Genomic DNA, 55,006 nt, shown 5'->3' on the forward strand with positions numbered 1-55,006 from the left:
CCAATCTTGTAGGTCAGGCGTTCGATGGGCAAGGTGCCGGTGGCAATGGTCAGGCCATTGCTCTGGCTGAGGCTGACGGGCACCACCACATCGGTGCTGACCCCCTTGACGGTGAGCTTACCGCTGGCCTGGTACTTGCCTGCCTCAAGCTGTTCGATGCGGCTCGACTGGAAGGTGGCCTGCGGAAACTGCGCCACATTGAACCAGACAGGCTGGGGCAGATTGGCATCGGCTTCGGCATTGTTCATGGTGGCACTGCCGGTATCGACGGTGATCTTGACGCTGCTGCCCGCCAGGTTCTGCGGATCAAGCTGCACGTCGCCAGCGAACTTCTTGAATTGGCCATTGACACTCACGCCCAGTTGCTTGGCCGTGAAACGGATTTCGCTCTGGTCGGCCACCAGGGCCTGTTGCGCCCAGGCGGTGGAAGACAGGCCCAGCACGGAAGCGGCCACCAGGGCAGCCCATACCGGGGTGGATGCAGGGCGGAAGGAAACGGCTTTCATCGAATGACTCCTTGAAGCAGGGGAAGGAAAAAGAAAACGGCGGGCATCACCCCGATCACCACGGGCGCATTCTGCCCAGCAGGCCATCGCGGTCGATGAGCTGGTGCTTGACCACGGCCGCGACGTGCAGCACGACCAGTCCGATCAGCGCGAACGAACTCAGCTTGTGCCAGGGCTTGATGGCCGCCGCCAGTTCCGGGCTGGCGGGCACGAAATCCGGCAATGGAATCTGCCCGAACAGCACAATCGGAAAACCTGCGGCCGAGCTGTAGGCCCAGCCCAACAGCGGCACAGCGAAGAACAGCAGGTAAAACGCATGGTGAACGCCGTGGTGCGCCCACTGCTGCCAGCGCGGCATGGTCTGGAGCATGGAGGCCGGCAGGGGCGGCGGACGGTGGGTGATGCGCCAGAGCAGGCGCAGCAGCGACAGACTCAGTATGAGGATACCCGCCCATTTGTGCCAGTTCATATAACGCAGCTTGGTGGGCGAGAACGGCAGGCTGACCATGTACAGGCCAAAGGCAAAGATGCCAAGAATGGCGGCGGCCAGCAGCCAGTGCAGCCAGACGGCAGGCAATGTGTAGCGTCCGGCCCGGCGCGCAGAGGCCGCAGCGGCTGGATGTTCGACGTGGGTGGTATTCATGGGGCAGTTTCTGATTGGAATGGAACGATCCGGACACAGCAAATCCAGGGACTGCACGGCAAGCCTGTGACGGAACACTGGCATTCTGAAAAGTTCCAGATTTCTGAACGGCTTCCAGCCCCATCGGGTGCGGTGGGCAGACGCACCAGACTATACCGGCGGTGGTTTCGCGCATCAATGCGCCTGCCTGCGACACACTGTCGCACAGGAGAGGCGAATCATGGCGCGGTGGCCGATTCACCCTCCAGACCTTCCCTGGCGCAAGCCCCGCACCTGGATGCGGATGCGGTCGAGCACCTGCTGATCGCTGGCATCCCGCAACTCGATCTGGAACGGACCGGGCTGGAGCGGCCAGAACCACTGGGCATCCTCGCGGGCATGGTGGACTTTCTCGCCATTGATGCGCCAGACCACACCGGGCTGGCTGCTGGCAAAGCGCAGCAACTGGTTGGCTGGAGGAATATCGGGGTCGATGGCCAGAATCGTGCCATCCTGGGGCTGGAGAATGCGCACAGCGGCGGGCGCATCCACCGGCGCAGTGGGCAGACGCAGGCTGAAATGGCTTTGCTCCGTGCCAGGCAGGAACCACTCCATGCGCCCGGCCTCCAGCCGCTGGCCGTCGGGGGCCACATACTCGATACGTTGATGCACCAGCCCTGCCGGTGGCCGGGGAGCCACACCGGGGCGCAGCGCGTGCAGATAACCCGCCACCGCCGCCCACACCGGCGCGGCCCCGGAAATGCCGCTGACATCCTGCATCGGCGAGCCATCGGCATTGCCCACCCACACGCCGATGGTGAAGTGCCCGGTATAGCCAATCGCCCAGTTGTCGCGCATGTCCTTGCTGGTGCCGGTCTTGACGGCACTCCAGAAACGCGTGGCCAACTGGCTGTCCGTGCCGAAGGTGGTGGCACGGGCATGGCGGTCGGCCAGAATATCGCCAATGATGAAACTCGTGCCCTCGTCCAGCACGCGCACCGACTCCGACACAGCCGATGGCGCATCCTGCGGCTGCACCTGCCAGCGCACCGCGCCATGCAGTCCGCCATTGGCCAGCGTGCGGTAGGCATTCGTCAAATGCAGCAGGCTGACATCAACGCCACCCAGTGCCAGGCTGTAACCGTAGTAGCCTGCCGGTTCCGGCAAAGGCAGTCCCCATTGCCGCAACTGCTGGGCGAAATCATCGGGCGACACCATCACCAATGCCCGCACCGCCGGAATATTCAGCGAACTGGCCAGGGCCAGCCGCACCGACACCCAGCCCTTGAAACCCAGATCGTAGTTCTGCGGCACATACAGGCCATGCGCGGTGGGAATGCGCGCAGGCGAATCGTCCAGCAGGGAAGCTGCCGTCAGGCGACCCTGGGCAATGGCCTGCGCATACAGAAACGGCTTGAGCGTGGAGCCGGGCTGGCGCAGGGCCAGCACCGCATCGACTTCGGACGCACGACTGAGCCGCTGCCCCGAAGACCCCACCCAGGCCAGCACCTCGCCCGTGGCGTTGTCCAGCACCAGCACCGCACCATCCTGCACATTCTGCGCGGCAATCTCCTGCAAGTGACGGCGCAGCGTCTCGCTGGCAAAGCGTTGCAGCCCAGCGTGCAGGCTGCTGGGCAGATTCTGCGGCAGACCTTCCCTGGCCCGTTCATGCCGATACTGCGCCAGCGCGTAGCGAGCGAAATGCGGAGCCACTCCATCCAGCGCGGCGAAATGGCGACGGCGCAAGGCAGCCGTAGTGTAGAAATGCAGGGCATGGCAATCCTGTCCCCAGGGCGATTCGGCCAGCTTCAGGGCCGCGCAGGCACGCTCGGCCACCTTGGCCACGCTGGCATTGGGCGCGCGCAGCAGGGCCACAGCAATCGCCGATTCGCGCATGTCCAGCGCGTGGGCCTTCTTGGCAAACAGGCTCTGCGCCAGTGCGTCCAACCCCACCAGTTCGCCCCGAAAGGGCGCAAGGTTCAGGTAGGCCTCCAGAATCTGCGCCTTGCTCCAGCCTCGCTCCAGCGCGTAAGCCATGCGCACCTGCCCGATCTTCTGCCCCCAGGTGCGCCGCCCGGCCCCCGGCTGCAACGGCGCATGCAGCAAACCCGCCAACTGCATGGTGATGGTGGATGCGCCCCGCGTGCGCTCATTCCACAGATTCGCCCAGGCTGCCGCCGACACCGCCGACCAGTCCACCCCGCTGTGCGCATAGAAGTTGCGATCTTCCCCCAGCACCACCGCATGCAGCAATGCAGGCGAGACCTCCTCCAGTGCCAGCCACTGTCCACGCCGCACCTGAAAATCCGTGCGAATGCGCTGCAACGGCGCACCACGCCGGTCCAGCAGCCAGGTTTCCGACGAGCGATAAGCCGCCCGCACCGCCTCGAAGCGGGGTGTGCCACTGCCCTGCCCGTTCTGCACGTCTTGCGCCTCTTGCATTTCTTGCGCTCGCACCGGAACCAAAGCCAGCAGCACAACCCCCAGCAGCACCCCGGCCACCCGCCTCCCGCCACGCTCCCGTGAGCAGGATGGACTTTTCACAAGATGCGACAAAAGAGGAAATGGCATGGCAAGACAGTCCGGCAAGAGAAAGTTTTGCGATTATTAACGGGATACAGGCAATCCACAGCAGTTTCAACAACGACCATGAGTAGAGCATGTCCGTCGGATTCGGCGAAAGCCAACATGGCGATATGCCCAATGGCGAGATACAGGCCGCACGACAGGTTTGCAGACACTCCTTCATGCCGCGCTGGAGTGCAGCAATAGTCTCCAGCCTTCAGGCGGCCAGAAAGGGAATGTCAAACACAATCAGCCTACACGCTGCACGTAACTGCGCGGGTAATGCCCGCTTTCCTGCAACAGCGGGATGACGGTATCGACGAAAACCTCCAGATCGTCTGGCAGGTAGCGCGGGATGATGGTGAAGCCATCGACCGCTTCGGCTCGGAACCATTGCACGATGTGGTGGGCAATCTGCTCGGGTGTGCCGATCAGGCCCGGCAAGGCTTCGTGCTGTACCAGATCGCGCAGCGAGAGCTGCTCATCCAGCGCACGCTGGCACCTCGCTTGCAGCGATCCAATCGGAATAATGCTGCCCGTGGGGTCGCCAAAATCCTCTGCCTGCAAGGGCCGGTCGAAATCGCGGTGGCGCACGCCCAGTTGCTCGGCCGCCAACTCGGCCTGCTGCTGCAAGGCTTGCGGGTCGTCTGCCAGGGCTTGCAGCCACTCTTTCTTCAACACATCGGCCTTGGCTTCGCTATCGGTCAGGATAGGGATGAGCACCGGCACCAGTTGGGGCAGGTGGTTTTCGGCACGCCCGATTGCCCGCGCCGCACCACGCAGTCGCTGGCGAAGTGCCTGCGTAGCTTGCAGCGAACTGGAGGGTGCATACACCGCATCCGCATGGCGGGCGGCCAGCGCGATGCCCGCATCGGAGCCGCCAGCCTGCACCAGTCGCGGACGTCCCCAGGGGGTAGCAGGCACGTTCAGTGGCCCCGCGACATGGAAATGCGCGCCACGGTGGTTGATGGGCTGGGGCTGTCCGTGGCCCGCGCTGCCGTCCCACTCGAATCGCCAACTCTCCCACAGCCTGAGCACGACTTCGACAAACTCCTCAGCCCGCGCATAGCGGCTTTCTCGATCAGGCAGTGGCTGATTCGAGTAGTTCGCAGCAATCGCGGGGTTCCAGCTCGTCACGATATTCCAGGCAATGCGCCCGCCACTGAGCAGGTGCAGGCTCTGGATCTGCCGCGCCAATGTGTATGGCTCGTTATAGGTGGTCGAGGCGGTGATGATGCCGCCAATGTCCGGCACCTGCGCCAGCACCGAGGCAAACAGCACGAAGGGATCGAGCGTATGTTCAGGCCGCTGGTTTTCACCGATGACCAGTTGTGGCCGGTCGGACGTGAACACATTGCCGAACACCCCACGATGCGCTACGCGAGCCGCGTGCACATAGTGCTCCAGCGTGAAAATTCGCGCCGGATCGCGCCCGGGCCGCAGCCAGGAATCCGGCGCGTCGCCTGAACTGTTGAGCCAGGCATTGAGTTCGATCCATCTTTGAGTCATGGGACTTGCCAATCTGAAGTTGCGCTGCCTGGATGCTTTCAGCCCGACTCAACGCCCAGGCTGGGAGAGATAGGTATCGGCAAAACTCCAGACCACGGCATGCGCACCCAGCAGTTCGCCCTGCACGGTCTTCTTCTTGACAACGAACGCTGGTGGATAGGCGATGTCGATGCTGGGCAACTCTTCATGGACGATGCGCTGGAAATCACGGTAGAGCTGCTGACGCTTGGCCAGATCGGTTTCCGTGCCAGCAGCGGTCAGGATACGATCCACCTCCGGGTTGCTGTAGCGCGCCGGGTTGGAAAACGGCAAGCCTACCTTGAAGGCACTGGTGAGAAAGCCACGGTGTACGCCGACTGCCGGATCAAACATGTTCGACAGTGCCTCCACCGCCAGATCAAAGGCCCGGTCGGTGTAAACCTGGCGCACATAGGTTGCCTGATCCGTCAGGCTGACATCGACCTCGATGCCAATGGGCTTGAGTGACTGGCGGATAAATGCGGCGTGACGCGGATCGGCTGCGGGGTTGTTCAAGAGCCGCAGCCGAAAACGCTCACCGTTCGAACCACGTGCGAAACCCGCCTCATCGAGCAGGCGGTTGGCTTCCTTCAAGTCATGCGCATAAGGCCGGATGCTGGCATCATGGAACTGTGCCAGTGCCGGTGAGATCGGGGAAAACGCATATTGCCCATAACCCAGGTAGATCAGCTTGTGCAGTGCCTTGAGGTCGATCGCATGGGCAATGGCGCGGCGCACGCGCACGTCCTGCAACTGTGGGGTCTCGAAGTTGAAGAAGATTTCACGGTGCGAGGCCAGATAGGCGGGCGGCACATCCTCCAGTGCCAGGTGCGGCACTTGCTTGAGCCGCTCGACTTCGGTCAATGGCACGGCACCATCAAAGCCCAGGTCAAACTTGCCGGCCTCAAAGCCTGCGGTGCGTGCGGTCGCATCCGGCACAATGTGCACGATGATCTGATCCAGATACGGTTTTCCCTGCTGCCAGTATTCGTCATTGCGACCAAGGATGATGTGGCCACCGCGTACCCATTCCCTGAAGCGGAACGGGCCGCTGCCGATCAAGGCCTCGTGCGGAGGGTTCTCATTGCCGGCGATGGACTCGAACACATGGCGCGGAATGATGGGTGACTCGGATGCGGCCAGCGCGGTCAGCAGATAGGGTGCGGGCCTGGAGAGGCGCAGCACGACGGTCTGCGCGTCAGGCGTCTCGATGCTGGTCACATTGCCAAAGGTACTGCGCCCGCGCGGGTGGAACTCCTTGAGGCGTTGCAGACTGAAGGCCACGTCATCGGCGGTCAGCGGCTTGCCGTCATGCCAGCGCACACCCTCGCGGATGGTGAAGCGGTATTGCAGGAAATCGGGTGCAACCTCCCACGCCGTGGCCAGTTGCGGGATGGGGGTGAAGTCCTTCTCGTAGGCCAGCAGGCCATCGAATATCTTGGGGCCGACCACCATCGCCGCATACTGCGTGGTGTTGATCGGCAGGATGGTGGCACTTTCGCGATCCAGCACATAGTTGAGCGTGCCGCCACGCACCGGTTCGGCCCGCGCAGCCTGCGTGGCCAGCAATGCCGATGTTCCAAGCAAGACAGTCAGTGCGAACAGGCGAAAGCCCTTGAGAAATGCGGCGCGGTGGGAACGACCGGAATTCAATGATGCAGTCATGATGGGCCTTGTCTCCGACGAGTACGTGATTGCTGAAAAGGCTCAGGCATGCGCAAAGCGCGCCAGCGGATCGGACAATACCTGCGGCAACAAACCTCGTTCCCAATCGAGATAAGCCCGAAAGGCGGCAAAGCGTTCGGCTTCGGTAGGCCAGGCATAGGAATCACGCGGCACGTCGTCAGTGCTGTGCAGCAGTTGGGTTTCGCCATGCTCCAATGGCAGCCCCACAGCCTGCCACGCAGTTGTGCCGCCACGCAGTGCCCGCACTTCACGCTTGCCCGCAGCAGCCAGTTCCTGCGCAGCCCATGCTGCCAGACGGCCATCCTGCGAGGTCAGTACCAGCGGGCGTTGATCGAGTGCATGGATGCCCTGCCCTTCATCGCCCAAAAGCAGGCGTTCACGCACCGCAAAACGCGCGCCAGGGATATGGGCTGAGGCGTAAACGGTGCTGGGAGCAAGATCGAGCAACTGCACTTCGTCGCGTGCCAGGCGACCTTGTAGCTCCGCAACATCCAACCACTTCCCGGCAGGCAGATCCGGCACGGCCGTTGCAGTGCCGGATACGCTGGTTTCCTTCAAGGCCTCGGGCGCGGCCGCGTAGGCCAGCACCTTGCCCCAGCGCAACTGCTGCAACCATGAAGCCGTAATGGCTGCACGCGTGCCATCGGCATCGTCAATCAGCACGATGGTGGCGTTGCGCACACCGATGTGACGGTCAATGCCCTGCACCAGTTGGCCACCTTCGGCCCATTGCGATCCAGGCAAATGGCCTTGTTCATATTCCGCTCGGGTGCGCACATCAATCCAGTAGACAGTGCGGTCAGCCTGCTGGCTGGACGCTTCGGCCCGCAGACTCGCCAACGCATCAGCATCCAGCCATTCAATGCCATATTCTGCCGTCAGGTGGCGTTTGGCCTCACGGGCTTTCTCGCGCGTGGCTTCGCCCGGTACTGGCAATGGCCGCGCCTTGCCCTGCTCCAGTGGCAGACGCTGGAACAGCCAGTCCATCGTGCCGTCTTCCAGTGCAGCAACGGGATTGGAGAGACCTGCATTGATCAATCCCTGCGCACCGATGATGGAGCGAGTGCGGCCCGCGCAGTTGATAACGACCAACGTCTGCTCAGATGGCAACAGCTCATGGATGCGGTATGGCAACTCCGCATTGGGCAGCGGCGCAGCACCTGGAATGCTGAAGCGGTTGAACTCCTCCACTGTGCGGCCATCGAGGACGATGACATCCTCCTTGCGTTGCAGCTTGTCCCACAGTTCAGTGGCAGAGATGTGCGGCGTCTGCTTCTGGTGTTCGACATACTCGCCAAAGGCCTTGCTATAGACACCGGTGCCGGTATAGACCGGCAGGCCCTCCGCACGCCAAGCCGCAATGCCACCTTGCAGCAATGCGACGTTGGTATAACCCAGCACCGCCAGCCTGGCAGCAGCGCGCCGTGCGCGTTCGCCACCATCGTCATCGACCACGACGATGCGCACATCGCGGCGTGGCAGCAGTTCCACAGCACGCAACTCAATCTGACCCAGCGGCAGCGGCACGGAAACGAGGATGTGCCCATCATGCGCCTGCACATAAGGCTCGCGCACATCGATCACGGCATGCTCGGCATCGCCTTGTGCCAGTTGCAACAGTTCGGTTGCCGTCACCGTCTCAGCGGTGACTGATGAAATGGATGTCATGGTTTTCGGTTTCGGTGAACTTCAGATGGACGCAAGACCCAGGTGTTGGTGCAGCGTACGCCCCTCATAGGCACTGCGGAACAGACCGCGCTGGCGCAACAGCGGCACAACCTGCTCGCCAAAGGTAACGAGGTGGTCCGGATAAAGGTCGAAGTTGAGGTTGAAGCCATCGGCCGCACCCTCACGGAACCACTGTTCGATGTCATCGGCAATCTGCTCGGGTGCACCAATGACAACACGGTGCCCGCCCGGATTGCGCGCAATGGCCTGGCGTACCGTCCAGCCGTTGGCCTGAGCCTCATGCAGCAATCCGGCTGCAAAGCCTTTGGTCTGCGGCGACTTCCAATCTTCCAGCAGGTTCAGCTTGCTGGGAAAAGGTTCATCCAGTGGCAACTGCCCCGGCTCCACGCCGAACAGGCGTGCGAGCTTCTGGTGTTCGCTCACAATATCAAGCTGTGCATCCAGTGCCTCCTTGTTGTGATGCGCAGCCTGCTCCGTATCGCCCAGCACGACAAGCAAGCCCGGCAGCACCAATAGATCGGATGGATCGCGGCCAAAGCGTCTCGCTCGCTCGTTCACATCGCGCCGGAAGTCCAGTCCATCGGCCAGCGTGCGCTGCACTGTGAACAGCGCATCGGCATGGCGCGCCCCCAGATCACGGCTGGCGGAGGAATCCCCTGCCTGGAACAGCATCGGTCGCCCACCCGGCGCGGGCGGCACGGGAAATCGCCCTTCATGCGCAAAAAATTCTCCCTGATGGCTCACAGGATGAACCTTCGCCAGATCGAGGTACTTTTCAGAGGCCACATCCGCGCTGATGGCACCGCTCTCCCAACTGGCCCACAACTGCTTGACCAGCGCAACGAATTCCTCGGCCCTGGCATAGCGTGTGGCATGTTCAGGCAATTCCGAAAGACCGTAATTGCCGGCCACGCCCGCATGGTGGGTCGTGACGATGTTCCATGCCGCACGTCCGCCGCTGGCATGGGCAAGCGACGCAAAGCGGCGTGCCAGACTGTAGGGCTGCTCGAAAGTGGTCGATGCAGTGGCGACGAGGCCGATGTGCGTCGTCTCACGCGCCAGCGCAGTCTGAAGGATGACCGGATCCAGTGCCGTCCAGGGTCGCTCGGATGCGTTCGGTGCCAATCCTGGCTGATCCGAAAAGAAGATGGCATCGAACGTAGCGGCCTCGGCCGCCCGCGCGATGGCGATGAAATGGTCAATGTCGCTGGGCCACACCGGTGGTGTGTGCTGCCGCCAGCCAGTCGAATGGCGGCCGGTAGCGAAAACATTGGCGTTGAGGTGCAGTTGCCGCGGGGGAATGGCTGGCATGGAATATCCTTGTTCCTGCTTGCTCAGGCAGCCACGACAGCAGCAGCCTTTGACGGTCCAGACGCTTCAGATGCAGATGCTGCCTGCCCATCACCCACCGGGGCCGTGCCAATCCCAACCTTCGCCGGTGGCGGTGTGCCATTGACATGCCAGTTTCCCACCTGCCTGTCGTGGTAAACGCGCGGGTTGTGCGAAGACAGCGTGCGCGCATTGCGCCAGTGCCGATCCAGCCCGTAGCCGCGCTTGGCTGCCGATGCGCCCAGTGCATCGAAAAGGCGGGTCGTGGCTTCCAGTGCCAGGTCGGTAACGACGGTCACGGTCTGGCTGACTTCGATGTCGGACAGGGCGTAGGCCTCGTCACGCGCCTGCTCATCCCCGCTACCGCGCGCATCGGCGGCGCGTTGCAACGCGCGGGCCGCCTGCACGGCAGCGGCTCCCGCCACATAGGCCAGGCTGTGCACACGACCAACAACCTGCAATATCTGCGGATCCTCACTGAAACGTCGTACCTGCGTGCGCCCCCCATAGATGCGTGTACGAGCTGCGACCAGCGGTGCCACCTCGCTTGCCGCAGCGCGAGCGATCCCCGCCAATGTGGCGACATGGACAAGCTGGAAGAAACCACTTGAATAGCGAAAACGCTCTGCCGAAGGCTTGATCAGCGCATCATCGATCAACACGTTCTCGAAACGGGCGGTACCGCTGGCACTGAGCTGCTGACCAAAGCCATCCCAATCATCCAGAATCTCCACGCCCTCGGACTTGGTTGGCACCAGCACGCCAACAATGCGCCCGTCCGGTGCTTGCGCGGTGAGGTTGATCCAGTCGGCATAGAGCGACCCGGTGGTGTAGAACTTGGCACCATTGAGCCGCCACTGACCTGCCTGCACATCAGGCGTCAGCCGGGTGCCAAGCGTGCCCAGCACATGCTCGCCGGTTTCGGAAAAACCACTGCCGGAGAAATCCCCGGCCGCGAGACGTTGCAACCAATGCGTGCGCCAGGGACTGTCCACACTGTCGATCACTTCCTCGACAAACCCCAGGTGGGAGCGCAAGGCATTGACCACGTTGGGATCAGCCTCGCCCAGCTCGATCAGCGCGGCAAACAACTCGGGCAAGGTCGCACCCTGCCCGCCCAGCTCGGGCGGCAGACGCCAGCGGGTCAGGCCCGCATCGCGCAAGGCCTGCACTTCAGAGAAAAGCAGCTCATGTTCCAGCTCGCGCTGAACAGCCCGCTCCCGTATCCGATGAAAGACCCGGCGCAATGGTGCGACCAGTGTCTCATAGCGATCCGACGGCCCCTGGCCCCAACTGGATGGAAGTGATGCAGTCATCAAGAAGCTCCTCAACCCACATAGGGGCGACGGCCAAAGAACTGGTGGCCGGGATCATTGAAACCAGGTGTCGAGGCATGACCAGTCGTCACCAGACTATTGACCAGTGCCTCATCCTCTGCCGTGAACTGGTATTGCAAGGCGGGCAGATAATCCTCCCACTGCGCCTCGGTACGCGGACCCACAATGGGTGCGGTGATCAGCCGGTTGTTGAGCACCCATGCCAGCGCGAACTGGCCTGAACTGATGCCACGCGAAGCCGCATGCTCATTGATGACCTTGGCCAGTCGCAACGATTCCTCACGCCATTCAGTCTGGCGGATGCGCTTGTCGTTGCGGCCTGCGCGTGTATCTGCCCCAGGCTCCGCACCCGGCTGGTACTTGGCCGTCAGCACGCCACGCGCCAGCGGACTGTAGGGCACGACTCCCAGACCGTAGTGATCGGCAGCATCCAGGTGCTCGAACTCAATCTGGCGGTTCGCCAGGTTGTACAGTGGCTGGCTGGCAATCGGCCGATCCACGCCCAGTTGATCGGCCACACGGCTGTATTCGGCAATCTTCCAGGCTCGGTGGTTGGAGAGGCCCCAATAGCGAATCTTGCCTTCAGCCACCAGTTCGCTGAGTGCACGCACCGTCTCTTCGGGTCGAGTCAGATGGTCTTCGCGGTGCTGATAGTAAATGTCGATGTAATCGGTGCCCAAACGCTTGAGACTGCCTTCGACAGCGCGGCGGATGTACTTGCGCGTGGCACCTTGGCTGTTGGGATCGTCACCGCGCGGGCTGGCAAATTTGGTGGCAAGCACCCAGTCGTCACGCTGCGCGCGGATGGCGTTGCCGACCACGACTTCGGACTGGAACTTGGCGTAGCCGTCGGCCGCATCGATGAAGTTGATGCCCTGCTCCCTGGCGCGGGCGATGATGCGGTGCGACGTCGGCTCGTCGGTCTCACCGCCGAACATCATCGTTCCCAGGCACAGGGGAGATACACGCAGGCCATTGCGGCCAAGGGGTCGGTAGGTCAGGCTCATGGAATGGAAGTGAAGCGTTGAAAAGACTGCGGCTTGTCACCGCATTGAAGAAATACGAAAAATGTTTGCCTGAAACAGAAAATCCCAGTCAAACACAATTCGGACAAAAAAACCAACCAATCGGATTCTTGACCCATCGTGAAATCAAACCGATCAAATAACTCAATCGAATCCACAGAAAAGCCAATAAACAGAATAGACCATTATTCACAATGCAATAAATTTCTCAAAATAATCATTCATTATTTATTAATGAAAATTAAACTTCAAATCTAAAAACAATTAACTTATCTGCATATTCTTATTATCAAAAACACAAAGTCGAACTGACAGGCTTCTTGCTTGTGGATATTCCGTCAGAATGGCTGAGGAAGACCGAAACGCTGCCGCACGGTCGCTTCGGCGTAGTGGCGACGGTACACACCCTGCGCCTGAAGGATTGGCACGACCTGCGCCACAAACGTTTGCAGATCATCTGGAAGATTGGGCAACTGGATGATGTAGCCATCGACCAATCCTGCTTCCCACCATTCGATAATGGCGTGCGCCACCTGCTCCGGCGTGCCCAGTACCAGCCGGTGTCCGCCTTCGTAACGACGTACGATCTCCCGCGCAGTGAGTGGCTCATGCGCAAGCAACTCAACCAATGCCTGACTGAATCCAATGGGGCGCGATTGGTCGGGATCGGATTTGAAGAGGTCTGGATCAAGCACAGCATCCGGGTCGAAGCTGGACAAGTCTGCACCGATTTCCTGCGCGAAGCGGGCCAACAAGCCATCCGCAGACCCCGCGCCACTGACTTGCTCGTGGCGGCGCAAGGCCTGTTCATAACTTGCCGCAGTGATCACCACCAGGCCAGGCAACAAACGTACGCTGCCCGGTTCACGGCCCAACTCGCTGGCGCGTGCCCGCACACGCGCACCGAATTCCGCTGCTGCCTGCCAGTTGAGCAGCGAGCAGTAGATCAACTCGCCATGTTGTGCTGCCAGATCTATGCCCTGATCGGATGCGCCTGCCTGGGCAATCACCGGATACCCCTGGGCGGAAGACGGAATGTTGAGTGGACCGCGCACATCGAAGAATTCACCATGGTGGTCGATATCCCTCGCACTGGCTCTGTCCCATAGATGTTCGGGGTCGTCGCTGTCCTGCTGCGACAACCGCCAACTGCCCCACAGTGCCTTGCTGACTTCGAGAAACTCATGAGCGCGCCGATAGCGTTCATCTCGTCCGGGCAGTGGATCAGCACCAAAATTCTGCGCCACCCGTGGACTGAATGATGACACGATGTTCAGGATCGCCCGCCCGCCGGAAAGATGATCCAGTGTGGCCACACGGCGCGCTAGGTTGTAGGGCGAGTTGTAGGTGCTCGATGCAGTGAGCGCAAGACCGATGTCCGGCACGCGCGCACCCAATACCGCCAACAGCACCAGTGGATCCAGGCTGTGTAACGGACGCTGCGTAGCGTCGAGCATCAAGGCAGGATGATCGGAGAAGAACACCGCATCGAAACGACCTTGGTGTGCCAGCCGCGTCAGACGCTCATAGTGCTCAAGGTTGATGAAATCGTTGCGTTGCCCCGTCCGGTAGGGCCAGGCACGCGCCAGATAGCCAATGCTGTTGATCCCAATACCGAGATGCAACTGGTGGCTCATGCCAGAGCACCCGCTTCAGCAACCTGGTCGGACTTCGTCTCCTCGAAGTCATGGGGCAGGATGGCAATCTCGTAACCCCTGCGCGAGAGCCAATGCGCCGTGGTAATGGCGCGCGTAGCGGCCAGATCATCAATCAGCACAACGCGCGCACCTCGTACGGCAATCGTCCTGTGCGCCACACCCAGCAATTGGCCGCCTTCGGAAGACAGCGTATTGTCCAGATGCCCTGCCGCAAACTCCTCGGGCGTGCGCACATCAAGCAAATAGGTCGTGCGATCGGGATCGGCCTGCCATTGGCGGGCAGTGGCCTCGTCGATCAGCGCGATGCCATCGGATTTCGCCAGGTGCTGGGCATACGCCTTGGCAGTCTGCCGCGCCAGATCGCTGGCCGGGCCGAAAGTCCTTGTTGCCCCTTCTTCCAGCGTCAGACCGGCATCGCGCCAACCCGCCGTACCGCGATCAAGATAGGCCACATCGTTGGGCACGCCAGCATCGATCAACGTCTGCGCACCGATGATGGCACGCGGCAGGCCCGCGCAGGATACCAGCACCCTGGTCTTCGGCGAAGGTACCAGATCGGCAAACCGCAGCAGCAGCTCGGCACCCGGCACGCCAATGGCACCGGGTACATGGTCGCGTGCGAATTCGGGCAACGTGCGTGTATCCAACACTATCACGTCTTCGCCCACGTCACGCAGGCGTTTCAGCTCCTCGGCCGAAACCACAGGGGTCGCCTTCTCATCGCGAATGGCCAGCGAGAATGCCACGCCTGGAGTATCAAAGGTGGGCAGATCGCCAGTGCCTGCGGCAATCCAGGCAGGAATGCCACCTTGCAGGGCCACAACGTTGGGCTTTCCGGCAGCCACCAGCCGCGCTGCTTTCTCGGCTGCTTGCCCGTTGCCATCATCGACCAGCACGGTGCGCACCACTGCGCGCGGCACAAAATCATCGAACTGCGCCTCAACCTGCTCGGCTGGCACATTGGTGGCATACAGCGGTGCCCCCTTGGCAAAGGTGGCAACGTCGCGCAGGTCAAGAACAGCCAGCTCGGCCCCATCATTGAGCCATTGGCGGAACTGCTCGACACTGATGGTTTGTACAGTGGAACTTGTCATGTGATTACTCCTGAATCGGTGGATGAAAAACGGATGCATTCCGACTGGAATGCCCTTCTAGGCTCTCAATTTCGGATGTGCTGCATGGCTTTCTTCAATTGGTGAAGTACCGACATTCGCTGCCTCCTCGGCCACACCCAGCCATGCCAGCAACTGGCTGCGCAATCCTGTGAATATCGGATCGGCATGGCTGCGAGGCCTATCAAGCGATACCTGCACTTCATGGGCCAGCACGCCCTCTCGCATCACGAAAATGCGATCGGCCAGAGTCAATGCCTCATCAACGTCATGTGTGACAAACAACACCGCCTGGCGATGGCGTTGCCACAACTGCGAAACCAACGCTTGCGCCTTCAGGCGCGTGAGCGCATCCAGCGCACCGAATGGCTCATCAAGCAGCAGCAATTCCGGCTTGCGCACGAGTGCACGCGCCAGTGCCGCACGCTGGGCCTCACCGCCAGACAAATCCTTGGGCCACGCATCACCACGGTGCAGCAGGCCCACTTCCTCCAGTGCAACATTGGCACTGGCACGGTCGCGCCCACTGGCCAGACCCGTGACCACATTGCGCCAGACCCGCTTCCACGGAAAGAGTCGTGGTGCCTGGAAAGCCACGGCACGACGCCGCGCTACGAACACCTCGCCTTCGATGTCGTGATCCAGATCGGCCAGAATGCGCAGCAAAGTACTCTTGCCACAGCCGCTGGCACCAAGCAAGGCAACAAACTCACCCTTGGCGATATCCAGATCAAGCCCCTTGATGACCTCCCGCTCGCCAAAGCGTCTTACCAGGCCCCGCACCCGAACCGACAAAGCCGCGTCAGTTGGCTGCACCGCACCCACGATGGACTTCAATTCCCGACGAAGTTCTGTCGCCATTGCAGCAAACCCTTTTCAAGCAGTCGCACGATGAGATCGGCCCCCAGGCCAAGCAAGGCATAGATCACCAGGCACAGCACGACGATGTCCACCCGATAAACCTCACGCGCATAGGTGATGAGATAGCCCAGGCCGCTCTGGCTGTTCACCGTTTCGGCAAACACCAACGCCAGCCAAGCTGAACCCAGCGAGTAGCGCAAGCCCACCAGCAGGCTGGGCAGCGAACCCGGGAGAATGACCTGGAAGACCATGTTCCAGCGGTTAAGCCCCAGGGTTCTGGCTGCCTCCACCAGGGTCTTATCAACATTGCGGATGCCCGCAAACGTATTGAGATAGAGAGGGAATGCCACCGCAAACGCAACCAATGCAATCTTGGGTGCCTCATCGATACCCAGCCAGATGATGAGCAGTGGCACCAGCCCTGCCCACGGCATGGTGCGCAGCATCTGCATGGGGGCATCTACCAGGTTCTCGCCCACACGCCACAGGCCGGCAAACAGTGCCAGGCCCACACCGACCAGAAGGCCGATGGCAAAGCCAACCGAAACCCGCCACAGGGAAACCTGCAACGACTCCAGCAACTGCCCGTTCGCCAGCAATTCAAGAAAGGTTCTCGCCATGGTTCCTGGTGACGGAAACAAAGCCTCTGGAATAAAACCGACCGTTGTGCCTACCCACCACAACACAAACAGTCCGGAGATACCTGCCAATCGGCTGATGCCATGTGGCAGCAAAGGCTTGGCGCGCTGGACTGCTGGCGTCAGCCGCTCCAATCCCGCAGGCTCCACCACCTGGGCGGCACCCCGCTCCTGCCCGAGTGAAGCAACGGCTCCCCTCGATGAAGATACCGACACCATCAGTCGGCCCTTGCCGTCTTGCGCGTGGCAAGGTGCTGGTTCTCACTCTGAATCACTTCAGAGAAATCTTTGGCGATGAAATCCTCGATGGCAAAGCTTTTCCGGAACTGGCCAATGCCAACAAAATAGTCTATTTCCTCTTGCCATCCCGCAAGGACTGCCGGATCGGTGGCAGGCACATGCGAAGGCGAGGAACGTTCAGTCTGCAACTTCGCCACCGCAGGGGATACCTGGGACAGCCTGGCCACCTGCTCGGCCCACTCTTGAGGATGCGCATTGACCCAGGCCTGGGCCCGCACGATCCGGCGGGTGAGATCCTTCAAGGCCGCCGTCCGCTTCGGATCCTCCAGATTGGCTGGGTGGGTATACAGCACGCTGGCGGTCTCGATCGCTTCCTTCAACGGCTTGATGACACGCGCGCCATGCTCGATCTGCGCGATGGCTGAATTGGGATCCCAGACTACAAAGGCATCCACCTGCGCATTGACCAGTGCAGAGAGTCCATCCGTGGTGTTGAGGCGCAGAATCAGCTTCGAATCCCAGGGGACACCAGCCTGCTCCAGTGCCTTGGCCAACTGATAATGCTGCTTGGTGAAGTATGGCAGGGCAATCTTCCTGCCCTTGAGGTCAGCAACATTCTGAATATCAGAATCACCGCGCACCAAAATGGCACTGCCACTGATATTTTTCTCCAGTCCTGCGCCAAGAATGGCAATTTTCTGACCATTGGCAATGGCAAAAAGAACGCCCGTCTCGCCACCCTGAGCAATATCCACATGCTGTGCCCGCAATGCCTCGATCAATGGCGGAGTTGAATCAAAATCGGCCCATTTGATCTGGTATGGCGTGTTTTCTGCTTCACCCGATGCCAGCAACTGTCGGCGCAGCCCCGTCTTGTTCGGCGTGCCCACGGTGAGTGTCACATTCGACAAATCCAGGCCATCGGCCTCGGACTGAGCAAATGATGTGCCCAATACACCAGCCAGCAATATGGGCAAGGCGAAGCGAAAACCAGAAACCATGCGATTCAATAAGCTCATAACAACCTTTTCCTGATTAAATAGGCAATACGCCCATCGAAAAATCACAGAAAAGTTTATGGCAAAATCAATCGATATCTAAATAATAATTTCGCCTTAGCTATCTATGCCTTGTTATTAATAAAAAAAACACCCAAAATACCAAAAGCACGCAACTGGTCACCAATAAGCCAAATCCCTGACTATTTATTCAACATCAAAACAAAGGATCAATTCATGGCAATGAAAAATAACAGGCTCAAAATGGATTCGTCTCTCAAGCCACCTTGCGTACCACATCCACCGAGGCGACAAGCTGGCGTGAATAATCGTGTTGCGGCTGCCGCCACAGATCCATCGGATCGCCCATCTCGACAATGCAGCCTCCTTGCATGACAGCGACCCTGTCCGAGATGTATTGCACCACGGCCAGATCATGCGAAATGAACAGCAAGGACAGTTGCAGGGAATGTTTGAGTTCCACCAACAAATTGAGAATCTGCGCCTGCACCGAGACATCGAGTGCGGAAACCGGCTCATCGCACACCACCAGCGATGGCTGAACGATCAATGCGCGCGCAATGCCGATGCGCTGACGCTGACCACCGGAAAACTCATGTGCGTAGCGGGACAGCGCACTGCGCGGCAGGCCCACCCGATCCATGATCTCCAGGATACGCTGGTGCCGCTGTGGCGATGCCACGCCCTGCACCAGCAAGGCTGTATCCAGAATGGCTTCAACGCTGCGGCGGGGATTGAGCGAAGAGTAAGGATCCTGAAATATCATCTGCATACGACTGCGCTGACGACGCAATGCCTGGCCTTCCAGATGTGTCACATCCTGCCCAGCCAGCACGATCCGACCCGCTGCAGCAGGCTGCAAGCGCAGAATGGCCTTGGCCAGCGTCGATTTCCCGCAGCCTGACTCACCCACCAGCCCCAGGGTTTCGCCCTGCGCCAGATCAAGGGAAACACCATCAACGGCACGTTTGCTGCCCTGGTGCAGGCGGTAATCCACCGACAGGTCCTGAACCTGCAACAATGGCACTGCCTCGCTGGTATCAGGCCCCATATCGGGCAATGTCGCAGGTGTCTGCACTGCGTACTGGTAGTCGCCCTTCGCATCGGTGCTGACACGGATTTCCGGCAGGCTGCCATGCCGGTAATGGCGGCGGCTGTCCAACCTGAGCGACGCGCCAATCAATCCCCGCGTGTAGGGGTGCAGCGCGTGGGTGAACAGTTGGCTCGCAGGCAATTGCTCCAGCTTTTCACCATGGTGCATCACCACGACCTGGTCCGCCCATTGCGCCACCAGTGACAGATCGTGGGTAATCAGCAGCAGACCCATGTTCAGCTCCCGCCGCAGGCTGTCGAGCAGTTCCAGAATCTGCGCCTGGATCGTCGCATCCAGTGCGGTCGTGGCCTCGTCGGCCACAAGCAGGCCAGGTCCGCAACTGATGGCTATGGCAATCATGGCGCGTTGCCGCTGTCCGCCGGAGATCTCATGGGGATAGGCATCGATGATGCGTTGCGGCTCTGGCAGCCTCACCATATCCAGCAACTCCAGGGCACGCGCTCGCGCAGCAGCGCGCGACAGCGGCAAATGGCATCGCAAGGTCTCCACAATTTGCTCACCGATACGGTAAACCGGATTGAGCGAGGTCATGGGCTCCTGGAAAACCATCCCGATACGTCTGCCCCGCAGGCCTTGCCATTGGTGCTCCTTGAGGCCTGTCAATTCCTGGCCCTCGAACAAGATGCTGCCTTCCTGCCTGGCACTTGTGGGCAACAGGCCCAGCAGGGCAAATGCCGTGCTCGATTTGCCGCAGCCTGATTCACCAACCAAAGCCAGCGTCTGCCCTGCATGCAAATCGAAGTCCAGCCGCTCCACGGCCACGGCACCCGATGCAAAACGCACATTCAGCTCGCGAACCGCAAGCAAGAACTCTTGAGACTTGGTCGGGCCAAACGTATTCATGGGGACTTTCTCAGGCGCGGATTGAAGGCCTCGTTCAACCCATCGCCCAGCATGTTGAAGGCGAGGATGGCGAGGATGATCATGCCGCCCGGAATGGCCGTGAGATACCAGGCTGATTGCAGCATTTCCCGGCCATTGCCGATCATGCTGCCCCAGGAAACAGCATTGGGATCGCCCAGCCCCAGAAAAGACAGGCCAGACTCGGTGAGGATGGCAGAGGCGGTCTGCACCGTGGCCGTGACGATGACCGGCGGCAAGGTATTGGGCAGAATTTCCTGGAATACGATGCGTGCATTGCCATAGCCTTGGCTGTGCGCAGCCACAACGAAGTCGGCATGCCGCAACTGCCTGAACTCGGCCCTGGCCAGCCGGGCAAACGTAGGGAAGTTCCCCAATCCGATGGCCAGCACGATCATGCCAACCGATGGCCCGGCCAGCGAGACGATGACTATCGCCAGCAGGAATGACGGCGTGGTCTGGAACAACTCCGTGATGCGCGAGAGCACTTCATCCATCACGCCACCGGCATAGCCGGCAATGACACCAACGGACACACCCAGCACCACACTGAACAAGGTCGCCAATATGCCGATGCTCAACGAAACGCGGGCCCCATGCGCCACGCCCGCCAGAACATCGCGCCCCAGCGTGTCTGTCCCCAATGGAAATTGCCCGTTTGCACCCGGTTTCAGCAATGCCGGCCCCACGGATGACAACGGATCGCCAGGAAACAGCCCAGGTGCGAACAAGGCCATCAACGCCAGCAACAGCAATGCGAACAAGCCCAGTACGGCCCAACGGTCCTTCAACAGTGCTGCGGCAGCAGCACCGAACCATGGCTTGGCAGTGCCAGCATCGCAAGCCAGCGGCACATTGGCAGTGGACATGGTGATTCAATCCTTGATACGGGGGTCCAGCCAAGCCTGCAACAAGTCTGTCAGCACGTTGGCAGCAATGACCAGCAATGAGGAAATCAGCAAAATGCCCAGCAACACCACATACTCCCGACCCAAGATGGCGTCATACGCCAGCCGTCCCAGACCCGGCCAGGCAAAGATCGTCTCGATCACGACCGCACCACCCAACAGTGCGCCAACCTGCATCCCCACCATGGTGGTGAGCGGGATCAACGCATTGCGCAGCACATGGCGCAAGGTCACCCTCCAGGCGGGCAGCCCTTTGGCAACAGCCGTGCGCACGAAATCCTGCTGGCGGATCTCGATCATTGCCGTGCGCGTCAGGCGCGCCACGATGGCGATGAAGAAAGTGGCCGAGGCAAAGGCCGGCAGGATCAGGTGTCGTCCCAGATCCCACGCATAGTCCCAGCCATGCAGGGACGCTCCGATAGTGCGATAGCCATCGGAAGGCAGCCAGCCCAGTTGGACAGAGAACAGCACGATGAGCATCAGGCCAATCCAGAAGCCCGGCGTCGAGTACAACGTCAATGCGAGAGCAGACAAGGCACGGTCAGGCCAGCGGCCACGAAGATTGGCCATGACAATTCCAAACAGCAACCCGATCAACACGGCCAGCACCAGCGCAGCAAAATTCAGCAACAGGGTCATCTGCAAGCGCGAGAAAATCACCTCGGCCACCGGCGCGTTGTAGCGCACTGAAAAACCCAAGTCCAGACGCACCAGTCCCCCCAGGTAAATCAACAACTGCACCAGCACCGGTTGATCGACACCAAAACGCTCGCGCAGCATCGCCATGGTCTCCTGGGTGGCTATGCCTGCCTCCCCCGCAAAGACCTCCGCAGCATCGCCTGGCAACAGTTGCACCAACACGAAGTTCAGGATGATGACCCCCAATACCAACAGGAACGCCTGCAAGGCCAGCCGACGCAGGCGGCGCAGCACACGATGGCTCATGTCAGGCGGTTCCGCCTTGCAAGCCAGAACGAATGTCGAAGTGCAGATGCGGATCCGCCCCAAGCGTTTTGACCAGGCTGAGTTCCCATTTCAGATACTGGCGGAACTGCGCATCGCGCTTTTCTGGCGGCAGTGCATACTTGTCCGGCAGTTCACTGCCCGCCTCTGGCTCCAATCTGCCCGTCTCGGTCGCAAGACCCTGGGTGCGCCAGGCGCGATTGCCTCCCAACAACGCATGGATGGCCTTGCCGGTTTCACGCGCCAGGCTGGATGCCACTACCTGTGCCAATACGCCATCGGCAGAGGTAATGACCACGGTCTCGCCCGCCTCGCCCAGCCGGGTAGGCAAGGCAAAGCGTTCTGCGTACTCGGCACCGGGAATATGGCCCTTGCGGTAGGCATTGGCACCTTCGACATCCAGCAAACGAACCCGCCCTTCGCCCAGCCAGTGATACAGCGCATCGGCCTGCACCCATGGTGCATCCAGGAGGCCAATCACCCGATGCGGCTCGCCCCCCACCTCCAGGGTCGTTGGCCTTTCGGCCCTCAATACATAGACTTCGCTGCCGAACTGCTGCAACCATGATGCGGTCAGCACATCGCGCACACCATCCGGATCGTGCAGCACGATACGCGCACCACGCACCCCGGCGAAACGCTCCAGTCCATTGGCCAGTTGTCCGCCCGCAGCAGAGCGGAAGCCGGGCCAATGCCCTTGCACATATTCCTCCGGTGTGCGTACATCGAAACGAAACAGGGTGCGGCTGGTATCCGTCTCGAAACGCTCCAGGGTCTGCGTATCAATGCTGCGAATACCTTGCTGCTGCGCGAGTGCCGCGCTGCGCTCACGCAGCCTTTGCAGTTGCCCGGCATCCGGCAAAGGCGCACTGCCCGCCGGGCCGCTATCCAGTTCGTACCCGGCAATGAGCCACTCCATGGTGCCGCCCGTCAGCGATGCCACTGGATTGGTCACCCCCGCATTGACCAGCGTCTGCGTGCTGAAAATGCTGCGCGTACGCCCCGCGCAATGCGTCACCACCAGGGTCTGCGGGCCAATGCCCAAGGCATCCAGCCGGTGAACCGGCTCCACGCCAGGCGCATTGATGGCACCAGGAATACGGAAATTTTCATACTCCTCGCGTGGTCGGATATCGAGCACGACGACATCGTCGCCTCGATCCAATCGCTGCTTCAACTCCTGTACCGAGATGTTCGGCGTATGCAACTGGTGTTCGACCACTTCGGCAAAGCCGATGCTAAGCACATTGCGCCCGGTTACCAAGGATTGACCACTATCAATCCAGGCACGGTTGCCACCTGCCAACAGAAAGACTTGGGTATAGCCTGCCGTGAACAAGGTTCTCGCCGCACGCTCGGCCAGCCCCTCCCCCGCATCGGTCAACACAATACGAGTCTCCAATCTCGGAACCAGCGTACGCGCCAGCAACTCCAGGCGTGCCCATGGCAAATGGGTTGCATGCAGGATATGCCCTTGCGCATACGGCACTTCATCCCGCACGTCAAAGAAGGCCAGTTCCTCCTTGCCCGCCAGCCAGACTTGCAATTGGGCTACGGCAATATGCCCTTCAGCAGATATTACAGTTGCGGGCGATTCATCCAGCTTCGCCTCTACAGGGGAAATCGTCTCAGTGCTCATGTTCGGTCACCTCTGTCTTCACTTTTCGGAAAAATAGGTATCGGCAAAGCTGCCCGTGGCACCAGCCGGGCTGGTCACCAGATTCCGCAGTTTCGCACTGGCAACAATGGGATAGCGCGGAGAGACGATGGGGATGCGCACCAGATCGGTCTGCACCACCTTCTGGAACTCGAAATACAATTGTTTTCTCTTCTCGAAATCCAGTTCACGCCCGGCGGCTTCAAGCAATTGATCCACCTCCGGATTGTTGTAGTTGGCCGCATTCGAGAACGCCACGCCGGGCTGAAAGTTCTTGCTCCAGTAGAAGCGGTGCACACCCAGTGCAGGGTCAGGCCCCACTGTTGCGTGATAAATGGCTGTGTCAAAGTCACGCGCGGTATAGACCCGATTGACGAACTGCCCGAAGTCCTGCGCACGCACCTGCAAGTCCACGCCAATCTTGGCCAACTGCCCCTTGAGATACTGGGCCACCTGCGTATGCGTGGCATTGTTGGCAGCAGGATCGTTGGTCAAGCGTAGTCGTATGCCGCTACCGTCACGCTTGTAGCCCGCCTCCTCCAGCAACGCCTCGGCTCTTCCTAGGTCATAGGGATAGCGCGGCACATCTGGATTGTGGTACTGGGCAAAGCCCGGCGGAATCGGCGTTTCCGTCGGCGTGGCGTAGCCAAAGTACAGGTTCTTCTGGATGAAATCCCGGTCGATCACATGTGCAAAGGCCTCGCGAATGCGCCGGTCCCGCCAGCGATCCCGATCCAGATTGAACTCCAGCACCAGCGCGCCGACGTTGTAGAGCGAACCGCGCGGATCGTCGATCACCTGCAACTCCGACTTGGTCTTGAGCCGCTCGATATTGCTCAGCGGGATGAAGGAAGAGACATGCACATTGCCCGACTCCAAGGCCACACTGGTAGTCGCGGTATCCGGCAGGATGCGGATGATGATGCGATCCAGACGAGGCTTGTTCTTGTCCCAATACTCCGGATTCCGATCCAGAATGATGTGACTGCCCCGCTCCCATTCGACAAACCTGAAAGGCCCCGTTCCAACAGGAGCATTATTGCTTTTTGCAGCCGCAAGATCGGCATCTCCATCTGGGTAGCTGTGTTTGGCAATGACAGGCAATGACCGCGCAGCCAGTGCAGCCAGCAACGCCGGTGCGGGCTCCTTGAGATGAAACACGGCAGTCAGCACATCAGGCGTTTCGACACGATCCAGCGCGGAGAAGACAATGCGTCCACGGGCGTTGTACTTGCCCCAGGCTGCTGCTGAAAACTTCACATCATCCGAAGTGAAAGGCTTGCCATCGTGCCACTTGACCCCTTCACGCAAACGGAATGTCACCCGCAACCCGTCCGCACTGACCTCCCATGATTGGGCCAGGCCTGGCTGAACAGTGTTATCGACATCGAAATCGACCAGCCCGTCAAACACCTTGGCCGCAACTTCGGAAGGCCCTGCCTGCGTGCTGAAAACCGCATTCAGATGAACCGGCTCCACGCTGCTGGAGAGCACCAGCGTACCTCCATCCCTGGATACCTCCTGGGCGAACACACCCAAAGGAAGACTGCTCAACCCGGCACCAGCCAATGCTGCCACCAACACATCACGTCGCTTGATTGTCATTGATTGATCTCATTCAAATAATCAAAAAATTATCCAGACAACCAGAAAAAACCAAAATATTTAATAAATATTAGCTAATCTTTTTAGATCCTTAATTTATTCAATCATTAATTAATAACAACTCCTTCCTTCAACATAACCACCTCTCAAACTATGATTCTTGCTTCAAAAGCAAAATGGCCTCAACGATCAAAATTGAATAAATATATTCAAATAATCACAATTTCACAAACACTTCCCCCAGTGAAGAAAGAAAGTCCCCATGCCTCGTTTCAGTCAGATAAAAAGGTATTTCCTGTACGCCAGCCTCATCACGCTGAGCATGGCGTCCCCAGTTCACGCACAGCCCGCTCAAGGCGGCATCCTCAACTGGGCATTACCCGTGGAGCCACCATCACTGGTGCCCATCAATACTCCGGCGGGAGGCGTCATTGATGTAGGCCCCAAGATCGTCGAGGGCCTTCTGACATTCAACGATCAACTCGATCCCAAGCCGCTGCTGGCCACCGCGTGGGAGGTGGCACCAGACGGCCTTCGCTATACGTTCAAGTTGCGCAAAGGGGTCAAATGGCACGATGGGGCGGACTTTACATCTGCCGACGTGGCCTGGTCCATCCAGGCCAACAAGCAGCACCACTCACGCGGACGCGCCACCTTTGCGCAGGTACGCGAAATCCAGACTCCTGACCCGCACACCATCGTACTTTTGCTCGACAAGCCTGCGCCTTATCTTCTGACCGCACTGGCTGCGTCGGAAACACCCATCGTTGCCCGCCACCTGTATGAAGGCAAGGACATTGCCAGCAATCCGCACAACCGCGCCCCTGTCGGTACGGGCCCCTTCATATTCAAGGAATGGGTCAAAGGCAGTCACCTCATCCTTGAACGCAATCCCAACTACTGGGATCAACCCAGGCCATATCTGGACAAAATTGTCGTGCGGTTCATTACCGACCCCAGTGCGGTTGCGGCAGCCCTGGAAGCCGGCAGCATCGACATTGCCGGCAATGCCATCGCCAATGGCGACATCGACCGGCTGGGAAAACTCCCGCATCTGAACGTCGATGTCCGTGGCTGGCCCTGGCAGGGTCATCACAACCAGATCCTGTTCAACTTCGATACGCCCGCACTGAAGAACAGGGACGTGCGCCGTGCCATAGCCCATGTGATCTCGGTCGATCAGATCAACAAGCTTGCCTGGTATGGCAAAGGCGTGCCTTCCGCGTCGGCCATCGGCGTGGCAAGCCGCTATCACGACAGTTCGATTGCCTTCCATGAAATCGATCCGAAAAAGGCCGAAGCATTGCTCGATCAGGCAGGCTACCCACGTGGTGCTGACGGCAAACGTTTGACGCTGCGACTGCTCTACAACCCCTATCGCCCGCCGCAGATTGCAGAAATCATCCGCCAGTCCCTGCAACGGATCGGCATCGATGCCAGCATCAAGTCATACGATTTCGCCACATACACGAAAACGGTCTATACCGACCGTGACTTCGATATCACTGTAGAGGGCCTCTCGAACGTATTCGATCCCACGGTGGGTGTGCAAAGAGGCTACTGGTCCAAGAACTTCAAGATCGGCCTGCCATTCTCGAACACCGGCAACTACGTCAATCCAGAGATTGACCGTCTGCTCGAAGCAGCCGCAGTCGAACCAGATGAAGCCACACGCAAGGATTTGTTCTTGCAGTTCCAGAAAACACTGTGGGAAGACGTTGCTGGCATTGATCTGGGCAAACCACCAGAAACCGTAGTCAGCAACGTCAAGGTCAAGAACGCCGTGCCCACCGCAGAGCGTCTCTACGGCAGCTTCTCCGAACTGTACCTCGCCCCCTGATCCAACCCACTCATGCGCGACAGTACACAGACTTCAGACGCACGCGAGCACATCCATTCAATTTCCCGCGCACTTTCTCATGACCAACTTCACTTCATCCTTTCTGAAAAAACCTGAAATCCAGCGTCTGCTGGATTCCATCGGCGAAGGCGCAGCCACACGCGAACACCAGCGCATCCTGCCCTACGAGGAAATCGACAGAATCCGTGCCGCGCAACTGGGAACCCTTCGGATCAGAGTCGAGGACGGCGGACAGGGCGAGAGCCTCCGATCCGTATTTGAATTGGCAATTGCACTGGGGAGCGTGGATGCCAACATCGCCCACATCCTGCGCAACCATTTCGTTTTCGTCGATCGCTATGCCCGCAATTCACCGGATGGCCGTCACCTTGGCATTGCAAGGCAAATCGCCGATGGTGCCATCGTGAGCCTGGGCTCCGGAGAGGCCCAGCGCAATGTGGTGGGTGGAGAAACACTGCGGACCGCCCTGCGCCCACACCAAAGCGGCTGGCTGCTCACTGGCCACAAGTACTACACCACCGGCTCTCTCTACAGTGACTTGATCAATGTTCGCGCCGCCCTGCCTGACGGCAGCCCGGCAACCATCGTCATCCCCACCCGGCGCAATGGCGTTGAGGTCATAGACGATTGGGATGGTGTGGGCCAACGCCTGACCTCTTCAGGATCAGTGATCTTTTCCGATGTCGAAGTGAACCCAGAAGAAGTATTTGCCGATGTCCGCAAACACGCGAGCGAAGGCAACATTCCCTACGCCAGTACCTATCCCCAGTTGTATCTGACAGCGGTCAATGCAGGCATCCTGCGAAACATCCAGCGCGATGCCACAGAGCTGCTGAAAAATCGCCCGCACAGCTTCTATTACGCCCCGGTTCCAACGCCTGCCGATGACCCGTTGCTGCAACAGACATTGGGGCAGATTGCCAGTGCCGCATTTGCAGCAGAAACTATCGTACTTGCTGCCGCCGACGCGCTTGATGCAGCATACCAGGCCCGTGAAGAAGGCGCGAGCCAGGATGAAGTTGCGACGCTGGCGCACACTGCCGCGCTGCGTGCCAGCCATGCAAAGATCATTGTGGACGAACTGGTCATACGCGCCGGAGCCCAGTTGTTCGACCTGGGCGGTGCCTCTGCCGCCCAGCGCGAACGCAACCTCGATCGCCATTGGCGCAACGCACGCACGCTCGCGGCACACAACCCCAACAGCTACAAGGCCCAGCAAATCGGTGCCCATCTTCTTCACGACACCGCCTTGCCAGCAACAGGATTTTTCTGACTTCTGATTCCTTCGCCCATTGAGAACTCCATGTCCCAGCGACAACTCCACCTGAACCTGAATTTCATCGGTGCGGGAACCCATAGCGGTGCCTGGCGTTGGCCTGGCAACCGAGCCGATGCCTTCCTCGACCCGGACTACCTCGTCGAAGTAGCAAAGATTGCCGAACGCGGCACCTTCGATGCCATCTTCCTACCTGACCGTCCAGCCCACCCCGATCGATCCGGAACCGGCCCCTTCCCTGCACTGGAGCCCACACTGGTGCTGGCCACGATCGCCGCAGCCACGCGGCATATCGGCCTGATTGCCACCGTCTCCACCAGCTACAACGAACCCTACAACATCGCGCGCCGCATCGCCACACTGGATCATCTCAGCCGTGGACGTGCAGGTGTCAATCTGATTACCAGTGCCGACCTTCCGTCTGCCGCCAATTTCGGGCTGGATGCCGTACCCGAGCATGCCCAACGGTATCGCCGCGCCATCGAGTTTGCACAGGTACTGCAAGCACTCTGGGAAAGCTGGGGTGAAGGCGCACTGATCGCTGATGCACAAAGCGGCAAGTTCATTGAACATGACAAGGTGCGGCCCATTCATCACGAAGGGGAATTCTTCCGTGTTCGCGGCCCATTGAATTTGCCTCGCTCCCCACAGGACAAACCCGTGCTGGTACAGGCCGGTGGCTCGGATGACGGTTTGGAGCTGGCCGCAGCGCACGCAGAACTGGTTTTCACAGCCGCACACACACTGGACGACGCACAAGCTTACGCAACCAAACTGCGCCAGCGGGCACAAGCCCTGGGGCGAAGCCCGAATGCAATCGCCATCCTGCCCGGACTGGTCACCATCATCGGCAGTACCGAAGCCGAAGCACGCGAACGTGAAGCTGCTCTATGGGAGCTCAGCAGTCTGGAGCAGGGCCTCAAATGGTTGGGCGGCATTCTCCAGGTAGATGCCAGCGGCTTCGATCTCGACCAGCCATTGCCCGCAGGTATTCCCGTGCCAGTCAATGGCTCCACCACGTTTGCCCGCAACTTGCTGGCTAAGGCTTATCAGCCAGGCGTCACCTTGCGGCAACTGCTGCGCACACGCGGCGGCGGCGCAAACAACCACCGCGCCATCGTCGGCACGCCAGAGCAGATCGCCGACGACATCATCGAATGGTTCTCCAGCGGTGCGATCGATGGCTTCAACCTGATGCCTATCATCCTGCCCAGCGGACTGGAAGACTTCGTCGATCATGTAGTGCCTATCCTCCGCCATCGCGGCGTGTTCCGCCATGAGTATGAAGGCACGACACTTCGTGCCCACCTTGGCGCACCATCCATCTGACCATACCATGGTCAGCCCGCCACAGTCCGTGGTATTGCTGGCGTTGCGCAACACCAGACCACAGTGAACCGGCGAACATCCCCACCGACGAACAAACCTTGCACTGCTGCTGTTTTCAAGGACAAGCCCACGAACACCCGTTGAATTGCGCCACAATAACCAGCCAAGTTCTGTCTGGCGGACAGATCGGTTCTTTCTCATGAATGCCGCACTGATGCAAGCTCTGCGGTTTTCAATGAACAATTTTCTCTGGAGGATTTCATGGCTGATTTCAAACAAGTGCGTTCCTGGGCGGCTCTGGCGGTGCTGGGTCTGGTGGCGGCATCGGCGCAGGCTGCGGATGTGAAGATTGGTGTGGCGGCAGCCCTGACGGGGGGCGCGGCGCAGTACGGGCAGGCGATTCGCCAGGGCTTCGAGCTGGCGGCCGAGCAGATCAATGCTGCCGGCGGCATTCACGGCGATTCCATCGTGCTGCTGGTGGAAGACGACCAGGGCAAGAAGGACGAGGCCATCAATACCTTCAAGAAACTGATCCACAAGGACAAGGTGCTGGCGGTGTTCGGCCCCACGCTGTCGAGTTCCGCTTCGGCCGCACACCCGATTGCCCAGCAGGCCAAGACCGTGGCCTTTGGCACCTCGCTGACCGTGGATGGCATCACCCAAGTGGGCGATTATGTGTTCCGCAATTCCGTGACGGAAGCCGTGGTGCTGCCCGAGACGCTGCGCAAGGCCGTGGCCGCCACCGGCACGAAGAAGGTGGCGGTGATCTACGGCAATGACGATGTGCTGACCAAGAACGGCTACGAGAACTTCAAGAAGGCTCTGGACGACCAGAAGATCGCCATCACCACCACCGAGACCTATGCCAAGGGCGACGTGGACTTCAAGGCGCAACTGACCAAGATCAAGGCCAGTGAACCGGATGCCATCGTCATCTCCACGCTGATTGCCGAAGGCGGCCCGATCGTGGCACAGGCACGCCAGTTGGGCATCACCCAGCCGTTCATCGGCGGCAATGGCCTGAACACGCCACGCCTGTTCGAGCTGGCGGGCGAGCGGTCGGACAATGTGTGGGTGGGCGGCCCGTGGTCGTCTTCCAACGATACGCCGGAGAACCAGCAGTTCATCCAGAGCTACCAGGCCAAGTATGGCAAGCAACCCGACCAGTTCGCGGCACAGGCGTTCGATGCCATGCACATTCTGGCCAAGGGACTGCAACAGGCCAAGCCCAGCGGTGACGTGAACAAGGATCGCGCCGCCCTGCGCGAAGCCCTGCCCCATGTGACGCATACCGGCGCGACCGGAGCCTTCCGCTTCCAGCAGGCCATCGACAAGCGCGGCAAGCCCGCAGGCTTTGATGCGGTGCAAACGCCAGTGGTGACGCTGACGCAGAACCAGCAGTATGTGGTGCAGAAGTAAGCTCCCCAAGAACGTGTTCACGATCTCAGAACCATACGATGCTGGTCAGTCCAGAAAAGTACCCGTCATTCCCGCGAAAGCGGGAATCCAGTTACTGGATGCCGGGTCAAGCCCGGCATGACGGTGCTGCTTGTACGGCATCGCCATAAGATCGCGAAGTGACTTCACGCCCTTGTCGGTTCTGTGCGGTGCACGGCAACCCCACCCAACACCTTTTCGACCATGCTTGGACAACAGCTTATCAACGCGCTTTCGCTGGGCAGTGTGTATGCCCTTTTCGCCCTGGGCTTCACGCTCATCTTCGGGATTCTGGGGGTCATCAACCTGGCGCACGGCGCGGTGTTCATGGCCGGGGCCTATGTGGCCCTGACGTTGGTGCAGCAGTTGCAGATGTCGCTGTGGCTGGCCGTGCCGCTGGCCTGTCTGGGCAGCGGGCTGCTGGGGCTGCTGATCGAGTACCTGGTGCTCAAACCGCTGCGCCAGCGCGACGCGCCACACCTGATTCCGATGATTGCCACCATCGGTGTGGCCATGATTCTGGGCAGTGCCGCACAGGGGCTGTTCGGCGCGGAAACCCAACGCTTCCCCGAAGCCGCCGTGCCCGATGTGGTACTGGAGGTGGCGGGCATCCATGCCACGGTCGTGGAACTGCTCATCATCCTGGTGTCGTTCGCGCTGATGGTCGCGCTGATGCTGGCCATGCAGAAAACGCAACTGGGCCGCGCCCTGCGTGCCATTGCCGAGTCGCCCAAGGCCGCCAGCCTGCTGGGCATCAACGTGGAGCGGCTGTTTCACGTCACCGCGTTTGCGGCGGCAGTGCTGGGCGGCTTTGCAGGGGTGCTGATCGCGCTGTATTCCAACGCCGTCTATCCGCTGATGGGCCAGCCCATGCTGCACAAGGGCATTGCCGTCATCATTCTGGGCGGGCTGGGCGATATGCGCGGGGCCATGATCGGCGGGCTGTTCCTGGGCTTTGCGGAAGTGCTGTCGGTGGCCTACATCGGCTCGAACACGCGCGACGCGGTGGCTTTCGGGCTGCTGTTCCTGATTCTGCTGGTGCGTCCGCAGGGGCTGTTTGGCAAGGTGCTGGAACGCAAGGCCTGAACGGGCAGGAGCAACACGATCATGACGGAATGGTTTGAGGGATTCTGGGCCATCTACAGCCATGTGGTGCTGTCGCTGGGCATTCACGCGCTGCTGGCCATCTCGGTGTTCATCACCCTCTCGTGCGGGATGCTGACGTTGGCGAATGCGGCCTTCATGGGCATTGGCGCGTACACGTCGGCGATTCTGACACTGCACTATGGCCTGCCGTATCCGGTGGCACTGGTCGCTGGCGTGCTCGTGCCCTGCGCGGTGGCCTGGCTGGTGGGCAAGCCCACGCTGCGGCTCTCGGGCGTGTACCTGTGCATGGCAACGCTGGGCTTTGGCGAAGTGGTGCGGGTGTTCTTCCTGAACGCCGATGTGCTCACGCGCGGCGTGGTGGACTCGGGCGGAGCCATGGGGCTGGACGGCATCGAGCAGCACACGCAATGGTGGCATATTCTGCTGGCCCTGCTGCTGGTGCTGGCCGTGCTGGGGCGACTGCGCCGCTCCCGCGTGGGGCGCGCCTTCGAAGCCATCAAGGAAGACGAAACCGCAGCCGGACTGATGGGCATCAACGTCACGGCCACCAAGATGGTCGCCTTCGTCACCGGCGCGGCCATTGCCGGGCTGGCAGGCGTGCTCAGTGCGCACCTGAACTACTTCATCGAACCCAACGAGTTCGGATTCGACCGCGCCGTGCACCTGCTGACCATGACGGTGCTGGGCGGCATTCAGAGCCTGGTGGGGCCGCTGGCAGGCAGTGCGATTCTCACGCTGCTGCCCGAAGTGCTGCGCTTTCTGGCCGAATACCGGCTGATGGTCAATGGACTGATTCTGGTGCTGATCGTGCTGTTCCTGCCGCGCGGCATCTGGGACCCACCGCACTGGCGGCGCATCTTGCGCCGTCGCCCCGGCAGCCCCCCGCCATCCGCCCCCGCCAAGGATCAGACCCATGCTTGAATTCGACTCCGTCTCCAAGAGCTTCGGCGGCCTGCATGTATTGCAGGACGTGAACCTGCGCGTGCCCAAGGGCAGCATCTTCGGCTTGATCGGCCCCAATGGCGCGGGCAAGACCACCGTGTTCAACCTGGCCACCGGCCTGCTGCAAGCCAGCGGCGGCGACATCCGCATCCACGGCCAGAGCCTGCGTGGACTGCCACCGCACCAGATCACCCGGCTGGGCATGGCCCGCACCTTCCAGAACATCCGCATCTTCAAGGAAATGAGCCTGCTGGACAACGTGGTGGTCGGCAGCCACCGCCACCTGCACTACGGGCTGGGCGGCATTCTGCTGAACCTGACGGGTTTCCGTGCCCAGGAGCAACAGGCGCGTGAGCAGGCACTGGAGCTGCTGCGCTGGATGCGGCTGGAGCACAAGGCCGACGAAATGGCCGACAACCTCAGCTACGGCGAGCAACGCCGCCTGGAAATCGCCCGCGCCCTGGCCACCCAGCCCGAATTGCTGCTGCTGGACGAACCCGTGGCCGGCATGAACGCCAGCGAGAAGCAGGAGCTGATGCAGGAAATCCGCCAGATCCGCGAACGCGGCTACAGCATCTTCCTCATCGAGCACGACATGCGCTTCGTCATGGGGCTGTGCGACGAAATCGCCGTGCTCAACTTCGGGCGCATCATCGCCCACGGCCAGCCCGAGGCCATCCGCACCAACCCCGATGTCATCGAAGCCTACCTGGGGCGCGAAGACGACGACACCGCCCCGGAGGTTCTGCCATGAGCACCACCGCACCACCCTCCCTGCTGAGCGTGCGCGACCTGACGGTGCGCTACGGCCAGATCGAGGCCGTCAAGGGCATCACACTGGAGCTGCGCGAAGGCGAAATCACCACCCTGGTCGGGGCCAACGGCGCAGGCAAGTCCACCACCCTGCTGGCCCTGTCCGGCCTGCTGCGCCAGAAAACCGGCCAAATCCGCTTTGCGGGCGAGGACATCAGCCGCCTGCCACCGCACCAGATCGTCGCACGCGGACTCGTGCAGGTGGCCGAAGGCCGCGCCATCCTCACCACCATGAGCGTGCGCGAAAACCTGGAGCTGGGAGCCTACACCCGCCGCGACGACGAAGCCCGCATCCGGCAGGACTTCGAGCAGGTGCTGGGCCTGTTCCCACGCCTGAAGGAACGGCTGGACGGCTTTGCAGGCAACCTCTCCGGCGGCGAACAGCAAATGCTGGCCATTGGCCGCGCCCTCATGGCCCGCCCGCGCCTGCTGCTGCTGGACGAGCCATCCATGGGGCTGGCCCCCATCATCGTGCAGGACATCTTCCGCACCCTGCACCAGATCAACCAGCAGGGCATCACCATCTTCCTCGTCGAGCAGAACGTGCGCCAGGCCCTGAAGCTGGCGCACCGGGGCTATGTGCTGGAAAACGGCCTCATCACCCTGCACGGCAAAGCCGACACACTGGCACGCGACCCGCGCGTGCTGCAAGCGTACCTGGGGGGATAGGGGCGCGGCGGCACAGGGCCTACAATGCACCCCATGGCCACGGCCATCGTTGCATTGTGAAATTGGTACTTGCCTGTGAATTCCCTCCATCTTTTTCTTCCCTGCGCTGGTCAGGTCGAGCCGCTGCTGGCGGCGGAAGTCCAGCACATCACCCAGTTGCCTGCCGCCGACATCCAGCCCCTGCGCGGGGGGGTGGCGGTGCGGGCTTCGTGGCGGCAGATGCTGCAACTGAACCTGCACAGCCGCATGGCGCAGCGGGTGCTGGTGCAACTGGCGCACGCGCCTTACCGCCAGGAGGACGATCTGTACGCGCTGGCACACGAGGTGGCCTGGGAAGCCTGGTTCACGCCGCGCCAGACCCTCAAGGTGGAAGTGACGGCCCAGCGCAGTCCGCTCAAGAGCCTGAACTTTGCCGCACTGCGCATCAAGGATGCGGTGGCCGACCGCTTCCGCGACAAGACAGGCAATCGCCCCAGCGTGGACACGCACCGCCCGGACGTGCGCATTCACCTGCACCTGCAAGCCGAACTGGCCACCCTCTACCTGGACACCAGCGGCGAGCCGCTGTTCAAGCGCGGCTGGCGCGAGGACAAGGGTGACGCACCGCTGAAGGAGACGCTGGCCGCTGCCATGCTGGCCGCCAGCGGCTGGGATGCAGCATCCGGCCTGCCGCTGTACGACCCCTGCTGCGGCAGTGGCACGGTGGTGATCGAGGCCGCGCAGATCGCCTGCGGCATCGCCCCCGGCCTGTTGCGGCGTTTCGGCTTCGAGCGGCTGCTGCCGCACCAGAGCCATGTGTGGCAGGGCATCCGGGAAGCGGCACAGGCCCAGGAACACGCGCCGCAAGCCCCGATCTTCGGCAGCGATATTTCGCACCGCATGGTGGATTTTGCCCAGCGCAACGCCCAGCGTGCCGGGGTGGCCCACGCGCTGCAACTGCGCGGCGGTGATGCCTTGCAACGGATGCCGCCCAGTGCGCAAGCGGGCGTGATGCTGCTCAACCCGCCATATGGCGAGCGCATTGCCGCTGCCGGACGCGCGGGCATGAACGTGGCGCAACGCCAGCAGCAGGGCTTTGTGGCGCGGGAAGTGGCCGAAGGCAACGATGGCGGCGAATTTTTCGCGCAACTGTCGGCGCACTGGAAGAAACACTATCCGGGCTGGACGGCCTGGCTGCTCACCCCTGACCTGAAGCTGCCCGGCAAGATGCGCCTGAAGGAGTCGCGCCGCGTGCCACTGTGGAACGGCCCGATCGAATGCCGCCTGTTCCGCTTCGATCTGGTGGCCGGTGCGCTGCAACCGCGCACCCCCAATGCCCCCCAGGGACAGGCATGAATCCGCTGCACGCTCCGGCGGCGACCGCACCGATGAATACGCCAGTGAATGCACTGATTCTGGACACCAACATCGTGCTGGACTTGCTGTTGTTTCAGGACCCGCAGGCACTGCACTTGCAGGCATCCTTGCCCCTGAATCAGTCGTTGAATGGGCCGCAATGGCAGTGGATCGCCACGACTGCCATGCGCGACGAACTGGCGCATGTGCTGTGCTACCCGCATCTGCAACCGCGCATGGCGTTCTACCAGACCGAAGCTGCGCAGATTCTGCAAGGCTTCGATGCCCGCGTGCAACTGGTGGAAGTGGCCGCCCCCACCCATGTGCGCTGCCGTGACGGCGACGACCAGAAGTTCATCGACCTGGCGGTGGCGCACAAGGCCACGCTGTTGAGCAAGGACAAGGCCGTGCTGAAACTGCGCAAACGCCTGGCACGGCTGGACGTGGTGGTGCAGACGCATCTGCCGCCTGCGGCGGCTGCCATGCCCGCTGCCGATTCCGTTTCTTGATCCGAAGGAGTTCCCGATGAACACCGCATCCCCCGAAACCCCGACCTTCCAGCCCGCTCCCGCCCTGGCGCAGATCACGCGACAGTGGGACGAGGACATCGTGCGCCAGCTCAGCGATTACATTGCCATTGCGGCCAAGTCGCCACTGTTCGAGCCTCAGTGGCAGGAGCTGGGGCTGCTGGAGCAGGTGGTGCGCAACGCTGCCGACTGGGTGCTGGCACAGCACATTCCCGGCCTGTCGCTGGAGATCGTGCGGCTGCCTGGGCGCACGCCCCTGCTGTTCTTTGAAGTGGCGGCCACCCGCACACAATCGCAGTCGCAGTCGCAGCAGACCGTGCTGGTGTACGGCCATCTGGACAAGCAGCCCGAGTTCTCTGGCTGGCGCAGCGGCCTGGGGCCGTGGACACCCCACTATGAAGATGGGCGGCTCTATGGCCGGGGCGGGGCCGACGATGGCTATGCCGTCTATGCCAGCATCGCGGCAATTCAGGCCCTGAAGGCACAGAATCTGCCACACCCGCGCATCGTCGGGCTGATCGAAACCTCGGAGGAGAGCGGCTCAATCGATCTGCTGCCCTACATCGATGCACTCCAGCCCCGCCTGGGCGACGTGGGGCTGGTGGTCTGCCTGGATTCGGGTGCGGGCAACTACGACCAGCTCTGGCTCACCACCAGCCTGCGCGGCAACATCACCGGCACGCTGAAGGTGGAAATCCTCACCGAAGGCGTGCATTCGGGCGATGCCTCGGGGGTGGTTCCGTCCTCGTTCCGCATCATGCGGCAGGTACTGGACCGGCTGGAAGACAGTGCCAATGGCCGCCTGCTGCCGGAAATCTTCCACTGCGATATTCCTGCCGAACGGCTGGCACAGGCGCAGGCCACGGCGCGCATTCTGGGCGAGGAAGCCTATGCCCGCTTCCCGTGGGCGCATTACGACTGCGGCGGCTCCACCCTGTTCGCACTGCCCACCACCACCGACCCCACCGAAGCCCTGCTGCGGCGCACCTGGCATCCCACCCTCAGCGTGACCGGCGCGGAAGGACTGCCGCCTTTGCAGAATGCGGGCAATGTGCTGCGCCCGCACACCGCGTTCAAGCTGAGCATCCGCACCCCGCCGCTGGTGGATGCTGCCGCCTGTGTGGCGCAGATGAAAGCCCTGCTGGAAGACAATGCCCCCTACCAGGCGCGCGTCACCTTCGAGGACGCGCATGGCACGGATGGCTGGAATGCCCCGGCCACGGCCCACTGGCTGCACCGTGCGCTGGATGCGGCCAGCAACGCGCATTTCGGGGCCGATTGCGCCTACATCGGCCAGGGTGGCACCATTCCGCTGATGAGCCTGCTGGCACAGGGTTTCCCAAAGGCACAGATGATGGTATGCGGCGTACTCGGCCCCAAGAGCAACGCCCACGGCCCCAACGAGTTCCTGCATGTACCCTATGCCAAGAAACTCACCGCCGCCGTCGCGCAGGTGATTGCCAGCATGCCGGGCTGAAATGCCACACTGCCCAGCCGGACTCGATTCGGCAGGGCGGTGCGAAAAGTCACCCGATTGCGGCAATGCCGTTCAGAGTCACGCTCAGTAAGTCAGGCGCAACTGGAACACCGCCGTGGTTCCGCTGACTTCGTTGCCCACCAGCAGCAGGGGCTGACCATTGGGCGACTGTGTGGCAGGCACGAACAGCACCCCCTCTGGCCCCAGATCGCCCACGACCGCGCCCTGGGTGCTCCAGTCCAGCTTGGACAGGTCTTTTTCCGTCCAGTTGGTGCGGGTGTTGATGTAGTCCTCCAGCGTAGGGGCCTGTGGGTTGCTCACGTCGTACACCAGCACGCCACCAAAACGCTCCAGCCCGACGAAGGCGAAGGTTTTCTCGCCAATCGTGCCCACAGCCACGCCTTCGGGTTCCGGGCCTTTGTTGTCACTGCGGTTGTCCAGACCATCGCCTTCTTCATGGTTGGTATTGAAGAAGGTCTTGCAGTCCAGCGTCGCCGTGCCGGAAGTGATGGTGCAGGATTTGCCAGTGCGGGTCTGAATCTGGTTGGCGGTGAACTTCTCGAAGTCCGCGCCCGAATCCCATACCTGCTGACCGTTCTCATCCCAGATGGAGATAGAGCGCGAGCCGTAGGCATAGAGTGCGTCGTACATCAGGCGGTCGCCGCTGGTGGCATCGGGCTGGCCATTGGCGTTGAACAGCACGGGCTGGCCGCTGGCATCCTTGCGGAAACCCTCCGTCCAGGTGACGCTCAGGCGGCCGAGTTGCTCATCGGCCCGGCAGTTGCCAGGGTTGTCGGCCACCGCGCCGCAGTAACCGAACACCGAAGGGTTGAGCAGCGCGCCCGCTGCCAGTTGGCGCAGTTGCGGCGACAGGTCATTGCCTGCGCGGCGGTCGAAGCCATCCTTGTGTACCAGGTGCTTGACGCGGAATTCCTCCACAAAGCCCTTGCTGGCATCACCCTGCCAGTAGGCATCGTCGTCCTCGCCCCAGGCGCGGGCATCGCCTTCATTGGCCGTGACCAGATAGGTCTTGCCCTGCGTGCTGTAGGCGGCAATGCTGTCTGGCATGTACAGACCACGCAAGCCCGGCCAGGTGCGAATGTCGATGCCCATCAGCGCGGGATTGCCGTCGCCATCGGATACGTCGATTTCATTGCCTGCTACGCCATGATCCTTGTAGCCCAGCGGCAGGATGTCGGTGACAGTGGCATTGGCTACGTCCACCTTGGCCAGCGCGTTATTCTCCTGCAAGGTCACCCAGGCGGTGCGGCCATCGGCCGAAATGGCAATGTATTCCGGCTCCAGGTCCTGTGCCACGCTGGCACTGGGGCCAAAGATGCGCACACCGCGCTGGCGCAGCGCATCGGCCTGGCTGTTGAAGGCCGAAAAGCCGGCGGTGCGCACCGTGGGCTGGCTGGGGTTGCGGATGTCGATGACGCTGATGGAGCCTTCCGGGTCGGTCTGGTAGTCGTCGCTGGGTTCGCCTTCGTTGGCGGTCAGCACGGTCTGGCCATCGGGGGTGAAAACAATGTTGTCTGGCAATGCGCCCACCGGCACATGGCTGAGCAGTTCCAGATTGCTGGCGCGGTAGAGAGCCACCCGGCCCGCATCGGTCTTGTTGGCGGCTTCAATGGCCACGGCCACCAGCCCATTGTGGACGGCCACGCTGTTGATTTCGGCCCCGTCCAGAATGCCATCGGCCTTGAGGGTCTGCACCAGCACGGGCTTGGCAGGATCGGCCAGGCTGAGCACATCCAGCGCGCCCGCCAGGGCATTGACGACGAAAGCCCGCTGGCTGGCGGCATCGTAGGCCACGATTTCGGCGGCACTCTTGCCGAACACACCCGCCGAGTGGCTGCCGATTTTCTCCAGCGCAATGGTGGCGGGTGTGGCTTCGACGACTGCATCGTCGTCGCTGCCACAGGCAGACAGCATCGCGGTCAGCAGCAGGCCACCGATCACAGACATTTTCAATTGGAATGGTGCAGCAGCCGATGGCCGATGGAATGTGGGGAGCTTGGTGTGCATGGAACTTCCGTCAAGTACGTCAAAAAAGAAGCCTTTTGTAGCCAGCCTGCATGACAGTTCCATGAAAGCCCCACGTCAAAAAGCCCTGCTGTCGGAAACAGCAGGGCTTGGAGCGAAAAATTCACTACAACGACCACCAGCCTCTCGGGCTGGCGGTGCGGCATCACAGAGACTCAGTTCTTGGGCTGAATGCGGCGAATGTGGTCGCTGCCTTCGGCATCGGCCGATCCCTTGTTCACGGCATACACCACACCCTTGGGGCCAATCGCCACATGGTTGATCAGCGGTGCGGCTTCCAGATTGGCAACGATCTTGCCTTCGGCATTCACCACAGTCACTGTGCCAGAGCCACGGTTGGACACATAGGCCAGTTCACGCACCGGATCGAAAGCCACGTTCAGCGAACCTGCACCCACGGGCACATCGTGCAGCACCTCGCCGGTGTTGGCGTCGGCAATCACCAGGTTGTCGGAACCTTGCGATGCCACCAGCACGCGCTGATGCTTGGCATCATAGGCAACACCCGCAGCGGAAGATGCACCCTTCACGGCAAAGACCTTCTTCACTTCGTCGGTCTTGGTGTCGATCACGGCCACGTCACCGCTGGCACTGACCACGAACAGTTGGCCGGAAGCCTCATCCAGTGCCAGGCTCATGGTGGAGAACGGTGCGGCCTGTGGGCCACGCACGGAAGATGTGAGGGCGATGCTCTTGGTCTTTTCCAGTGTCTTGGCATCGAACACCACGACATCCGCACTGCGCGCGGCCGTGGCGAACACCTTGCCGGTGCGGCCATCCACCACCACATCGCGTGCGTGGGAAACCACACCCGGCTCAAACTGCTTGACCAGCGACAGATCGGATTGCTTGTACACGGCCACGGTGTTCTGGCGGGTGTTGGTCACCCAGACTGTGTCGTTCGCATCGTCCACACCCACGCCATAGACGGCGTACAGGCCACCGGACTGGCTGGAGCCATCGGGCGCACGGCGATCCGGCGCGCTCAGCGGGGACACCCGCTTGAGTTCCTTCAGGGTGTCGGCATCAAGCTTGGTCAGTTCCGAACGGCTCACTGGCGGGCGACCCACGGCGGAAGCCACGAACACCGCATTGTTCTTGGCACTGTAGGCCGATTGGTACAGGCCCGGAACCAGCTTCTGGCTCTGGATATTGAATTGGTCGGCTCCACTCAATGGCACTTCAGGTGACACTTTCAATGGAAGGACAGCGGCAGCAGCAGGCTTGGTCACGCTGACGACCAGCGGGTGGCGGCCTGGCACGGCATCCTTGGGAATCTGGGTCTGGGTGGTGAACTTGCCTTCGGAATCGGCCACCACGGGCTTGCCCGTCACCGATTCACCCTGGTACAGCACCTGCACTTCCTGGCCGGGCTTGAAGTTGCTGCCCGCAAGCTTCACGAGTGTACCCGGATAAATCACCGGGGTTTCCACAGGGCTGACACGACCCTTGAAGTCATCATCGGGGGCCGTGTAGGATGGGGCTGCCGAGCAGGCCATGGAAGCGGCTGCGGCAACGGCCAGCATGGTCATGCGGATGGCGCGCGAACGCGATGCGAGGGAAGAAGCGTTTTTCATATTGGTTCAATTTCCTGTGGAAAACCCCCACGACGGCCGCCGCGCTGTCACAGCCATGCACGCAGCGGACCTGGGGATTCTGGCGGCATCGGATCCGTCCCCGTTGCCGGGGACAGAGGCAAATGGCAGGCCATGCCAGCGTCAAAAGCCGGCATGGCCTGCCTGAATTCGCATGGCCTCAAAACATGAAACACAGATCATATCAAAAGCATTCTTATTATTTTTCAAGACTTATATGGCCAGCGGAGTGCGTCCTTGCATGCCCACAATCGGACGATTCGCCACCGGCCAAAAATAATCTTTCATTTTCAGCCGGTTACAGCAATATTCCATCCAGACAATCCGCTGGAGATCCGTGCATGATGTCTGTTTCGGTTCATTTTGCACGCCTCCATGTCCGCATATTCGGGTACATGGGCACGGCAACACCCACAGAATTCATCAGGGCATTGTGTTCAATTGCGGAACAAATCGAGAATCTGCTCACGCTCCTGCTGGCTGGGTGGGGCAAATCCACCGGTGACATCGTGTTTGGGAGCCAGTTCCACCCCCAGGGCACTGACCGCCCGGCCATTGGTGAATTCGGTGTACATCCAGTCGCCACCACTGCGCACCACGCCAGGCGGCGGCTTGAGTTCCACTACCGGCACGTTCTTCAAGGCAGTCTGCATGTAACGCACCCAGATCGGCAGGCTCAGACCACCACCGGTTTCCCGGCTGCCCAGGTTGCGCGGGGTATCGTAGCCCACCCAGGCTACCGCCACCACACTGGGGTGATAGCCGGCGAACCAGGCATCGTGGGCATCGTTGGTCGTGCCGGTCTTGCCGTAGATGTCCGAGCGTTTCAGGGCGTTGTAGGCGCGTGTGCCGGTACCAGAGCGCACGACATCGTGCATCATGGTGCTCATGATGAAGGCATTGCGATCGCTGATGGCCTGGGGACGATCCTTGCCCTTGGGTGGCTGGGCCTGCGTCAGCACGGTGCCGCGCGTGTCGGTGACACGCTCGATCAGCCAGGGGTCGATGCGATAGCCTCCATTGGCAAACACTGCGTAGCCCCCGGCCATTTGCAGCGGCGTGACCTCACCCGAACCCAAGGCCATCGGCAACACGGGAATCTGCCGTTTGGGGTCGAAACCAAAGCGCGTCACCCATTCCTGCCCGACCTTGGGAGTGATGGCCTGCAACAGGCGCACGGACGGAATGTTCTTGGAGCGCGCCAGTGCCCGGCGCATGGTCAGCGAGCCATCGAAGCGGCCATCGTAGTTCTTCGGCTCCCATGCCTTGCCGCCCCCGGCACTGGGGGGAAAGTACATGGGTGAATCCGCAATGATGGTGGTGGGCATGAAGCCCCGCTCCAGGGCCGCCGAATAAATGAATGGCTTGAAGGTCGAACCCGGTTGCCGCCACGCCTGGGTAACGTGGTTGAACTTGCTCTTGTTGAAATCGAAGCCTCCCACCAGTGCCTTGATGGCTCCGGTATCCGGCTCCAGGGCCACCATGGCCCCTTCCACTTCGGGCAACTGCACCATCTCCCAGCCATTGCGGGCATGCTTGACCACGCGCACCACCGCACCGGGGCGAATCTTCACATTGGCCGCAGCACGGTCGGCCAATCCCGACTGCACCACCCGCAGCCCATTGCCACTGACCTCCAGGGTCTGCCCACCGGCACGCGCCAGCACCACCTTCTGGCGGCCCGCTTCCAGCACCACGGCAGAGAGCAGATCGCCGTTGTCGGGATGCGTTGCCAGAATCTTGTCAATCGCTTCTTCACGCTCCGTCTTGCCAGCAGGCAGGGCAATGAACGCTTCCGGGCCACGGTAACGCTGGCGTTTCTCGTAATCCATCACGCCCGCGCGCAGGGCCTGATAGGCCACTTCCTGATCGGCGATCTGAATGGTCGTGTACACATTCAGCCCGCGCGTATAGGCCTCCTGCCCGTAACGCTCCACCATGGACTGGCGCACCATTTCCGCCACATATTCGGCCCGCACCGGGAAGTTGTCGATGACGCGGCGAATCTCCAGCTTCTCATCCTTGGCCGCCTGGGCCTGGGCAGCGGTGATAAAGCCCTGTTCCTGCATCCGGTTGATGATGTGCACCTGGCGGATGCGTGCCCGCTCCGGGCGGCGAATCGGGTTGTACAGCGACGGCGCAACCGGCAGGCCCGCCAGCATGGCAGCCTCGGCCACGCTGATGGATTGCAGCGGCTTGGCAAAATAGGTCTCCGCCGCTGCCGAGAAGCCATAGGCACGATTGCCCAGGAAAATCTGGTTCATGTAGATTTCCAGAATTTCTTCCTTGGACAGCATGTGCTCCATCTTCAGCGTCAGCAGAATCTCGTAAAGCTTGCGCGTAAAGGTCTGCTCCGGCGACAGGTACATATTGCGCGCCACCTGCATGCTGATGGTGGATGCCCCCTGGCTCTTGAGATCGCGCAAGTTGGCCAGAATGGCGCGGCCAATGCCAATGTGGTCGATGCCGCTGTGCTCGAAGAAGCGCGTGTCCTCGGCTGCCAGAATCGCATCCTTCATCACCTGTGGAATGTCTTCAATCGGCGTGAGCTTGCGGCGTTCTTCGCCAAACTCCCCGATCAATGCCCCTTCTGCCGAGAATACCCGCAGTGGCTGCTTGGGCCGGTAATCCGCCAGATCCGATACATCGGGCAGCTTCGGGTAAATGCTGGCCACCACCACCACCCCCAATGCCAGTACAGCAAACACCGAGACCAGGCCAATGCCCACCAGCCAGCCCAGTGCGCGCAGTGGCCAAGGCCAGCGACTGCGTGGCGATTGCGGGCCACGGGGCGAAGGCGCATGACCCGGGGGAGAAGACTTGCCCGCAGCACGGCGGGGAGGAAAAGTCAATGACATGATTTCAAATGTAGTGCGAACAATCGGAGCGGGGGCCACCACAGCCGCCAAACGGGTAGTACGCTGCCCGTGCACCAGCCAGACCCGGCACTGGACGACTTTTGCCGCCTCCCGGGCACATTTTCGCAAAATGCACGGGAATCCCTGACACAGATCAGCTTTCAGTGCATGAAAAAACACCTGCCAGTGTCAGAATGACAGGCAAGGTGCGACATCTTTTGGGGTGTTTGTAAAAAGTGTGACAGTACTCTCGCCCATTCTCTTCAGCCAGTCGGCCCTGTGTTACCCGGCAAGGCTTGATGCAACTGCCGCCAGAGGCAGGCGCAAAGCATACCGCACATTTTCCACTCCCTGGAATATGATGGCTGCTCTGTACAGAATGCGGCAGTGCAACGCAAGTTCCTCACAGGGGCTCTCTTTTTGCTCTGGGCTGCGGTCGCACGCAAACTGGAGGAAAGGAGATTCTTCCAATGACGTACACGCACCACCGCACCAGGAATATTCTTTCCATGGCCCATGGCCAATGGTAGTATCCGTGTCGATTTGTACATTTTGTTGCTCTCCTTGTGGGGGAGAAGGGGTTTTGTGTGGTCTCTGTGAGATCTTTATTCAGCAAACGGCAACCACCTTTGCTGGGCATCGACATCAGTGCCTCCAACATCAAGCTGGTCGAACTGGGAGGCAATCCCGATGGCAAGCTGGTGCTGGAACGCTGTGCCATCGAGCGACTGGAACTGGGTTGGGTCAGTGAAGGGAACATCGAAAACTTCGATGAAGTCTCTGCCGCACTGCGCCGTCTGGTCCAGAAAAGCGGTACCCGCACCAAGCGCGCCGCACTCGCGCTCCCTTCCTCGGCAGTGATTACCAAGCGCATCATGCTGCCTGCAGGACTGCTGGAGGAAGACATGGAGTTGCAGGTCGAATCCGAAGCCAGCCACTACATCCCGTTCGCACTGGATGAAGTCAGCCTCGACTTCTGTGTGGTGGGAGATGCCAAAACCTCGGTAGACGATGTGGAAGTCCTGATTGCCGCCTCCCGCAAGGATCGGGTGCAGGATCGTCAGGGAATTGCCGAAGCCGCCGGCCTTCAAGCCGTAATACTGGATATTGAATCGTATGCCGCCCGATCCGCCGTGCAACGACTAAGCCAGACTTGGCCCAACACCACGCAAGACTCCATCTTGGCTCTTTTCGAGTTGGGAGCCAACATCAGCAGCCTGCAAGTTCTACAAGGGCAGGATGTGCTCTACGAACGGGAGCAATCCTTTGGCGGACAGCAACTGACCAACGCGATTGCCCGGCACTACGGCATTTCCGCAGAAGAAGCCGAAACCCAGAAACGCAACGGCGACATGCCCGAAGACTATGAAAAAGCCGTGCTGCAACCTTTCATTGCCACACTGACGCAGGAAATCACGCGGTCGCTGCAATTCTTCTACACCAGCACCCCCCACAACAAGGTCGATCGCATCCTGCTGGCAGGCGGAACCTCCACGATTGCCGGCATCGCCGCTTCGGTCACCCAGGCGGTGGGCACGGTCTGCCAGGTAGCCAACCCGTTCGAAGGCATGGACATGGGCCGCAGTGCCCACATGAAAACCGTCATGCGCGATGCTCCCATCTACCTGACGGCCTGTGGACTGGCTCTGCGGAGGTTTGACCAATGATTCGCATCAACCTATTGCCCCACCGAGAAGCCACCAAAAAAGCACGCAAGGACACATTTGGTGTCAATGCCTTTCTGGCCGCACTGGTTGGCGGCCTGATGGCAGGTGGTGTCTACCTGGGTTTTCAGACTCTCATCAGCCAGCAAGAAGCTGCCAACGAACTGGTGCGCCAGGAGAACGAGAAGCTCAAGGTCCAGATCAAGGACATTGCGAGCATCGAATCCGAAATCAACGCCCTCAAGGCCCGGCAGGATGCCGTGGAAAACCTGCAATCAGAGCGCAACCTGCCCGTGCAATTGCTCAACAGCATTCTGGTGACTGTACCCAGCGGCGCATACCTGGTCGATCTGAAACAGAACGGCAACACCGTCTCGCTCAGTGGCAAGGCCCAGTCCAACCAGACCGTGGCCGACCTGCTGGACAACATCGCCCTGCTGCCCCTGTGGGAAAGCAAGCCGCAACTGGTACAAAGCAAGGCATCGAACATCACCTTGTCCAACGGACAGGATCGCCGTGTTTTTGAATACGCGCTGAGCTTCAGCCTCGCCAAGGCTGCCTCTGCGCAAGAGGCCGATGCCATCCAGGCCGCGCCCTCCCGATAATCGAACAGGTCACGGAATACTGTCATGAATCTGAAACCGAACCTGAATCTGAACCTGAACGACATCTCCAGACAGTTCCAGCAAACCAGTGGTCGGGACCCCTGGCTGTGGCCCCTTCTCCCCCGGCTGGTACTGTTTTTCTTCATCACCGTGGGGGTTGTGGTGTTGCTGTGGTTCCTCTGGCTGAAAAACGTGCAGGCCGAACTGGATTCGTCCAGAGCACAGCAGCAGACCATCCAGAACGAATTCAGCCAGAACTACCGCAAGGCCGTCAATCTGGATGCCCTGCGCCGCCAGCGCGAGCAAGCCATCCAGTACGTAACCCTGCTGGAAAAGCAACTGCCCAGCCGTGCCGAAATGGCCGAACTGCTCTCCGACATCAACATGGCCGGCATTGGCCGTGGCCTGCAATTCGACCTGTTCAAGCCCGGCAGCACCCAGATCAAGGATTACTATGCCGAACTGCCCATCGAAGTGCAGGTCACCGGCAGCTTCGATGCCATCGGCGAATTCGTCTCCGACCTCGCCCATCTGCCTCGCATCGTCACACTGTCGAATATCCAGATTGAAAGCAGCAACAAAAATGCCAGCGAAAGCGGCAATCTGCTGACCATGAAAGCCATCGCCAAGACCTATCGCTACCTCGACCCTGACGAACTGGCCAACCAGGCCACCAGCCAGCGCGCCCAGCAGAGAAGACGTTGAGGCACAGGCCATCCCATACCCACACACACGCACCGATACCTGACAGGACCCCCCCAATGACACGCTTATGGAGCACAGGACTGATGGCAGCCGCCCTCCTGCTGACGGGCTGTATCAGCGACCCGCGCAGCGAGGTGTCTGCCTGGATGGAAGAACAGAAACGCCAGACCCCGGCCAAAATTCCCCCGCTCAAGGAACCCCTGGTATTCCAGCCCGTCGCCTACAACCGCGACACCGCCACCAATCCCTTCGGATTCCAGAAACTCGCCCAGGTCTTCGGCACGGGAATCGAAGCACGGCGCGGTCTGCCACAGTGGGTCATCGATGCCCAGAACCGGCGCAAGGAGCCCCTGGAATCCTATTCACTCGATGCCATGCAAATGGTGGGCTACCTGCAAAAAGCCGGCAAGCCCACCGCACTGATACTGGTGGACGGCCACCTCTACCAGGTCGTGCCCGGCAACCATCTGGGCTACAACATGGGACGCATCGTCTCCATCAGGGAAACCCAACTGGAACTGAAGGAAGTCGTGCAGGATGCCACCGGCGACTGGCTGGAGCGTTCAACGGTGCTTGAGCTGCAACAATGAAGGAAAAGAACCAATGACTCAAAAGACCACAGGAAACACACCGCTGGCACACATCCGCACCACCCTGCTGGCTGCAATGGCCTTGACTTCCTCTGCCTGGGCCGCCGACATCCAGTCGGTCACCGGCATGCAGCGTGACGGACGGGAAGTCGTGCAGATTCGCCTGAACGAGCCGCTGAACTTTGAGCCCGTCGTGTTCACCGTTCAGTCACCCGCCCGCATCTCGCTGGACTTCCCCGGTGTGGGCCTGATCGATGGCCGCCAGACCGTGGGCGTCAATCAGGGCAACCTGCGCACCATCAATGTAGTGGATGCCGGGGATCGCGCGCGCATCGTGCTCAACCTGCGCGAAGCCACCACCTACCGGCTCGAGAGCGTGGGCAACGACCTGTTCGTCCACTTGGACAGCCCTGGCTCCGCCACTGCCCCCACCAGCCAGCCTGCGGCCTCGCGCATTGCCGCGCCCGCCACCCGCACCACCCCGGTAGCCCCCAGCATGGCCACGGCCCCGGCTCCCAACACCTTGCAGGGCATTGACTTCCGGCGCAGCCTTGATGGTTCCGGGCGCGTCGTGGTGGACTTGCCCAGTGCCTCCAACAGCGTGAACCTGCGCGTCGAAGGGCGCAAGATCGTGCTGGATGTGCAGGATGCCCAATTGCCTGCCGAACTGCGCAAACGCTTCGATGTCACCGATTTCGGCACCCCCATCAACAGCATCGTCGCCACCCAGGCGGGCAATGCCACGCGCCTGGAAATCGAGGCACGCAATGAATGGGTTTACAGTGCCTACCAGACCGACAGCCAGTATGTGCTGGAAGTACGCGAAGTTGTGCCCGACCCCACCAAGCTGACCCAGGGCACGGGCTTCACCGGCGAGAAACTATCGCTCAACTTCCAGAGCATCGAAATCCGCTCGCTGCTGCAAGTGATTGCCGACTTCACCAAATTCAACATCGTCACCTCCGATACCGTGCAAGGCTCGCTCACCTTGCGGCTGGAAGACGTACCCTGGGACCAGGCCCTGCAAATCATCCTCGACTCCAAGGGACTGGGCTACGAGAGAAACGGCAACGTGCTGTGGGTGGCTCCCCGCGAAGAAATCGACACCCGCAAGCAAAAGGAATACGAAGCGGCACGGGCACTGGAGCAACTGGAGCCACTGCGCACCCAGAGCTTCCAGCTCAACTACGCCCGCTCCGAGACCCTGGCAGCCCAGCTGGCCGCCAGCGGTGGCTCGGGCGGCGGCTCCGGTGGCACGCAAAATTCCAACCGTTTCCTGTCCAACCGAGGCTCTGCGATTGCCGAGCCGCGCACCAACCAGCTATTCATCACCGACACCCCATCCAAGCTGGAAGAGGTGTCCCGCCTGATTGCCAGTTGGGACATCCCCGTGCGACAGGTGCTGATCGAAGCGCGCATCGTTGAAGCCTCCGACAGCTTTGGCCGCTCGCTGGGCGTGCGTCTGGGCGGTGCCGATCTGCGTGCCAACCGCGGCGGCGATGGCGGCTACAGCGTCGGCGGCAACAACCGCGTGGTGTTTGGCTCCAGCTACGCGAATGCCGTGGCCAGTTCCGGCGCGGGCGGCACCACCAGCGCGACCCAGCAATTCGTGAACCTGCCCGCTGCCCTCTCGGCAGGCGAAGCCGCGACCTTCGCACTCTCCATCTTCAACTCGGCCGCCAACCGTTTCCTGAACCTGGAGCTGTCGGCCCTGGAAAGCTCCGGGGAAGGCCGCGTCATCTCCAGCCCACGCATCGTCACCGCCGATCAGGTCAAGGCCACCATCGAGCAGGGCACGGAACTGCCCTACGCTGCCACGTCCCCCAACGGAGCGACCACAGTCGAATTCAAGCAGGCCGTCATGAAGCTGGAAGTCACCCCGCAAATCACCCCGGAAGGCAATGTGATTCTGGACCTGCTGGTGAACAAGGACAGCCCCAACTACGCCCAGTCCACCTCTGGCGGCATTGCCGTGGACACCAAGCGCGTCACCACCCAGGTACTGGTGGAAAACGGCGGCACCATCGTCATTGGCGGCATCTTTGAATTGCAGGAAAGCAACAGCGTCACCAAGGTACCGTTCTTCGGCGACCTGCCCGTGGCAGGCCATTTGTTCCGCAGCAAGACCCGCGAAACATCCAAGAGCGAGCTGCTGGTGTTCATCACCCCCAAGATCGTGACCGACCAGAATACCCTGCGGTGATTGCGCATCCATTGCATATGGCAATTGAACATTTTTCAGGAGTTTTCCCCTCATGCAACACAGAAAATCGGTCATGAATGACCTCGTGCGCTATGCCCTGGCCGGCATGGTATCGGCTGCCCTGGTCGCCTGCGGTGGCGGTGGCGGCAATCCCGGCTCCACCGATTCGGGCAATAGCGGAGGCAACGGCAACAGCGGTGGCGACACGGAAACCCCCAGTGTTGCAGGCAGCCTGGCCATCTCCCTGCTCAATACCCAGGGGGATTCTATTGTCGAAGTCACCACCGCCACCCAGGTACAGGCCAAGGTCACCCTGACCCGTACCGATGGCGGCTCCGTTGCCAATCAGTTGATCACATTCGACGAATCCGGCGGATTGAACCTACTGGAGTTCGACCCTACCAGCAAAACTGCGCTCACCAACGCAGAAGGCGTGGCCACCATCAAGTTCCGTGCCACCTCGGCCACTTCGGTGGGAGCGACCACGGTCACCGCCAATGCCAGCCTGAATGGCACCGAGCTGAATGCAGCCAGCCAGAATATCAGCGTGGTCGCAGCCCCTGACAACTCCAGCTTCAGCCTGAATGTGCTGGGCAGCACAGGGGCAGCCGCCTCTTCGATTTCAGCCAGTGAAACCGGCTCCGTGCGTGTCAAGCTCAACCAGCTCAGCGGCAGCAACGAACGGGTACTGGTATCCTTCACCGAACCCAACAACCTACTCAGCTTCTCGCCCAGCACGGCCCTGACCGATGCCAATGGCGAAGCTTCCGTCGATGTCAAGGCCACTTCCAGCAGCGTGCTGGGTGTCGCCACCATTGTTGCAACGGCCACGCCGATCAGCGGCAGCGAATCGATCGTCACACGACAGTACCTCGAAATCAAGCAGGATGCCAGCAAGGACCCACAAACGCTAGTGGCCGCCATCAATTCCATCTCGGCCAATCCGGCAGACAAATCGATTGTGATTGCAGGCAGTGGTGGAACCGGGCGTTCGGAAACAGCCCAGCTCACGCTGCAAGCCGTCGATGCCGTCGGTGCACCAGTGCGCGGTGCCACGGTGGAATTCAGCATGTCCTATGGTGACGGCATCAACCAGGTTCTGCTCACCGGCACCGATGCACTGTGCAATACCGACAATCCGCGAGGCGCGGCTCCCTGCCTGCTGAGTACCGAAACCACCAGCAATGCGAATGGTGAGGTGGTGGCTTCGGTGATGTCCGGCACAGCAGCGACCCCCATCGTGGTACGCGCGCAACTCAAGGGCCGCCACGCCATCAGCCAGACCGATACTGTGACCGTCACCACCGGTGTGGCCAGCAGCCGCCATCTTGATCTGTCGGCCTCACGTTTTGTCGTCGATCTGGACACCAGCGGTGACTCCAGCACCATCGGCATCATGCTGGCCGATGCCAATGGCAACCCCGTGGCGGACAATGTGGCCGTCGTCACCACCGCTGATTTCGGTGTTGTAGGAACGTCTGACCGGGGCGGGTGCTTGCTGGCAAACGGACGATGCAGCGTGGAATACAAGGTGCAGAATCCACGCCCGGCCGATGGTGAAATCATTCATGTGATGGCTTCCGCCCGAGTGGGGGATGGCACGCTCATCAGCGACTTCTTCCCGCTGCGAGGCTCCAGCGTGGGCTGGGTCAGTGCCTGGGACGCAGCTTATGGCGGCAACGAAATCCACGCGATTCCTGCGGGGCTGGGAGGCAATTGCGAAGTCTCCTACTTCCTGCATTTTGGAACACCCGCAGGCACATCGGCCCCGACCGGCTCCACGATTGCGGTCAAGGCCAGCCCCGAAGACCTGACGGCCAGTATTGAGAGCGGTGCCACTGTGGAGAACCACAACTACCGTTCTGGTCTGCGCGTGACAGTCAAAGGCAAGAAAGAAGAAACTTCGGCCACTGGAGCGACAACACCTGCGGTCAATTCCGGTGCCATCTACTTCACCGTCACCAGCAACAATGGCCACCAGGCGGAAATCCCGATCACCGTCGAGGGCATTGGCGGGTGCCAAGCCACACCATAAGAAGTTCTTGATTGCAAGATGGTTCGGCGTGTCATATCACGCCAAACCGCAGTTTCACCGCCCTGTCATTGACTGACAGGGCGGTTTTTTTATGCAAGATGCGGCCCCAGCAACCCAGTAATCTCCAACATACCCACCCTGTCCCTGCCCAGCACCTGCCGCAAGCGCGCATCGGCCACAATCGTGCGCCGATCCTGCGGGTCTTGCAGGTTCTGCGCCCGGATGTACTCCCACACCTTCTTCAGGGCCTGCGGCCGGCTCACCGGCTCCGCCCCGATCACCGCCGCCAGGGCCGCACTCGGGGTCTTGCCCGCAGCAGGCGCGCGCACGGCCTTCTTCGCCGATGACCGGGCCGCTGTCTTGCTGGCCGCCTTCTTCGCCACTGGCCGGGCTGTGGTTTTGGCCGCCGCCCGTCCCTTGCCCCCCTCGCGCACCTCGAACGCAAACCCCACCTTCTGCGCATCCGCATCCCACACCAGCCGCGCCTTGAACGGCCTGCGCGTGCGGTTGGAGATGAACTTGTCCAGCACGTCCGTCTGCCCCTGGGTCAGCAGCTTGCGCATCTGCTCGGGTTCGATGGGCTGTTGCAGGATGACCTTGGCTACCTTGAACTGGCTGCTGGGCGTGGGGTTGTGCACGGTGGCCACGGCCCGTTCACTGACGTAGCTGTTGCCCCATTCGTACACCTGCCCATCGTCCGCCGGGGATGGCCCCAGCGGACTCTGGCCGCTGAAGTCCGCCAGCTCGCCGCTGCCTTCGGTCTTGTCGTCGCCAAAGTCGAATTCGAGTTTGTGGTGCCGCGCTTCCTGGTCGAAGCTGAGGGTGATTTCGGCGGTGAATGGCCAGCCGGCCTTGGAGCGAAAGCCTTCCAGCGGGCCGATGCGCCCTTCGCGCACGAGGGTTTCGGCTTCGGCGGTCTCGAAGGTGCGCCCGGCTGGGGATTTGGTGAAGGAGAAGCCGCAGCCTTCGCTCTGGCCATCGACGCCGGTGCAGGCCCAGCGGCGGTAGTTTTCCTTGATGCGGCCCCCGCAGGTGGGGCATGGGGCTTGCAGGGTGGCGTAGTCGCCGGGGATGGTGTCGCGGTCGTATTCCTTGGCTTTGTGGACGATGCGCTCGGTCATGGCGGCGATGTCGGCCATGAAGGCCTGGCGGCTGAGCGCGCCTTTTTCGATCTGGCCGAGTTTGTATTCCCAGTCGCCGGTGAGGTCGGCGCGCGAGAGTTCCTGCACTTGCAGTCCGCGCAGCAGGGTCATGAGCTGGAAGGCTTTGGCGGTGGGGATGAGTTCGCGGCCTTCGCGCAGCATGTATTTTTCCGTGAGCAGGCCTTCGATGATGGCCGCGCGGGTCGCGGGGGTGCCCAGTCCTTTTTCCTGCATGGCTTCGCGCAGTTCGTCGTCTTCGACTTGTTTGCCCGCGCTTTCCATTGCTCCGAGCAAGGTGGCTTCGCTGTAGCGTGCCGGTGGCCTGGTTTTGAGGGCTTTGATGTCGGCGGCCTGGGTGTGGACGGTTTCGCCGGGCTGGACGGGCACGAGGGTTTTGTTTTCGGGTTTGTCGGTTTTGTCTTTGCTGTTTTTGTCGTCTGCGATCTGGGCATCGGCTTCTTTGCCGTAGATGGCGAGCCAGCCCGGTTGTACGAGCACTTTGCCTTCGCTTTTGAAGTGCTGGATGGGGCGCGGCAGTGCGGGGGTGTCGATCTGGGTGATGCGGGTGGTGATGAGGTATTCGGCCGCCGGGTAGAAGACGGCCATGAAGCGGCGGCTGACGAGGTCGTAGATTTTCTGTTCGGCTTCGCTCAGGCCACTGGGGGGCTGGGGGGTGGGGATGATGGCGAAGTGGTCGCTGACTTTGCTGTCGTCGAAGATGCGTTTGTGCGCGCGCACGTAGCCCTGGGCGAGGGCGAGGGCGGCGTGGGGGGCGAGGTGGCTGTGGCGGCTCTGGGCGAGGGCTTGCAGGGTGTCGCGCGCGACGCTGAGGTAGTCCTGGGGGAGGTGGCGCGAGTCGGTGCGCGGGTAGGTGAGGGCTTTGTGGCGTTCGTAGAGGGCCTGGGCGAGCGCGAGGGTGGTTTTGGCGGAGTAGCCGAAGCGGGCGTTGGCTTCGCGTTGCAGGCTGGTGAGGTCGAAGAGCAGGGGGCTGGCCTGGGTGCTGGGTTTGCTGTGTTCTTCGACGCGGCCGCTTTGGTGCAGGACGGCCTGGGCGATGGCCTGGGCGTCGGCGAGGTTCCACAGGCGTTCGGCGCGGGCGTGTTCGTCGTCGCTGCGTTTGAACTGGGGGTCGTACCAGCGCGCGGGGTAGTCTCCGGCCTGGGCGGCGAACTGGGCGTGGATTTCCCAGTAGTCGCGGCTGATGAAGCGGCGGATGTGTTCTTCGCGTTCGACGACGAGTGAGAGGGTGGGGGTCTGCACGCGTCCGACGGTGGTGAGGAAGAAGCCGCCGTCGCGGGAGTTGAAGGCGGTCATGGCGCGGGTGCCGTTGATGCCCACGAGCCAGTCGGCTTCGGAGCGGCTGCGCGCGGCGTCGGCCAGGCCTTGCATCTGGGTGTCGCTGCGCAGGTGCTGGAAGCCGTCGCGGATGGCCTGGGGGGTCATGGACTGGAGCCAGAGGCGGCGCACGGGTTTGCCCAGGCCCTGGTGCTGGCCGCCGCGCACGGGGCCGGCGTATTGTTCGATGAGGCGGAAGATGAGTTCGCCTTCGCGCCCGGCGTCGCAGGCGTTGATGAGTTCGGTGACGTCGGCGCGTTTGGCCAGGCGGGTGATGGCGTTGAGGCGGGGGCGGGGTTTTTCGACGGGCTTGAGCGCGAAGTACGGCGGGATGACCGGCAGGTGCGCAAAGCTCCATTTGCCGCGCTTGACGTCATACTCTTCAGGCGCCTGGATTTCCACCAGATGCCCTACCGCGCTGGTGACCAGGTAGTGTTCGTTCTCAAAGTGCTCTTCGTGCTTGACGAAGCCGCCGCTGACCGGCGTGAGCGCGCGCACGATGTCCTGTGCGACGGAGGGTTTTTCGGCTAGGA

40 protein-coding genes (1 of these 40 running past the window's edge) are annotated in these 55,006 nt (G+C 61.1%); 17 read left to right on the forward strand and 23 right to left on the reverse strand.

The window, feature by feature from the left end; all coding sequences use genetic code 11:
• The 19 genes from BUE21_RS00720 to BUE21_RS00810 all read right to left on the reverse strand — a co-directional run.
• Window positions 1–506, reverse strand: the 5' portion of a protein-coding gene (locus BUE21_RS00720) for a YceI family protein (protein ID WP_073353404.1). It extends 88 nt beyond the left edge of the window; the window shows 506 of its 594 coding nt (coding positions 1–506); it begins with the start codon at window positions 504–506; its stop codon lies off the left edge, out of view.
• A 55-nt stretch (window positions 507–561) separates the two neighbouring features.
• Complete coding sequence (locus BUE21_RS00725) at window positions 562–1,149, reverse strand: cytochrome b (protein ID WP_073353406.1); 588 nt, start codon at window positions 1,147–1,149, stop codon at window positions 562–564.
• Window positions 1,150–1,386: 237 nt separating this feature from the next.
• Entirely contained in the window at window positions 1,387–3,570 is a 2,184-nt protein-coding gene (gene pbpC, locus BUE21_RS00730; protein ID WP_073353548.1) for a penicillin-binding protein 1C, read from the reverse strand.
• Window positions 3,571–3,942: 372 nt separating this feature from the next.
• On the reverse strand, window positions 3,943–5,202 hold the full coding sequence (locus BUE21_RS00735) for an NtaA/DmoA family FMN-dependent monooxygenase (protein WP_073353408.1): 1,260 nt from the start codon (window positions 5,200–5,202) through the stop codon (window positions 3,943–3,945).
• 48 nt (window positions 5,203–5,250) lie between these two features.
• A complete protein-coding gene (locus BUE21_RS00740; RefSeq protein ID WP_084522596.1) occupies window positions 5,251–6,885 on the reverse strand; it encodes an ABC transporter substrate-binding protein in 1,635 nt (544 codons plus the stop codon).
• 42 nt (window positions 6,886–6,927) lie between these two features.
• Entirely contained in the window at window positions 6,928–8,574 is a 1,647-nt protein-coding gene (locus tag BUE21_RS00745) for a rhodanese-like domain-containing protein (protein ID WP_084522598.1), read from the reverse strand.
• Between the two features lie 21 nt (window positions 8,575–8,595).
• Window positions 8,596–9,906 carry an NtaA/DmoA family FMN-dependent monooxygenase gene (locus tag BUE21_RS00750; RefSeq protein WP_073353413.1) on the reverse strand — a complete coding sequence of 437 codons (1,311 nt, stop codon included), beginning with the start codon at window positions 9,904–9,906 and terminating at the stop codon, window positions 8,596–8,598.
• A 23-nt stretch (window positions 9,907–9,929) separates the two neighbouring features.
• Entirely contained in the window at window positions 9,930–11,240 is a 1,311-nt protein-coding gene (locus tag BUE21_RS00755; protein WP_073353416.1) for an acyl-CoA dehydrogenase family protein, read from the reverse strand.
• A gap of 11 nt (window positions 11,241–11,251) precedes the next feature.
• Window positions 11,252–12,262, reverse strand: coding sequence for an aldo/keto reductase (locus tag BUE21_RS00760; RefSeq protein ID WP_073353552.1), 1,011 nt, complete (start codon window positions 12,260–12,262; stop codon window positions 11,252–11,254).
• Window positions 12,263–12,624: 362 nt separating this feature from the next.
• Window positions 12,625–13,923, reverse strand: coding sequence for an NtaA/DmoA family FMN-dependent monooxygenase (locus BUE21_RS00765; RefSeq protein ID WP_073353418.1), 1,299 nt, complete (start codon window positions 13,921–13,923; stop codon window positions 12,625–12,627).
• Window positions 13,920–15,038: a rhodanese-like domain-containing protein gene (locus BUE21_RS00770; protein WP_073353421.1), complete on the reverse strand. Its 1,119-nt coding sequence runs from the start codon at window positions 15,036–15,038 to the stop codon at window positions 13,920–13,922. Before BUE21_RS00770 ends, BUE21_RS00765 begins: the two co-directional genes overlap by 4 nt.
• 57 nt (window positions 15,039–15,095) lie before the next feature.
• On the reverse strand, window positions 15,096–15,917 hold the full coding sequence (locus BUE21_RS00775; protein ID WP_073353424.1) for an ABC transporter ATP-binding protein: 822 nt from the start codon (window positions 15,915–15,917) through the stop codon (window positions 15,096–15,098).
• Complete coding sequence (locus BUE21_RS00780; RefSeq protein WP_073353555.1) at window positions 15,890–16,690, reverse strand: ABC transporter permease; 801 nt, start codon at window positions 16,688–16,690, stop codon at window positions 15,890–15,892. The genes BUE21_RS00775 and BUE21_RS00780 overlap by 28 nt, the downstream gene beginning before the upstream one ends.
• Before the next feature lie 83 nt (window positions 16,691–16,773).
• Window positions 16,774–17,814, reverse strand: coding sequence for an ABC transporter substrate-binding protein (locus tag BUE21_RS00785; protein WP_084522602.1), 1,041 nt, complete (start codon window positions 17,812–17,814; stop codon window positions 16,774–16,776).
• Between the two features lie 256 nt (window positions 17,815–18,070).
• Window positions 18,071–19,771, reverse strand: coding sequence for an ABC transporter ATP-binding protein (locus BUE21_RS00790; protein ID WP_073353428.1), 1,701 nt, complete (start codon window positions 19,769–19,771; stop codon window positions 18,071–18,073).
• Window positions 19,768–20,658: an ABC transporter permease gene (locus BUE21_RS00795; RefSeq protein WP_084522604.1), complete on the reverse strand. Its 891-nt coding sequence runs from the start codon at window positions 20,656–20,658 to the stop codon at window positions 19,768–19,770. Before BUE21_RS00795 ends, BUE21_RS00790 begins: the two co-directional genes overlap by 4 nt.
• Before the next feature lie 6 nt (window positions 20,659–20,664).
• Window positions 20,665–21,642, reverse strand: coding sequence for an ABC transporter permease (locus BUE21_RS00800; RefSeq protein WP_073353431.1), 978 nt, complete (start codon window positions 21,640–21,642; stop codon window positions 20,665–20,667).
• 1 nt (window position 21,643) lies between these two features.
• Window positions 21,644–23,299 carry a rhodanese-like domain-containing protein gene (locus tag BUE21_RS00805; RefSeq protein WP_084522606.1) on the reverse strand — a complete coding sequence of 552 codons (1,656 nt, stop codon included), beginning with the start codon at window positions 23,297–23,299 and terminating at the stop codon, window positions 21,644–21,646.
• Between the two features lie 18 nt (window positions 23,300–23,317).
• Window positions 23,318–24,730 carry an ABC transporter substrate-binding protein gene (locus tag BUE21_RS00810; protein ID WP_159435778.1) on the reverse strand — a complete coding sequence of 471 codons (1,413 nt, stop codon included), beginning with the start codon at window positions 24,728–24,730 and terminating at the stop codon, window positions 23,318–23,320.
• A 454-nt stretch (window positions 24,731–25,184) separates the two neighbouring features.
• Here BUE21_RS00810 and BUE21_RS00815 point away from each other — a divergent pair, with 454 nt between their 5' ends.
• From BUE21_RS00815 to BUE21_RS00865, 11 genes are all read left to right on the forward strand, one after another.
• Window positions 25,185–26,762, forward strand: coding sequence for an ABC transporter substrate-binding protein (locus BUE21_RS00815; protein WP_073353435.1), 1,578 nt, complete (start codon window positions 25,185–25,187; stop codon window positions 26,760–26,762).
• Between the two features lie 79 nt (window positions 26,763–26,841).
• Window positions 26,842–28,056: an acyl-CoA dehydrogenase family protein gene (locus tag BUE21_RS00820; protein WP_073353437.1), complete on the forward strand. Its 1,215-nt coding sequence runs from the start codon at window positions 26,842–26,844 to the stop codon at window positions 28,054–28,056.
• Window positions 28,057–28,086: 30 nt separating this feature from the next.
• On the forward strand, window positions 28,087–29,388 hold the full coding sequence (locus BUE21_RS00825; RefSeq protein WP_073353438.1) for an LLM class flavin-dependent oxidoreductase: 1,302 nt from the start codon (window positions 28,087–28,089) through the stop codon (window positions 29,386–29,388).
• Window positions 29,389–29,649: 261 nt separating this feature from the next.
• A complete protein-coding gene (locus BUE21_RS00830) occupies window positions 29,650–30,807 on the forward strand; it encodes an ABC transporter substrate-binding protein (RefSeq protein WP_073353441.1) in 1,158 nt (385 codons plus the stop codon).
• A gap of 222 nt (window positions 30,808–31,029) precedes the next feature.
• Window positions 31,030–31,911 carry a branched-chain amino acid ABC transporter permease gene (locus BUE21_RS00835; protein ID WP_073353445.1) on the forward strand — a complete coding sequence of 294 codons (882 nt, stop codon included), beginning with the start codon at window positions 31,030–31,032 and terminating at the stop codon, window positions 31,909–31,911.
• A 21-nt stretch (window positions 31,912–31,932) separates the two neighbouring features.
• Window positions 31,933–32,853: a branched-chain amino acid ABC transporter permease gene (locus tag BUE21_RS00840; RefSeq protein ID WP_073353447.1), complete on the forward strand. Its 921-nt coding sequence runs from the start codon at window positions 31,933–31,935 to the stop codon at window positions 32,851–32,853.
• Window positions 32,846–33,628: an ABC transporter ATP-binding protein gene (locus tag BUE21_RS00845; protein WP_073353449.1), complete on the forward strand. Its 783-nt coding sequence runs from the start codon at window positions 32,846–32,848 to the stop codon at window positions 33,626–33,628. Before BUE21_RS00840 ends, BUE21_RS00845 begins: the two co-directional genes overlap by 8 nt.
• Complete coding sequence (locus tag BUE21_RS00850; RefSeq protein ID WP_073353452.1) at window positions 33,625–34,356, forward strand: ABC transporter ATP-binding protein; 732 nt, start codon at window positions 33,625–33,627, stop codon at window positions 34,354–34,356. Before BUE21_RS00845 ends, BUE21_RS00850 begins: the two co-directional genes overlap by 4 nt.
• A gap of 75 nt (window positions 34,357–34,431) precedes the next feature.
• A complete protein-coding gene (locus BUE21_RS00855) occupies window positions 34,432–35,691 on the forward strand; it encodes a THUMP domain-containing class I SAM-dependent RNA methyltransferase (protein ID WP_073353455.1) in 1,260 nt (419 codons plus the stop codon).
• Window positions 35,688–36,200: a putative toxin-antitoxin system toxin component, PIN family gene (locus BUE21_RS00860; RefSeq protein ID WP_073353457.1), complete on the forward strand. Its 513-nt coding sequence runs from the start codon at window positions 35,688–35,690 to the stop codon at window positions 36,198–36,200. Before BUE21_RS00855 ends, BUE21_RS00860 begins: the two co-directional genes overlap by 4 nt.
• Before the next feature lie 16 nt (window positions 36,201–36,216).
• Complete coding sequence (locus tag BUE21_RS00865) at window positions 36,217–37,695, forward strand: M20 family metallopeptidase (protein WP_073353459.1); 1,479 nt, start codon at window positions 36,217–36,219, stop codon at window positions 37,693–37,695.
• An 84-nt stretch (window positions 37,696–37,779) separates the two neighbouring features.
• Here BUE21_RS00865 and BUE21_RS00870 read toward each other — a convergent pair whose 3' ends face one another.
• From BUE21_RS00870 to BUE21_RS00880, 3 genes are all read right to left on the reverse strand, one after another.
• On the reverse strand, window positions 37,780–39,723 hold the full coding sequence (locus BUE21_RS00870) for a choice-of-anchor I family protein (RefSeq protein WP_407656048.1): 1,944 nt from the start codon (window positions 39,721–39,723) through the stop codon (window positions 37,780–37,782).
• Window positions 39,724–39,896: 173 nt separating this feature from the next.
• The gene (locus tag BUE21_RS00875) at window positions 39,897–41,318 is read right to left on the reverse strand and encodes a Vgb family protein (protein WP_073353462.1); all 1,422 of its coding nucleotides are present in this window, start codon (window positions 41,316–41,318) and stop codon (window positions 39,897–39,899) included.
• 455 nt (window positions 41,319–41,773) lie between these two features.
• Window positions 41,774–44,194, reverse strand: a complete 2,421-nt coding sequence (locus BUE21_RS00880) for a penicillin-binding protein 1A (RefSeq protein ID WP_084522608.1) — start codon at window positions 44,192–44,194, stop codon at window positions 41,774–41,776.
• A 587-nt stretch (window positions 44,195–44,781) separates the two neighbouring features.
• On the opposite strand from BUE21_RS00880, the gene BUE21_RS00885 reads away from it, so the two are divergent.
• The 6 genes from BUE21_RS00885 (at window position 44,782) to BUE21_RS00910 (ending at window position 51,996) form a co-directional block, all read left to right on the forward strand.
• Window positions 44,782–45,861: a pilus assembly protein PilM gene (locus BUE21_RS00885; protein ID WP_073353465.1), complete on the forward strand. Its 1,080-nt coding sequence runs from the start codon at window positions 44,782–44,784 to the stop codon at window positions 45,859–45,861.
• Complete coding sequence (locus BUE21_RS00890; RefSeq protein WP_073353467.1) at window positions 45,858–46,463, forward strand: PilN domain-containing protein; 606 nt, start codon at window positions 45,858–45,860, stop codon at window positions 46,461–46,463. The genes BUE21_RS00885 and BUE21_RS00890 overlap by 4 nt, the downstream gene beginning before the upstream one ends.
• 24 nt (window positions 46,464–46,487) lie before the next feature.
• The gene (locus tag BUE21_RS00895; RefSeq protein ID WP_073353473.1) at window positions 46,488–47,168 is read left to right on the forward strand and encodes a type IV pilus inner membrane component PilO; all 681 of its coding nucleotides are present in this window, start codon (window positions 46,488–46,490) and stop codon (window positions 47,166–47,168) included.
• 83 nt (window positions 47,169–47,251) lie between these two features.
• Window positions 47,252–47,758 carry a pilus assembly protein PilP gene (locus BUE21_RS00900; protein ID WP_234971006.1) on the forward strand — a complete coding sequence of 169 codons (507 nt, stop codon included), beginning with the start codon at window positions 47,252–47,254 and terminating at the stop codon, window positions 47,756–47,758.
• 13 nt (window positions 47,759–47,771) lie between these two features.
• Window positions 47,772–49,961: a type IV pilus secretin PilQ gene (gene pilQ, locus BUE21_RS00905; RefSeq protein WP_073353478.1), complete on the forward strand. Its 2,190-nt coding sequence runs from the start codon at window positions 47,772–47,774 to the stop codon at window positions 49,959–49,961.
• 52 nt (window positions 49,962–50,013) lie between these two features.
• Window positions 50,014–51,996, forward strand: a complete 1,983-nt coding sequence (locus tag BUE21_RS00910) for a hypothetical protein (protein WP_143164351.1) — start codon at window positions 50,014–50,016, stop codon at window positions 51,994–51,996.
• 89 nt (window positions 51,997–52,085) lie between these two features.
• Here the strand turns inward: BUE21_RS00910 and BUE21_RS00915 are convergent.
• The coding region (locus tag BUE21_RS00915; RefSeq protein ID WP_073353567.1) for a DNA topoisomerase III at window positions 52,086–55,006 on the reverse strand (2,921 nt) is incomplete at its 5' end.

Source organism: Lampropedia hyalina DSM 16112, from assembly GCF_900129055.1.
In the GTDB taxonomy this organism is placed as follows: Bacteria; Pseudomonadota; Gammaproteobacteria; order Burkholderiales; family Burkholderiaceae_C; genus Lampropedia; species Lampropedia hyalina.

What these genes read in the sequence shown, in the direction of transcription:
- BUE21_RS00725 (WP_073353406.1), bottom strand. Translation starts at nt 1,149, where the DNA reads ATGAATACCACCCACGTCGAACATCCAGCCGCTGCGGCCTCTGCGCGC.
- pbpC (WP_073353548.1), bottom strand. Translation starts at nt 3,570, where the DNA reads ATGCAAGAGGCGCAAGACGTGCAGAACGGGCAGGGCAGTGGCACACCC.
- BUE21_RS00735 (WP_073353408.1), bottom strand. Translation starts at nt 5,202, where the DNA reads ATGACTCAAAGATGGATCGAACTCAATGCCTGGCTCAACAGTTCAGGC.
- BUE21_RS00740 (WP_084522596.1), bottom strand. Translation starts at nt 6,885, where the DNA reads ATGACTGCATCATTGAATTCCGGTCGTTCCCACCGCGCCGCATTTCTC.
- BUE21_RS00745 (WP_084522598.1), bottom strand. Translation starts at nt 8,574, where the DNA reads ATGACATCCATTTCATCAGTCACCGCTGAGACGGTGACGGCAACCGAA.
- BUE21_RS00750 (WP_073353413.1), bottom strand. Translation starts at nt 9,906, where the DNA reads ATGCCAGCCATTCCCCCGCGGCAACTGCACCTCAACGCCAATGTTTTC.
- BUE21_RS00755 (WP_073353416.1), bottom strand. Translation starts at nt 11,240, where the DNA reads ATGACTGCATCACTTCCATCCAGTTGGGGCCAGGGGCCGTCGGATCGC.
- BUE21_RS00765 (WP_073353418.1), bottom strand. Translation starts at nt 13,923, where the DNA reads ATGAGCCACCAGTTGCATCTCGGTATTGGGATCAACAGCATTGGCTAT.
- BUE21_RS00770 (WP_073353421.1), bottom strand. Translation starts at nt 15,038, where the DNA reads ATGACAAGTTCCACTGTACAAACCATCAGTGTCGAGCAGTTCCGCCAA.
- BUE21_RS00775 (WP_073353424.1), bottom strand. Translation starts at nt 15,917, where the DNA reads ATGGCGACAGAACTTCGTCGGGAATTGAAGTCCATCGTGGGTGCGGTG.
- BUE21_RS00785 (WP_084522602.1), bottom strand. Translation starts at nt 17,814, where the DNA reads ATGAGCTTATTGAATCGCATGGTTTCTGGTTTTCGCTTCGCCTTGCCC.
- BUE21_RS00790 (WP_073353428.1), bottom strand. Translation starts at nt 19,771, where the DNA reads ATGAATACGTTTGGCCCGACCAAGTCTCAAGAGTTCTTGCTTGCGGTT.
- BUE21_RS00795 (WP_084522604.1), bottom strand. Translation starts at nt 20,658, where the DNA reads ATGTCCACTGCCAATGTGCCGCTGGCTTGCGATGCTGGCACTGCCAAG.
- BUE21_RS00800 (WP_073353431.1), bottom strand. Translation starts at nt 21,642, where the DNA reads ATGAGCCATCGTGTGCTGCGCCGCCTGCGTCGGCTGGCCTTGCAGGCG.
- BUE21_RS00805 (WP_084522606.1), bottom strand. Translation starts at nt 23,299, where the DNA reads ATGAGCACTGAGACGATTTCCCCTGTAGAGGCGAAGCTGGATGAATCG.
- BUE21_RS00815 (WP_073353435.1), top strand. Translation starts at nt 25,185, where the DNA reads ATGCCTCGTTTCAGTCAGATAAAAAGGTATTTCCTGTACGCCAGCCTC.
- BUE21_RS00820 (WP_073353437.1), top strand. Translation starts at nt 26,842, where the DNA reads ATGACCAACTTCACTTCATCCTTTCTGAAAAAACCTGAAATCCAGCGT.
- BUE21_RS00825 (WP_073353438.1), top strand. Translation starts at nt 28,087, where the DNA reads ATGTCCCAGCGACAACTCCACCTGAACCTGAATTTCATCGGTGCGGGA.
- BUE21_RS00830 (WP_073353441.1), top strand. Translation starts at nt 29,650, where the DNA reads ATGGCTGATTTCAAACAAGTGCGTTCCTGGGCGGCTCTGGCGGTGCTG.
- BUE21_RS00835 (WP_073353445.1), top strand. Translation starts at nt 31,030, where the DNA reads ATGCTTGGACAACAGCTTATCAACGCGCTTTCGCTGGGCAGTGTGTAT.
- BUE21_RS00840 (WP_073353447.1), top strand. Translation starts at nt 31,933, where the DNA reads ATGACGGAATGGTTTGAGGGATTCTGGGCCATCTACAGCCATGTGGTG.
- BUE21_RS00845 (WP_073353449.1), top strand. Translation starts at nt 32,846, where the DNA reads ATGCTTGAATTCGACTCCGTCTCCAAGAGCTTCGGCGGCCTGCATGTA.
- BUE21_RS00850 (WP_073353452.1), top strand. Translation starts at nt 33,625, where the DNA reads ATGAGCACCACCGCACCACCCTCCCTGCTGAGCGTGCGCGACCTGACG.
- BUE21_RS00860 (WP_073353457.1), top strand. Translation starts at nt 35,688, where the DNA reads ATGAATCCGCTGCACGCTCCGGCGGCGACCGCACCGATGAATACGCCA.
- BUE21_RS00865 (WP_073353459.1), top strand. Translation starts at nt 36,217, where the DNA reads ATGAACACCGCATCCCCCGAAACCCCGACCTTCCAGCCCGCTCCCGCC.
- BUE21_RS00870 (WP_407656048.1), bottom strand. Translation starts at nt 39,723, where the DNA reads ATGCACACCAAGCTCCCCACATTCCATCGGCCATCGGCTGCTGCACCA.
- BUE21_RS00875 (WP_073353462.1), bottom strand. Translation starts at nt 41,318, where the DNA reads ATGAAAAACGCTTCTTCCCTCGCATCGCGTTCGCGCGCCATCCGCATG.
- BUE21_RS00880 (WP_084522608.1), bottom strand. Translation starts at nt 44,194, where the DNA reads ATGTCATTGACTTTTCCTCCCCGCCGTGCTGCGGGCAAGTCTTCTCCC.
- BUE21_RS00890 (WP_073353467.1), top strand. Translation starts at nt 45,858, where the DNA reads ATGATTCGCATCAACCTATTGCCCCACCGAGAAGCCACCAAAAAAGCA.
- BUE21_RS00895 (WP_073353473.1), top strand. Translation starts at nt 46,488, where the DNA reads ATGAATCTGAAACCGAACCTGAATCTGAACCTGAACGACATCTCCAGA.
- BUE21_RS00900 (WP_234971006.1), top strand. Translation starts at nt 47,252, where the DNA reads ATGGCAGCCGCCCTCCTGCTGACGGGCTGTATCAGCGACCCGCGCAGC.
- pilQ (WP_073353478.1), top strand. Translation starts at nt 47,772, where the DNA reads ATGACTCAAAAGACCACAGGAAACACACCGCTGGCACACATCCGCACC.
- BUE21_RS00910 (WP_143164351.1), top strand. Translation starts at nt 50,014, where the DNA reads ATGCAACACAGAAAATCGGTCATGAATGACCTCGTGCGCTATGCCCTG.